We start from the raw sequence: 57671 nt of genomic DNA, 5'->3' as shown, positions 1-57671 counted from the left end.
CGAAAAATAAAATGGAGAACTCTGATACGCCTTTTAACTGTCTCTGCCAGTTCCATGCAAAGTGACCGATTTTTGACAGTAAACCGACCATCAAAAGCACTACCAAAATAAATAAATAGACATTTATTCGCTGTCTTTTTTTATCTGAGGCACAAAATAAGATTAGTAAGAACAGAGCTTGAAAAAAGGCAAAATAGACGAATTGATTTAGAATAGGGATCATTTCCAAAATAGTTGACTATTGTAATATAAACTCATTTATATGTTTAACGCCATTCAAGTCTTGTTTTTTCATCTTTTCTTGAAAAGCCCTAAAGTCAGCTTCACGTTTCCAAGAAGTGATTACAAAGTATTCTGGATTATATTGATAACCAAAAGGGGACGTTCCATCCTTTAGTTGGATAAGGATTTTTCCACCCGCGGTTTCGATTTCTTGTTCCCATTTTTTATAGTATGGGTTGGGTCGTTTATCCGATTCGAGCCAGTACGCAGTGGCTACATTATAATGGTTTCGGTTAATTTGAAAAGATAAGTCGGATTCAATTTTAAAATACCGTAATCCAAAATAAGACCATATTTTTCTTCTGCGTTCATGAAAATCGGGCACGTCTTTTAAAATTTCGGTCAAAAACGCTTCTCTAATGGTTGTATTGTCCCATTTGCCCAATACTAAAATGTTCGGATGGAGATTGCCCTGATTGTTGTTGATGATTTTAAAACCAGGGAGCGGTTGATAAGACATTTTTTTTGCTATGGGAAAGGCGGATTGGAAGTATGATTTTAATTCAGCATCCCTATCAGGATGTTGACTCAACAATAAAATATCAAAGACCTCTCCTTTTTTTAGTGTGATCGTGTCGATTTTTGATTGTCCGAAAGACGAATGGATAATTAAATAAGTAGTTACCGTGAGCAAGATGTGTCGTAAACCTTTCATGATTTGAAATATGTTTTGAAAATTTTGAATTTCAAAAGTATCTTGAAAACATAGTGTGTTCAATAAATTTACGGACGGATGCGTACGTATACGGTATACGGACGTCTTTTTGGCCAATGGTTGGGAAAATCCATTAAAAAGTTGGGGATCAATTCTATTTTAAATGATCTCTAACGAGCCAAAGCATGGTGCATAAGTGCCAGTGGTACAAGGCGTAAAACTTGAAGGCAAGCACCTAAGAAAGGTTGACCCTTGATGATGGGTTATCAAGAAACGACTACGAAAATATCCGTATGCAAGTAGGTACTACAAAATCAACCCAACACCCTTATAGCCTTTTCCATACGGGCAAGGGACTCCGCTTTACCCAATAGGGCCATGATATCGAATAAGTGTGGCCCCTTCATGTCGCCCACTATGACCAATCGTAAGGGCGGCATGACCTTACCAAAAGACAGGCCTTGCTCGCCAATCCAATTTTTGACTTTAGCCTCTACGTTTTCTGAAGTAAAATCAGTTAGCGGTTCCAACACCATTGTGAGTTGGCTTATAATTGTTGGCGTGTCATCTTTCCATTGTTTTTTGACCGCTTTTTCCTGGTATGTGGTTGGAGCTTCAAAAAAGTAATCGCCCAGTTCCCAGAAATCCGTAACGAAATCAGCACGTTCTTTGATAAGCTCGACCACTTTTTCGACATAACCGTCATTCTGAACATCTTGAGGAATCTCTTTCAGCACCGAATCAAACAGGGATGCCAACTCTTCATTGGGCTTTTTCTGCAACCATTGATGATTGTACCATTTAGTCTTTTCTGGATCAAAGCGCGCTCCAGATTTAGTAACACGTTCTAAACTAAAGGTTTCAACAAGCTCTTGTAGAGAAAATAACTCTTGTTCCGTACCTGGGTTCCAGCCTAATAGGGCCAAAAAATTGAGTACTGCCTCAGGAAAATAACCCGACTCGCGATACCCCCTTGATTCGTTCCACGATAATGGAAAAACGGGGAACCCCCCTTTTTCACCATCACGTTTACTCAGCTTCCCTTTTCCGACGGGCTTCATAATCAAGGGCAGGTGTGCAAACTCAGGAGCGGCCCATTCAAATGCGTTGTACAAAAGTTGGTGCAGGGGTAGCGAGGGTAACCACTCTTCCCCACGAATGACATGGGTGATTTCCATTAAATGATCATCAACGATATTGGCCAAATGATAGGTAGGCATACCATCACTTTTGAAGAGTACTTTGTCGTCGAGCACATTGGTGTCGATTTCAATAGCGCCTCTAATAATGTCGTGTAACAAGAGTTTTTCATCTTGTGGCGATTTGAACCTAACGACATAAGGCGCGCCAGAATCGAGTTTTGCTTTCGTTTCTTCGTTGGACAATGAAAGGGAATTGTCCAATTTCAAGCGATTATGCCAATTGTAGATAAAGGTCTTGCCTTTTGCCTCATGATCCTTGCGATGAAAATCCAATCGCTCAGGGGTATCAAAAGCATAATAAGCATGTTCTTTTTCAATAAGTTCTAAGGCATATTTCTCATAAAGATGCTTGCGTTCACTTTGACGATAAGGACCAAATTCCCCCTCTTGGGATGGGCCCTCGTCAAAGGGAATACCCAACCAATTTAGTGCTTCAACAATATAGTTTTCGGCGCCTTGGACATAGCGATTTTGGTCGGTATCCTCAATACGTAATACGAAATCACCATGATGCTTTTTCGCAAATAAGTAGTTAAACAAAGCGGTGCGCACACCACCAATGTGAAGTGGCCCAGTAGGGCTTGGAGCAAATCGAACACGAACTTTCTGAGGCATCTTTTAAAATTGAGCCACAAAGATACTAACCTAAAGCGAGTTGTAAGACGGCATCATGTATTCAAATTAATCGGATGGTTTTCGCATCTCGACCGGTACGCGTTTGTTCATAATGGTAAACCACAAGGGAGGCAAGAACGAAAGTACCATAGAAGTGGGGTAACCAAAAGGCATCTGGGGTGAGATATCATGGTAATCGAGGGTTTGGTATTTTTTAGATGACTTATAGTGATGATCACTATGCCTGGTCAGTTCATAAAGAACGATGCGGCCTATAACATGATTGCTGTTCCATGAATGGCACTCACGAACCCTTTCGTACCGGCCCGATGGCATTTTAAAACGAACAAGCCCATAGTGTTCAATATAGTTGACCGTTTCTAGCAATAGAAAGCCTATTGCCCCTGATGCAAGGGCAAACCATAATCCAACGGTATCAAAGAAGAGGAAGACGAATACTGCATAGATCAATTGAAAAAAGGTATAGAAAAACAGGTCATTCTTCATGGAAAAGAAACCTTCATTTTCTGATTTCAACAATCTGTTTTGAATTTTCCAAGCATTGCGGTATTGTCGAAAGGTAGAGGTAAACCAAAAAGAATAAAGGCTTTGATTGTATTTGGCGGTGGCGGGATCCTCTTTGGTGGCCGCATGTAAATGATGTCCGAAATTATGCTCAATATAAAAATGCATGTAAAAAGAAGGCAACAACAACAATTTGCCTAGATAGCGCTCAAAAGTATGCTGACGGTGACCTAGTTCATGGGCAACGTTGATACCGTTGACGCCCAAGACAATGCCAATCGAGAAAATTAGGCCTATAACTTCGTATAGGGCATAGGCGTGGGTCGAAACGTCCCAAAGGGCATAAAACAGAAAACCGAATACCATGGGAATGTTTAAGTAGAGCATCCAATCGAACAGCTTGCTTTTGTTTTTCTTTTTCAATTGTTCACCTTCTAGATTTGAAGTGTCATGGGGCAATAATACTTCTAAAAAGGGGATGATCGCAAAGGCATAGAAGGGTGTGAAATAACTTAGATATCCCTTAAAATAGAGGCTTATGAACGCCGAAATCGGTATGGTCAATGCTGCTAGGTACTTTAAATCTTTCATATCGTCTATTTTAACATAAAATTTTCAAGACCGTTATGGAACAACGGGTATCTTGGTATTAAATATAGCGGATTTTGAACAGTTTCGATAGTATTCTAGACAAGCTAAATGCTTTTACCAAAAAGTTTTATACCACACTTTTGTTAAAAGGCCTGTTTTTGTTTTTGACTTTGGGCCTCCTTTTTTTTCTGATTATAACGGCCATTGAGTATTTTCTTTGGATGGGCTCTACAGGGCGTTTGTCACTCTTGATGGCTTTTATAACTATCGAATTGATACTTCTTTACCGTTATATTTTGGTGCCGTTGTTCTATTTGTTCAAAGTAAAAAAGGGTATATCACATAAAGAAGCATCGGTGATTATTGGAAAGCACTTTCCTGAAGTCGGTGATAAACTGGTTAATCTTCTTGATCTCAAAGGGAATACACAACAATCCGATTTATTAGAAGCGGCAATTAGTCAGCGTTCAGAAAAGATGAGGTCGGTGCCGTTTGTTAAGGCAGTGGATTATAAGCAGAACTTGAAGTATGTGAAATACACCTTAGTGCCAATCTTGATTTTTGGACTTATTTGGATTTTCGGAAATAGCGCTGAATTTTTCGGCTCTTACAAAAGGGTGGTAAACTATGATCTGGCCTATGAGCCACCAGCACCTTTTTCATTTATATTGCTAAACGAAGATTTAAGTATTTTAGAAAATGAGGCCTTAACCATAGAATTGCGTACCGAAGGCAGTGTGAAGCCTGAAAACGTATCGATAGTCATTGATGGGAAGGAGCTATTGATGCAAGCCCAAGGCGCTAAATTTCAACATACATTTCGACCACCGTTAAAGTCTACCTCGTTTTATTTTACGTCCAATGGATACGATTCTAGAACGTATAAGATTGTTGTGGGCAATGTTCCTGCAATTCAGGGCTTTGAGATGCAATTGCAATACCCGGCGTATCTAGGCAAAAGAAATGAAACGGTTAGTGGCACAGGTAACGCCACGGTACCCGAAGGCACAAAGGTTAGTTGGAGTGTGAAAGGGGTGCACACCAATGCCATTAATTTTGAAACTAAGGACACTATTGTATCTTTTGGTAGATCTGGCGATAAGTTTAGTTATGGGAAACGTATTTATAACGAGCTGTCTTATGCGATTACTACCTCGAATGAAAACATTGAAGAATTTGAAAGACTGGGGTATCAGCTAAAGGTGGTAAAGGATGGATATCCTAGTGTTAAGGTAGAACAAACTTTAGACTCCCTGAATCCGAATGTTTCCTATTACGCTGGCTTGGCAAATGATGATATTAGACTGCGGAGTATTGATTTGGTGTACTATCCTGAGAATGAAGAAAAAAGTTCTAGAAGGTTACGCTTATTAAATTCTAAGGTCAATGTAGAACAGTTTTATTACACGTTTCCATCCGGGCTTGAATTGGAAAAGGGCAAGGAATATGAGTTGTATTTTGAGGTATTTGATAATGACGGACTACGAAATGGGAAATCTGTGAAGAGTAAGGTTTTTCGAACTACGGTATTAGATTATAACCAATTGAAAAACAAAGAGTTAAATGCCCAAAAATCAATTTTAAAGAATCTTGACAAGTCTTTAGAGACTTTTAAGGAACAACAAGAGGCCCTGAAGAAAATCAACGATAAACAAAAGCAAAATGAAGGTATCAATTATAATGAGCAAAGTCAAATAAAGGAATTTTTACAAAAGCAAGAGCAGCAAGAAGAGATGATGCAAAAGTTCAGTAAACAGCTTAAAGAGAACCTGAACAAAAATGAGACTGATGATAAACTGAACAGACTATTACAAGAACGCCTAGAACGACAAGAAAAAGAGGCGGAGAAAAATAGGAAACTTTTGGAGGAACTTAATATGGTTGCCGATAAGATCGATAAAGAAGATCTTAAAAAGAAACTGGAAGAACTAAGCAAAAAACAAAGTAATAGCAAAAGGAATTTGGAACAGCTGTTAGAGTTGACCAAGCGTTATTACGTAACGGAGAAGGTGGCGCAATTGGCCCAAGATTTGGACAAACTGGCGAAGGAACAAGAGCAATTGTCAAAATCTGAGCTAGGGGTAGATTTTTCAAAGGAGGAACAGCAAAAGTTGAATGAGAAATTTGAAGAGTTGGCTGAAGAGATTAATGAAGTTAAAAGGGATAATGCCGATTTAAAGAAGCCGTTAGCTATTGAAGCCAGTAAAAAAAAACAAGAGGGGGTTAAGAAGGATCAGAAAGAGGCACTCGATGAAATTGATAAGCAGCAGCAAATGGAGGAGTCTGGCAGTGAAGAACAGAAGAAGCAAGCTAGTAAAAAAACTTCCCAAAAGCAGAAGTCTGCGGCGCAAAAATTGAAAGAACTTAGTGAGGGATTACAGCAAAGTGCTGCAATGTCCGGTGGTGGGTCTAGTATTACCGAAGACGCTGAAATGTTGCGTCAAATATTGGATAATTTGGTCACATTTTCGTTTAAACAAGAAAATTTGTTTGATGAACTTCAGGTTTCAGATGGTGAGATAAGTCAATTTTCAAATACGGTAAAAAGACAGAAAGAACTTCGAGGGTTATTTGAACATGTTGATGATAGTCTGTTCGCGTTGTCGTTGCGTAGGGCGGAGCTTTCTGAGTTTGTCAATGAACAGATTACAGAGGTATATTATAATATCGATAAGTCTTTAGGGAGTATTGCCGAGAATCAAGTGTATCAAGGCGCTTCGTATCAACAATATGTACTAACAGCGGCCAATAGTCTAGCGGATTTTTTGGCGGACTTGCTTGATAATATGCAGCAAAGTATGCAGTCTGGTCAAGGCCAGGGTCAGGGCGAAGGGTTTCAATTACCTGATATTATTAAGGGACAGCAATCTTTAAAAGAGAAATTGGAAGGAGCAGGAAAGGAAGGGACTAAAGGACAACAAGAAGGAGAAGGTAAAGAAGGGCAACAAGGTAAAAGCGGAGAGGGAAAGGAAGGAAAGAGCGGAAAAAGCGATGCGGGAGGAAATGAGGATGGAAAAGGAAATCAGGGAAAAGAAGGTGCCGAGGGTAATGGAAAGAAAGGAAAGAAAGGAGATGGTAATGATGACGGGGAGGGCAATGAGTCCGGAAAAGCTCCGTCAGAACAAGAATTAAAGGAGTTGTATGAGATATATAAAGAGCAGCAAGTAATTCGTCAAAAACTAGAGGAACAATTAAAGAACATCATTGAAAAGGATAAAAGGGATTTGGCGAAAAAGTTGGTGAGGCAAATGGAAAATTTTGAGAATGATTTAATAGAGAATGGCATAACCCAAAGGACGAAAGATAAGGTAAACCGAATACAGCAACAGTTGTTGAAGTTGGAGAATGCAGTTTTAAAACAGGGTCAAAAGCAGGAAAGAAAGAGTCAGGTCAATCAGGAAGAATTCAGAAACCCGATAACTACGAAACCTGCATTATTAAAAGAGGAAAAGAACACTATTGAAATATTAAATAGACAAGCATTACCTTTGCGGAAAAATTATCAAGGTAAGGTTCAAAGTTACTTTAAAAATGATGGTGGATTTTAACTATGAGATTGATTTCGCGTTAAATAATGAAGAAGAGTATTCCGATTGGATTCATAGGATAGTTGTCAAGGACGCAAAGAATATGGGAGCACTCAGCTATATTTTTTGTGATGATAAGTACCTAAATAAAATCAATTTAAATTATTTAGGACATGATACGTACACCGATATTATAACTTTTGATTACGGAAATGGAATGGAGATTTCTGGAGACATTTTCATTTCTGTTGAAAGGGTGAGGGATAACGCGGAAAAATATAATACGGAGTTTGAAGTAGAGTTACGAAGAGTGATGAGCCATGGAGTTTTGCATTTGTTCGGCCATAAGGATAAATCGAATGAAGAAGCAAAATTAATGAGGCTGGAAGAGGAGAAGGCGATGAAAATGTTTCACGTGGAACAATAGAGTTATGTTTGAGAAAGAATACGATGTAGTGGTCGTTGGTGGAGGTCATGCCGGTGCTGAGGCCGCCGCCGCTTCTGCGAATATGGGGTCTAAAACGCTGTTGGTTACGATGAACCTTCAAACGATAGGTCAAATGTCTTGCAACCCCGCTATGGGCGGTATCGCCAAGGGCCAGATTGTCCGTGAGATAGATGCCTTAGGGGGGATGAGCGGAATTGTAACCGACAAATCGGCTATTCAGTTTAAGATGCTTAACAAGTCAAAAGGACCGGCAATGTGGAGTCCTCGAGCTCAAAATGACAGAATGCGTTTTGCAGAAGAATGGCGTTTGGCACTAGAGGCTACACCGAACGTGGATTTCTATCAAGAAATGGTTTCCGGTCTTTTGGTTGAAAAAGATAGGGTGGTCGGTGTACGATCATCATTAGGTATTGACATTAAGTGTAGAGCTGTAATTTTGACTAACGGCACTTTTTTGAATGGCCTTATTCACATAGGAGAAAAGCAATTTGGAGGAGGAAGGGCAGGAGAAAAAGCGGCAACGGGAATTACGGAACAACTCTCTGATTTTGGTTTTGAGAGCGGAAGAATGAAAACCGGAACCCCCCCAAGAGTCGATGGCAGATCATTAGATTATTCAAAAATGATCTTGCAACCAGGGGATGAGAAACCCGAAAAGTTTTCATATCTAGACACACCGGTGCTGCAAGAGCAACGAGATTGTCATATGACACACACGAGCGAATTGGTTCACGATCTGCTTCGTGAGGGTTTTGATAGATCGCCAATGTTCAATGGTAGGATCAAGAGTATTGGGCCAAGGTATTGCCCCTCTATTGAAGATAAGATCCATCGTTTTGCAGATAAAGATGCACATCAAATATTTGTAGAACCAGAGGGATGGCATACCGTTGAAGTTTACGTAAATGGGTTTTCTACATCACTCCCTGAAGATGTGCAATACAAGGCGCTTAAATCGGTAGTCGGTTTTGAGAATGTCAAATTCTTTAGGCCAGGCTATGCTATTGAATACGATTATTTCCCGCCAACACAGTTGAAGCACACCCTAGAGACAAAGCTAGTAGAGAACCTCTATTTTGCCGGACAGATCAATGGAACTACCGGATACGAGGAAGCTGCATCACAGGGCCTGATGGCTGGTATAAACGCACACCTTAAAATAAATGAAGAGGAAACTTTTATTTTAAAAAGGGATGAGGCTTATATTGGGGTTTTAATTGATGACTTGATAACCAAAGGCACCGAAGAACCGTATCGCATGTTTACCTCGAGGGCGGAGTACCGCACCTTGCTGCGACAAGATAATGCAGATTTGAGATTGACCCCACGAAGTTATGAATTGGGGTTGGCGGGTAAAGAACGTTTGGAAAGGATGGAGGAGAAGCAGAAAAATTCGAATAGGTTCATTGAGTTTTTTAGAAAAACAAGCTTTACGCCAGAAGAGGTGAATCCGATTTTAGAAGAGGTTTCTTCATCTCCGGTTAAACAGGCCGATAAAATGTTCAAAGTGTTTTCAAGGCCTAAAATCACGATGGAACATATGAGGCGATTGAACGCTGTTTCTGACTTCATTGCTAAGAACGAATTTGACGCTGAAGTTCTGGAGCAAACGGAGATTCAGGTAAAGTATTCAGGGTACATCGCCAAAGAAAAAACAAACGCAGATAAATTGTTGCGCTTAGAGAATATTAAGATACCTGACGATTTTGACTATAGAAAACTGAAGTCTTTGTCTTATGAGGCCCGGGAGAAGTTAGAATCCATTAGACCCGTTACCATATCACAGGCGTCAAGAATTAGCGGAGTTTCACCAGCGGATATAAGCGTCTTGCTGGTTTTTTTAGGAAGGTAAACGCTTCTTGTTCCACGTGGAACATTCTTTGCGATTTTCCTTCATTTAGATTTGCATGGCTTTTTTATAATAGAGGAGAGATGATTTGCCACAAGTATTTTAAATCATCTTGGCCTAATTCTTGTTGCTTTTTACACGACTAAATAAGCTTCAAAAATGAATAAAGCACTACTATTATGTTTTGTGTTGTTGCTTCTAGGCTCTTGTGTTCCGCTAAGAATAGCACCAACCATCACGGATTATAAATTGACCGAAGGAAAAAAATTCAAAAGAGGGCTGCCAAAAAAGACCACCTTTGTATTTGCCGACCCTAAAGACGAGGGGCATTTTTATGACTATGTGAACACAAAGTTTGGGCTTCTAGATTATTATGTAGACGTACAAGTTCCTTTTAAGATTGATGATCAAGAGTTTTTCTTTTCGTACTATGAAGTAGAAATTCCGACCAAGACCATAAATTTAATTCCGCTTCTGATTGATGGCATCCTTAACCAAGCCGCAGATTTTGAAGAGCCCATATTAGATGACATGCATACTTCACGGGTCGGCAATTGGTATATTGCCATTGAGGTTTTTAGTGCAACGGAAAAAGACTGTTTACATGACGATTCTATTTCAAAGGCTTTGGTTTTAACGTATCTTCGAAACTTAAAAGAAGAGTATCTTTCTACCTACAATTACAATGAAGTTGTATTTAAAAACTAAAGATTATTCCGTTTCGCATCAAGCCTTTGAACTGTACCATGACGAAATGCTTGACATGTTGGTCACCCAACCCCAACCAAAAGAGTTAAGCAGCTATTATGAAAGTGGGAATTACATCTCTCATACGGATTCAAAAAGAACACTGGTCGATAAAATCTATCAATTAGCAAAGACCTATAGCCTAAAGAAAAAAGTGAGATTGCTTAAGTCTGTTTCACCTAATGGCAGAACCCTCTTGGATATAGGGGCAGGTACCGGGGATTTTCTTTTAGAAGCTAAAAAATCAAATTGGACGGTAAGGGGAATTGAACCTAACCAGTTGGCAAGAAAAAATGCACGAGATAAGGGAATCCTTTTAGAAGAAAATTTAGAAAACGTATCGAACGAAAAATACGATGTTATCACATTGTGGCATGTTTTAGAACATTTACCCAATTTAAAACATGAAATTAAGAACATTGAAACATTACTAAAGCAAGATGGGGTACTGCTTGTCGCCGTTCCGAATTTTAAATCATTTGATGCAAAGCATTATAAAGAGTTTTGGGCCGCCTATGATGTGCCTAGACATTTATGGCATTTTTCTAAAAACGCCATAACGAAACTATTCGAAGCTATCGGAATGAAAGTTAACGAAACCAAACCGATGAAGTTGGATTCCTTTTATGTCTCTATGCTCTCTGAGAAATATAAAACGGGCAGGCAGAATCTACTCAAAGCATTTTATATCGGGTTGAAGTCAAATTTAAAGGCAAATCGAACAAAAGAGTATTCTTCGCATATCTACATACTTGAAAAATCGAAATAAGCCAATTATAACAACTTTTTGAAGACACTATAAGCATTACTACCATTAAATAGGCATACTGCCTAGAGAATGCTTTATTTGAGAGGCTTTTCCATAAGAACTACAAATAGTTTTGAGAATAATCAATAGATTTTTGTTATATGGCATGTGCGTCAATAAAAACCTAATGTTCTGTTGTATTGAAAACCCTTTTTATATTTTTGCCGAACTTAAAAATAAAACATGAAAAAAGTAGTATTGATTCTGGCTGCTGTGGTTTTGACAGCCTGTCAACAAAACAAAATCGGATACGTCGATAATGTTAAGGTTATGGACGGCTATACCGAAAAACTTGATGTTGAGGCTAAATATAAGGTAAAGGCCGAGGCACTTAACAAAAAACGTGACAGTATTTCACAGGCGTTTCAACTTGAATTTCAAGAGTTTCAAGCAAAAGCACAGAAAATGTCACAGAAAAAACAGCAAGAAGAATATGGTTTAATACAACAGCGTGGCCAATTTATGAGCCAGCAATTGCAACAAGAAGAACAGCAACTTCAGGCTTCTGGCCAGACTGAAATGGATAGCGTTGTCAGCAATGTGCGTGCTGAAATAAAAGCCTATGGAAAAGCAAATGGTTTTACCTACATATTAGGTGGTGGTGAAGGTGGTAGCGTTTTATACGGTGATGATACACAAGACCTTACCGATGAGATCATCAAGCTCTTAAATGATAAATATAAAAAATAGAATCATCTATTTAATTGATATTCAAAGCCTTAACCAGTATGTTGAGGCTTTTTTATTGCAATAAAAACAATAAAAATACTGCTGGCACCAGATAAATCGCAATAGTTTTCGCACCCTCATAGTCTTTGGCGATGCGTTGTCCGAAGAAAAGCATCAAGAGGGCCACACATGAGGTGAGTGCACCATAGAATGCGAATAGCGTATCGTCATACAATACCAAATGAACAAGGCCGATTACGGATAAAATACCAGCGGCTATCTCTACTGCGGTAACAATGCCTAGTAATGCGGGAACCATATTTTTTAAGGGGGACTTTGAAAAATGACCTTTCAACCATGATAAGTTGCCGTTCCAGTCTATGACTTTGTCGATTCCGCTTTGAAGAAAGGCGATTATCAAAAAGATCAATAATACGGCTTCAGGGGCGTTTTCGTAAAAATGAAGGTGCATAGAAATACAATTTATGCCGCTTTGGTATGCAAGAGGCGGGTTAGTTTAATTGAAAGGTCTGTAAATATAATTTTTGGATTTCCATTGCGCTCTACATGATAAATAGCGTCTTCCAGTTCTTCTGTTATCGCAAGAACATTGTTTTCATGGATAAAGGGGGCAAATTTCTTGAGGTCAAATCCATCTACATGAATTTTTGCATATACCAAATCAGGGGTGCTGTAATTTAAAAGCATGGCTTGCCGTATGATTCCGCTGCAATAGTTTAGAAATTTCTTTTGTACCTCACGGCCATTTTTCGCTACCTCATCACTCCAATTCAAAAGATCGTGTATTGCAGCTTTGTTTCCCTTGGCCTTAAAAGCACTGCGCACCCATTGTACAAACCATTTCTCAAAAACGAGGTCTTCAGAGTCGTTGTTCATCAGATCTAGGGCTTTATTGAAATTTCCGTTGGCTTCGTGTGCCAATCTATTGGCCTCTGCTTCTTTCAGGCCTTTTTTTATAAGGGCATTGGCAATGACATCTTCGGCGAGCGGCGGAAAATGAAGTAATTGGCATCGCGACTTAATCGTGTTGATGATTTGACCCTCATCTTCGGTTACAAGCAAGAGCACGGTCTTTTCAGGGGGCTCCTCAATCAATTTAAGCAATTTGTTAGCCGCAGGAATATTCATTTTTTCAGCCATCCAAATAATGAACACCTTATAACCACCTTCATACGATTTCAGCGAAAGCTTTTTAACAATATCCTGTGCCTCATCAACACCTATTTGTCCTTGCTTTTTCTCAATTCCGATCAAGCGGTACCAATCAAATAGGTTTCCGTAGGGTTGTTCCCTTACAAATTTGCGCCATTCTTCAAGATATAAATCGCTTACCGCATGGCTTTTGACCCTATCCGAATTTGCCACCGGAAAGGCAAAATGCAGATCAGGATGCGCCAAAGTATTGCACTTACTGTTACAGACAGTATTTTCACCATCATTTTCACCATCTATGTTTTGGCAAAGTAGGTATTGGGCATACGCAATAGCAAGGGCCAAGGTACCCGTGCCCTCTGCGCCAACAAACAATTGGGCATGTGGTACTCGCCCAGAGTCTGCCGTAGCAGTTAAGTGTTTTTTCAAATGGGAAAGCCCTAATACATCTTTGAACAACATGAATCAAATATAAGCTATTTCAAAAACTGTGATTCCACGAAAAAACCGTAAAATTAGCAGATGGGTAACCACATGAAGTTTTTTGGAATTCTTTACTTTTGAACTCCAACGAATACGAACGATATCAAACTATCACAATATTAAAAACAACGGAATGAGAACATTGGAAGATTTCAATTTTGAGGATAAAAAAGCTTTGATACGGGTAGATTTTAATGTGCCTTTGGATGCTGAATTTAATGTGACCGATACCAGTAGAATAGATGCGGCGAAACCTACGATTTTGAAAATTCTCGAAGATGGCGGTAGCGCGGTTTTAATGAGTCATTTAGGGCGACCAAAAGGTCAGCGTAATGAAGCTATGTCTTTAAAACATATTTGTAATGTAGTTTCTGACATCATTGGCGTACAGGTGAAATTTGTTGACGATTGTATTGGTGAAAAAGTTGATGATGCTTATGCCAATTTGGAAAGGGGTGAAATTCTATTGTTAGAAAACCTTCGGTTTTATAGTGAAGAGACCAGTGGTGATACTGAGTTTGCCAAAAAACTTTCCAACTACGGTGACATCTATGTGAACGATGCTTTTGGTACGGCCCATAGGGCACATGCCTCAACAACCATAGTTGCCGATTACTTTGCCGACAACAAATGTTTTGGTTACTTATTGGCAAAAGAAATCAAAGCGATAGAAAAGGTGATGCAAACCGGTGAAAAACCCGTTACCGCAATTTTGGGGGGTGCAAAGGTTTCTTCAAAAATTACCATCATCGAAAATATACTGGATAAGGTAGACCATTTGATTATCGGTGGTGGCATGACCTATACCTTCATCAAGGCGCAAGGTGGAAAGATAGGGGACTCCATATGTGAAGATGATAAAATGGATTTGGCTTTGGATATTTTGAAACAGGCCAAAGAAAAAGGGGTTGAAGTCCATCTGCCCGTCGACGTATTGGCTGCAGATGATTTTGACAATAATGCAAAAACCCAGGTTGTGCCCGTTGAAGCTATTCCGGAAGGATGGCAAGGCTTGGATGCTGGACCAGTAACCCTTGGTAACTTTAAGGAAGTAATCCTCAAATCGAAAACTATTCTATGGAACGGCCCTGTTGGGGTTTTCGAAATGGAAAGCTTTTCAAAAGGGACCATCACCGTAGGAAATGCCATAGACGAGGCAACCCGAAATGGTGCTTTTTCGTTGGTTGGTGGCGGCGATTCAGTAGCAGCCGTAAAACAGTTTGGCTTTCAAGAAAAAGTGAGTTATGTTTCTACGGGTGGGGGTGCAATGTTAGAGAGTTTAGAAGGCAAGACACTACCGGGCATCGCTGCAATATTAGGCTAGTAAAGACGTTATCGATTAACGGACTTTACCCAGAATATCAATGGTTTTTACTCAAATCCTTTATTTTTTCAATAAAAAACTGCATTTTCGCTAGTCCCGAACTAATCTATGACCAAAATGAAAAAAAATCAAGTTCATTTTTGGGCGACAGTGCTATTTCTGACTACACTATCGATCAATGCCCAAGAGAAAGACAGCACCGCAGTTGCGGCAAAGGATTCCCTTCTTGGGAGATTAGAAAACGTTACCGGTCTCGATGCCGCTACAAGTGCGCAAACCCCTTTAAATATACCTGCGGTTTCTGAAAATACCGTGAAGGGAAAACTAAAAGATTTGGAAGAGGCCTATCAGTATGATAGCCTTTGGATTCAGGTACTTCATGAAAACAGGATCCTTTTCGACGACATGTATGCAGAATTGAACAATATTGAAGTAGACACCTCGTATACGGTTGATTTGCCAACCGACACCCTAAAGGCCCGTCTTCAAAAGTTGGATGAACGAACACCTTTCAATATTGCGTACAACCCCTCTTTAGAACGTGTAATCAAGTCGTTCTTGACTAGAAAACGTGGTTTGATGGAGCGTATGTTGACAGCAAGTCAGTTTTATTTTCCGCTTTTTGAACAAGAACTCGACAGTCATGATGTTCCCTTAGAGGTTAAATATTTGTCCATTGTAGAATCTGCACTCAACCCTAAGGCCAGGTCAAGGGTAGGTGCTACCGGCCTATGGCAGTTCATGTATACTACCGGAAAGATGTATGGCTTAGATGTGAGCAGTTACGTTGACGAACGACGGGATCCCATAGCTTCTACCACGGCGGCAGCAAAATACCTAAAAAAGCTTTATGGTATCTTCAATGATTGGGATTTGGCATTGGCCGCCTACAATTCAGGCCCGGGTAATGTGAACAAGGCCATTCGGAGATCGGGGGGATATAAAAATTATTGGAATATCAGACGTAATCTTCCACGCGAAACGGCTGGATATGTGCCGGCTTTCTTGGCGACGATGTACCTTTTTGAATATGCAGAAGAACATGGATTAAAACGCGAAAGGGCCGAAAGAACCTATTTTGAGACCGATACGGTGCATGTAAAGAGCCTTATCACCTTTGACCAAATTTCCGAATTGGTCGATATTCCGGTAGCGCAATTGGAGATTTTGAACCCTTCTTACAAATTGAACATCATTCCAAAAGTAAAAGGTAAAACCTATACTTTACGACTTCCGGTAAAGCATATTGGTAAGTTCGTAAACAACGAGAAAGAAATTTATGCTTATGCCAAAGCGCAAGAAGATTCTCGTGAAAAACCACTACCAAAACTGATTACTGACAATGATAGAATACGATACAAGGTCAAAAGTGGGGACTATCTCGGAAAAATCGCCGAACGCTACGGTGTTGGGGTAAGTCAGATTAAGCGTTGGAACGGCCTTAGAAGCAATAATTTAAGAATAGGGCAACGCTTGACCATCTATCCTAGAAATTCCGTTGCAACAGTGGCTTCCCACTCAGCAAAAGCATCATCCACGAAATCGGTTTCATTGCCTAAAGACCCTAAAAAAGTACATGTGGTTCAGTCGGGTGATTCCCTTTGGACGATTTCCAGAAAATATCCAGGGGTGACTATCGAGAATTTAAAAAAATGGAACGGCATCCGCGGTAATAACCTTAAACCCGGTACAAAACTACGCCTTTGTAATTGTTCCTCTTGATTTAGGATAATAGAAATCCTAGATACCCATACGAATTGCCGTGAAATCCATTTCGAGAAGTATTAGGGCCTTTTTGATGGCACACGAACCGAATGCACTATTACACTCATTTAAAGCGTAAGGTTTCTTTAAATTTGCTACTTTAGAAACATGATGCAGAAAATAAGGATACTAGTAGTGTTAGGGGCGTTGATTTTTAGCTCATGTGGGCAAAATTCAAAAAACCAAAGATTTTTACCCCCTTCGACAGGTGCAGTCAATTCGGTTATGGTGGTAATGGAAAATGACCTTTGGCAAGGCGCCATTGGCGATAAAGTACGTGAACATTTTGCCGCAAGGGTTTTGGCCGTACCACAAAGTGAGGCTATTTTTAGTTTGATACAGATTCCGCCACAGATTTTCAGCGGTGCCGTAACCAATTCGCGATCGGTACTTTATGTACAACAAGATTCCCTTTCAATTGCACACGTAAAGACCGATGTCTATGCCTCACCGCAAAAGGTAGCCGTGGTCAAGGGCCGTAATTATCAAGAACTGGTCAGTAATTTAGACACTGTAGCTTCAAAGGCCATCGAAGCTTTCAGAAGCAATGAGATAAACGAGGCCCAGAAAAGGTTCAAAAGGTCTTTGAATAGGGAAGCAGACCTTAAGGAAGAGTTCGGAATAGTAATGGATATTCCATCGGCCTACACTGTCGGTAAGCATGAGAACAATTTTGTTTGGATCGATAGACAAATCCCCAAAGGAAATATGAACATTCTGGCCTATACCATGCCAGGGAATAGCTTTTCGACGGATTCTACCTTTGTTCGTGATATTGTCAAGATGAGGGACTCTATAGGCAAATTATTCATACCAGGGCCTGATGTTCCGGGTAAGCAGACCTATATGGTTACTGAAACCGCCTTCGCGCCCTATATTTTTCCAGCTGAGGTCAACGGATATCAAGCAGCTGAGGTGAGGGGCATATGGGAAATGAAAAACTACCCTATGGCAGGACCTTTTTTGACTTATATCATCAACGATAAAAAGAATAATAGAAAGCTGATTCTCGAAGGATTTATTTTTGCACCTTCTGCGAATAAAAGAGACGATTTGTTAGAATTGGAAGCCATAATGAAAACCCTTGAATTCGAAGAATAGTTGGAGAGCACATCAAAAAAAAGCCCCATTGTTTTCAGCAATGGGGCTTTTCGTTTTTTATTGGTTCAAGTTACATGCTCATGATGATGAATTCTGAACGTCGATTTTCTTGATGTTTTGATCGTTCACAACGAACACCATCACTACAATCGTTGATTGGGTATTGCTCCCCATATCCAATGGCACTGTAAATTTTCGAAGCGTCGATTCCCTTTGAGATCAGGTAATCCCGTGTTGCCTTGGCCCTTTTATCCGATAGGTATCGGTTGTAGGCTGCTGGTCCGATGGCATCGGTATGTGATTCAATTTTGATGACCATATCAGGATACTTTTCCCACACTTCAAGAAGTTTGTCCAACTCTTTCTTGGCATCGGGTCGTATACTGGACTTGTCAAAGTTGAAGTAAATTTTATCCGTTTTTAGTTTTTTGATATCATTTTCAACTACGATAACGTCGTCAAGTTTCTTTAAGGAAATGGTTACGTTTACTTCATCTTCTTCAGTTGTAGCTATGGTTTGGCTATCTGCAAAATAGTCTGGGTCTGCAGTAGCTATGGTATAAGTACTGTTTTGGGGCAGATCTTCGAAACGGAACGTTCCATCGGCATTACTTTCTATTTGTTGAACAACGTTTTCATCTTTGTCAAGCAATACTACCTGTGCGTTCGTCAACGGCTCCCCGGTAAGCAACTCTGTTACTAAACCAACGATGCTCGTTTTTTCTTCTTCTACCTTTTCTACAGGTAATTTTTTGAAGGAATAGATATCATCATCGCCTTTACCCCCTTTTCGGTTTGAGGCAAAATAACCTGTTTCACCCGATTCAACGGCGATATAAGAAAAATCATCGCGTATACTGTTTATAGGTTTCCCCAAATTTGTGGGTGCCCCAAAAGCGTCATTGACAAGTTTGGCCTCGTAAATATCCAAACCACCCAGCCCCATTTGTCTGTCAGAAGAAAAGGTAAGTGTCTTCTTTGTTACATACGGAAACATTTCACGTCGGTTCGAATTAATTTCCTTGCCAAGGTTCATCGGGGTAGAAAAAGTACCATCTTCATTGATATCAACCACGTAAATATCGGTTCCGCCATAACCACCGGGCCTGTCAGAAACGAAATATAGCTTTTTGCCATCTACGCTCATCGCAGGATGCCCCGTAGAATAATCTTCGCTGTTGAATGAAAGTTCTTTGGCTTTCGACCATTCCCCATCTATTTTTTCAGAGCGATAGATCTTCAAGTGGTTTATTCCATTCTTAGCTCTTTTGAGTTTTTTGCTAAAGTTGTTTCGGGTAAAATAGATGGTGTTTTGATCGGGAGAAAATGCCACTCCAGCTTCATGGTATTTTGAATTTACATTTTTATGTAGCTTTTTCACATTTTGTACCAAGCTTGAATTTTCTCCGACCGTACCTTCATAAAGATCTAAAAAAGGTTGGTTGTTCCATTTGTACCTTCTTGTCTTTAAAAATGCGGAATCTTTAGAAGAAGCGTATACCAGATTTTCGCCTTCATGGAACATTGGCGCAAACTCAGAATACTTTGAATTGATATTCAGGTTTTTTATTTCAATGTTCTTTATGTAGTCTTCAGCCTTTATTTTTTGGAGCTGCTCTTTTGCCGCGGCCAGTTCTTCAACTTCTTTTTTCTTATTGAAGATGGCCACCAACCGCTTTGCTTTTTTATATCTTCCGGTACCTTTCAAAACATGGGCATATCTGAAATAATCGGAATCGGTCAAATCTTGTTGGTGTATTTCGAAGAGTTTCGCGTACCAATAATAGGCTTTTTCCATGTTGGAATTGAAATAGTGGGAGTCCCCTGCGCGTTGAAGCACTCTGGAAGAGGCATTTTTCAAGTCTTTCTTCAGGGCAATATCATAAAGCTCAGATGCCTCCGCATACCACATTTTATCAAAATAAGCATCAGCTTTCTTAATTAACCGGGCGACATAGTTAGACTTTTCACTAGAAGAAAAGCGCTTTTTGGAAAGTGATTTTAGATGGGCCAAATCGTCAACTTCAACAGAATCGACTTTTTGAACCGACTCAAGATCATCTTCAAAATCTAGGGAGGTCAGTGTTTGGGCCTGCACATTAAAAAAAGTGATGCAGCTAAGCAGTAATAGTAAGTTCTTCATAACCGATTCAAACAAAAATTTAGCGGTTTTATGGATCAAACCGTAGCAGATCGTTTACCTAGTTCAATTAGTTTGAAACTAAATTAAACCTTACGAAGCAGCTGATTTAGTTTTTGTTGTGAAACGAGGGGTTTTTGAAGTATAGACGAACCCCGATGAAGGTCAAAAGGGATTGCCGTTTTGAAATTAGTGGTGTGATGGGAATTAACGCGGCCCCTAAGAGTCACTTTCTTTACGCTCCTCTAACTTTTCGTCTTCTTTTGAAGCGTCTTTGAATTCTTTGATCCCGCTGCCCAAACCTCGCATTAATTCAGGAATTTTCTTTCCACCAAAAAGCAAAAGAATTACCAAAACGATAATGGCAATTTGCCAAGGACCTACCAAACCGAGAAATATATTTTGAGCAACCATAAATAAGCACTTTTAAATAAGAAGGTAAAATTACTAAAAAGATACCATAAATCTTGTTAATATCAACGTTGGCATGTAGTTTAAATTGTCTTTTGATGGATAAGCCCCTTCAAAAGGTTAAAAGGACCTCAAAATAGAGGTCTATGATGTACAAATGAAATACTAAGATTATATTTGTTATCATGGCAAAAAAAGCTAAAAGAAGCAAAGAAATCAAGAAAAAGCTTCTTCATAAGTATCGCTTGGTCATTTTGAACGAGAGTACTTTTGAAGAGAAAATATCTTTTAAGCTAAGTAGGCTGAATGTATTCGTTACGGGAACTTTGGCCATTATATTATTGATTGGCTTAACGACATTGCTCATTGCCTTTACACCGCTTCGGGAATACATTCCGGGGTATTCCTCTACAAGACTCAAAAGACAGGCCACGGAATTGACCTATAAAACGGATTCGTTGGTTACCGTGTTAAATTATACCAATAAGTATTTAGAAAATGTGCAAAAGGTACTTCGGGGTGATATTGAGAACAATGAAATTAATAGGGATTCCCTTTTTGAGCGCTATAAGCTTGATCCATCAAGTATAAATTTGAGGCCAATTCAAGAAGACTTGCAATTGAGGGAGCAGGTAGAGTTAGAAGATAAGTATAATCTGTTTGAACGAAATGCGGAGACAATAGGCACTATTCTATTCGCACCGGTAAGTGGAACCCTATCTCAAGAATATGATGCTGATAAAAAACACTTTGCGGTTGATATAGTCGCACCACAGGGCGCTTCGGTCAAATCAGTGGCAGATGGTGTCGTCATTTTTTCAGAATGGACTGCCAGTACGGGGTATGTCATCATCATTGAACATAAGAATGACCTAACCTCAGTTTATAAACATAACGGCTCCCTGGCAAAATCGCAGGGTGATCATGTTGTTGCAGGAGAGGTTATTGCTTCCGTTGGAAATACCGGGGAACTCACGACCGGCCCACACCTTCATTTTGAACTTTGGCTAAAAGGGAAACCGGTCAACCCATTGGACTTTATTGACTTTAACTAAAACAGATGTCACTTAAAGCGTTTGCAGCAAAAATCTTTGCCCGTAGGATTACCAAAAAAAACTCTAAATGGATCAATAACCCCATTGAGACCCAAAAAGGAGTATTTAATGAACTGATTAAAAAAGCAAAAAACACTGAATTCGGTCAAGACCATAATTTCAAGACCATAATCTCACACGATGATTTTGTGAAGCAGGTTCCAATACGTGATTATGAGGCACTGAAGGGATATATCGAAAAAATAGTTGAGGGCGGTGAAAATGTGGTTTGGCCCGGTAGGCCCCTATATTTTGCCAAAACCTCAGGAACAACATCTGGGGCTAAGTACATTCCCATCACGAAAGAATCCATTAAAAATCAAGTCGAGGCCTCAAGGGATGCCATTCTAAATTATATCGATGAAACAGGAAATGTCGATTTTGTTGATGGAAAAATGATTTTTTTGCAAGGAAGTCCAATTTTAGAAGCAAAAAATGGGGTAAAATTGGGTAGGCTCTCAGGTATTTCAGCACATTATGTACCGGGTTATCTTCAAAAAAACAGATTGCCAAGTTGGCAAACCAATTGTATTGAAGACTGGGAAACCAAAGTCAATGCAATTGTAGAAGAAACGGAGAATGAGAATATGACGGTCATTGCCGGAATCCCTTCTTGGGTGCAAATGTATTTTGAAAGGCTCCGAAACAAAAGTGGAAAGAAGGTAGGGGAACTATTCCAAAATTTTAATCTTTTTATTTATGGTGGGGTCAATTACGAACCTTATCGGGCAAAATTTGAAAATCTGATTGGCCGTAAAGTAGATAGTATCGAGCTTTTTCCGGCTAGTGAGGGGTTTTTCGCATACCAAAATGCCCAAAACGACAAGGGAATGTTGCTCTTGCTCAATTCAGGAATCTTTTATGAGTTTGTTAGGGCCGATGAATTCTTTGTCGAGAATCCAAAAAGAATCACGTTGAAAGACGTTGAACTTCATACTAATTATGTCATGATCATAAGTACCGACGCGGGTTTGTGGGCATATAATTTAGGAGATACCGTTCAGTTTATTTCTTTAAGGCCCTATAAGGTCATTGTATCAGGGCGCATCAAACACTTTATTTCGGCCTTCGGCGAACATGTGATTGCAAAAGAGGTAGAAGAAGCCATGAAAAAAGCTATTGAAGCCACCGGTGCGAGGGTAAACGAATTTACAGTTGCTCCACAGACTTCGCCAAAAGAGGGGCTTCCCTATCATGAGTGGATGATTGAATTTGAGAAGGAACCGCATGACGAGGCAAAGTTCGTTTCTATACTTGACGACACAATGCAAAGCCAAAACTCCTATTATTTTGATCTTATTGATGGCGCAATTCTACAAACATTGAAAATCACCAAGATCAAGCAAAACGGATTTCAAGACTATATGAAAAGTATAGGTAAGTTGGGAGGGCAAAATAAAGTGCAGCGACTTGCAAATGATAGAAAGTTGGCAGAGGCACTCAACGCATACCAAGCTTAGGGTAAGTACCTATTTAGTAAGTTGGCCTATTTCATGTATTTTTGTGCCGAAATATAGTGATGGGCATAAAAATAAAAGAAACGACAAGGGCACAAGAATCCACTAACGCCATAGAGCGACTGTATATTACGATGCGCCATTTATTGAATAGGGGCTTTTACAAGCCATCGGGTGTTTCGGGCAATGCCTTACGCAATGCACTTTTAGTACTTCGCCCCGAGATATACGGAACTGTCGCAGAAGAAAAAGGGGAGTTGAATGGACTTATTTATGTTTTGGAGCGTCTTCCCCAAGGGATAGAAGAATGCCGTTTTATAAATTTGACCTCAGATGAGGGGTTCTCAAAATCACACCTAACCGCTATAATACCCCCAAAACGTCGAAGAAATTGCTATCGTATCGATGACGAGCAAATGAATATTGAGATTACCCGTGGCAGATCCGATATTTATGACATTTTAACCCATTTGACCTTTTTGTTCATTGAGTCTACAAAAATTTGTAATAGGGTATTTATTGAAGAAACCCAAAAAACGATAAGGGATTGGGATAAGCTTGAAGCCTTTGTTCGCTTGGTAGAACCCACAGACCCTGAACGGGAAGTGGCATTGATCCATACGGCGAATATCTTGGGAAGATCTTTTGAAGAAGTGGTAGAGATCCATCAGAAGCTTTCTTCTAAAGAAAAAAAGGATAGATTTTTGAATATCGTTTTTTGGTTGGGTAAACTAGCATTGGAGGAAGAAACGACGGGTAACAAAAGAACCATTACGTTTAGCCCTTTATTGCGGGAGCGCCTTGGTCATCACATACATGGCGAACGTTGGGCAGATACGATTAAAGAAACCCTTGTAAAGCGAAATTTGATAAACAGGCCCATTCATATTATAAGTGCCAACATGCACAGCGTTATGAATTCATTGTTCGCTAAGGTTGCTTTAAAAAAGGAATTTTCGAATAGTAGTCCATTGGAAATTTATGAGGCGCTAAGCTCATCAGATAATAAACATTTGAGGGATAAGGTAACATCACTTGCCCAAAAGAACGGGATGTTATATATCGATGATAGATCAGGGGCCAATATTGATGTGCAGATTTTTGACATGGCCAAAGTTGAAAAAGGTGCTTGTTGCTATGATCTCCGAACGGATATTCCTACTGATGAAAAACCAGTTATCTTTGTGATGGATTATGCGTTCGGAGAGCAAGCTTATGAAACCATAGACGAGCTTTTAAAACCATATAAAGTAAAGAACAAGAACACTTTCTTGAAGGTAGATTCAATTTCGATAATGGGTAAGGCGGGCATACTTGAAGGTGGAAAAGGAGATTTGATGATTCCCTCTGCCCACATATTTGAGGGAACTGCGGATAATTATCCCTTTAAAAATGAATTATCCGCTAATGACTTTGAAGGCAACGGACTGAAAGTTGTGGAAGGTACGATGGTCACTGTTTTGGGCACCTCTCTGCAGAATAAGGATATCCTTCAGTTTTTTTATGATTCCACTTGGAATGTTATTGGATTGGAAATGGAGGGTGTGCACTATCAAAAGGCGATACAGTCCGCCTCAAAAATCAGAAAAAGTATTGGCAATGAGGTTAAAGTGCGTTATGCATATTATGCATCGGACAATCCTTTAGAAACAGGAAGTACACTGGCTTCAGGTGGATTGGGAACCACGGGCGTAAAACCAACCTATCTAATTACCGATAAAATTTTAGAACAACTATTTAATAGCTAATTATGGCAGAGAATCAGACAAATAACAATTCTTCAGACGAAATAGATTTAGGGCAGTTGTTTCAATTGATAGGAAAGGCATTTCAAAAGCTTTTCAATTTTATTGGCAGTATATTTAAAGGTGTTTTTCATGTAGTCATTTTATTTCTCCTTTTTCTTCAGAAGAATTTTTTGGTTTTAGCCATTGCGGTTGTGGTTGGTGCGATTAGTGGCTATGTTCTTGACAATCTAAAAACGGAGAAATATATTTCTAGAATGGTGGTGGAACCTAATTTCAATAGCGTTCAGCAATTGTATAATAACCTTGATTTTTACAATGATTTGGCTGATGCTCAAGATTCGATTGCACTTTCGCAAGCTTTGGGGATTTCAGTTAATGATGCTGGGTCGATTAAAGAGATTTTTGTAGATTCCTATTCTGATGAAAACCAGAAAATTAAGCTTTTTGATGAGTTTATTCGAGAGTTGGACACGACTACGGTCAAAGCCTTGGATTATGAAAGCTATTTAAAGAATTTTAACTCTATGGATGCCCGTTTCCATCAGATTTCAGTCATCAGTACGGATAATAAGGTTGCAAAAAAGATTCAGCCAGCTATTATAGGGTCCATATCCGCAAACGACTATTTCAAACTGCAAAAAAGAATTAATGATCTCAATCTTAAACTGCAAGATTCCATTATCAACAATCAATTGATCGAAGTGGATTCTTTGCAGCAATTGTACAAAACCGTTTTGGTAAAAGAAGCAGACAAACCCATGCAAGGTACCAACATCAATTTGGCAGAAAATGGAGAATCACAAAACAAAGAGTTGGCCTTGATAAAAGAAAGAGAGCTTTTGAAAAATCAATTAGTGCAATTGAATCAAGAAAAAGCCAATAAATCTGAAATTCTTAATGTAATCAGTGATTTTCCTACTAGAGGGGTTAAACAAAAAGGATTTTGGAAGAGTTATAAGTTTCTTCTACCTATTGTTTTATTATCATTAGTTTTGGTGGCACTTGGATTAATTGGCATTAATCATTTTCTAAAACAATATGGTCAAAACAGTTAGCCCTTTTTAATAACAAAAATTAATATTTGATTGATGACTTTTGAAGGAAAATCTCTTTTAATTACTGGTGGGACAGGTTCTTTAGGCAAGGCACTTACGAAACACATATTGGAAAATCATCCTGATATCAGAAGGCTTATCATTTTTTCTAGGGATGAGCAAAAGCAGTTTCAGATGGCGCAAGAGTTTCCACAAGAAAAATATCCCCAAATTCGCTATTTTATTGGAGATGTTAGAGATAGAGCTCGTTTGGAAAGAGCTTTTAAAGGCGTAGATTACGTAATACATGCCGCCGCAATGAAACATGTGCATCTTGCCGAGTACAACCCGGAAGAGTGTATAAAGACAAATATAGGTGGGGCTCAAAACGTAGTCGATGCTTGTCTAGCTACTAATGTAAGCCGTGTTGTAGCACTTTCAACCGATAAAGCCTGTGCACCAATCAACCTCTATGGAGCAACGAAATTAACTTCTGATAAACTCTTTGTGGCGGCTAATAATATCAAAGGAAATAATCCCATACGATTTTCAGTGGTTCGCTATGGTAATGTAATGGGCTCTAATGGATCTGTTATCCCCTATTTTATAAAAAGAAAAAAGGTTGATAACAAATTGCCTATTACGGATAAAAACATGACAAGGTTCAACATCTCTTTATCTGGAGGAGTAGATATGGTAATGCATGCTCTTAAAAATGCTTGGGGCGGAGAGTTGTTCGTGCCTAAAATACCGTCGTATCGAATAACAGATGTAGCTGAGGCCATTGGCCCAAATTGTGAAAAGCCAATAGTAGGGATTAGACCTGGTGAAAAAATACACGAAGAAATGATTACGCCTTCTGACTCTTTTTACACTTATGACTTAGGCAAGTATTTTGCAATTGTTCCCTCTACTCCTAATTGGGCTTTAGAAGAATTTATCAAAGAATTTAATGCTAAAAAAGTACCTCACGGCTTTAGTTATAATTCGGGGAATAATGATGAGTGGGAAACAATAGAAGGATTGAGAGACTTAATCCAAAAACATGTTGATTCTACATTCTCAGTTTAATGAGCACTAATATAATACCATACGGAAGACAGAATATTGACGAATCGGATATTGAAGCAGTAGTTTCTGTATTGAAGGCCGATTTTTTAACTCAGGGACCAAAAATACAAGAGTTTGAGGCCGATTTTGCACGGTATATTGGTTCTAAGTATGCAGTCGCGGTAAGCAATGCCACTGCTGGCCTTCATTTAGCAGTAAGTGCCCTTGGATTAGAAAAGGGGGATAGAGTCATTACAACGCCTATTACTTTTGCTGCTTCTGCAAATTGCGCAAGATACGTTGGAGCTGAGGTATGGTTTGCAGATATAGACCCGAACACCTATTTGATTTCCATATCAGCAACAAGAAAGCTTTTAGAAGAAAAACCTAAAGGTTATTTCAAGGGCATTATTCCAGTCGATTTTGCAGGACTACCTGTGAATATGGAGGAATTTAGAAAGCTAGCTGATGAATTTGATTTGTGGATAATTGAAGATGCGTGTCATGCACCAGGGGGGTTTTTTACAGATTCATCTGGGAATCGTCAAATGTGTGGTAATGGCGTTTATGCTGATATTGGCGTTTTTTCCTTTCATCCGGTAAAGCACATAGCGTGTGGTGAGGGAGGCATGATTACAACAAATGATGAAAACCTTTACAATAAGCTGGCAGTTTTAAGAACACATGGTATCACTAAAGAGAATATGGCAGAAAACCATGGAGGTTGGTTTTATGAAATGCAATCATTGGGCTATAATTACAGACTTACGGACATACAAGCCGCGTTGGGAATAACCCAGTTAAAGAAGAACCCTACAGGAGTTTTAACAAGGAATGATATAGCCGACCGCTATAAGAAAGCGTTTCACAACAGGATCAAATATCAATTTTTGCCGGAAAATTGTTACAACGCGCATCATCTTTTTGTAATTGAAGTCGATGATAGAAAAGGGCTGTATCAGCATCTAAGGAGCAAAGGTGTTTTTGCCCAAATCCATTATATTCCGGTGCACACACTTCCATATTATAAAAGCATTGGGTATCAAAATGCAAACCTGAACAGCTCTGAACAGTATTACAAACACTGTATCAGCTTGCCAATGTATCCTACTTTAACAACAAGCGAACAAGGTTTTGTTATCGATGAGGTATTAAAATTTTGCTTTGATGAAAGCTGAGCCTTTAAAATCCAAAAGATTGGTCTTAGAACCATTGTCATTAAAGCACCTATCGGAAAAATATGTGTCTTGGCTTAACGACTCCGAGACCAATAGATATTTGGAGACAAAGGGAGGTTACACAATAGAAAAATTAAAATATTTTTTGATTGAAAATGAGAATAAAAACATTCTGTTTTGGGCAATTAAAAAAAAGCAGGATAACGAGCATATAGGCAATATTAAGATTGACCCGGTAGATTGGGATCTTCTTTCTGGAGAATATGGAATCTTAATGGGAGATAAAAATTCTTGGGGCAAGGGATTCGCCAAGGAAGCTTCTCTATTAGTTGTTGATTACTGTTTTAATCAGTTAGGGTTAAAGAAAATTACACTTGGAGTGATTCATGAGAACACAGCGGCATTGGGGTTATACAAAAATTTGGGTTTTGCCGTTGAAGAAAGGATAAAGAATAAAGGAACGTATAATGGCAAACTGTGTGATTCCATTAGAATGGTACTGAAGAATGAACAATAGCAAAATCATATTGGGCACGGTGCAACTTGGAATGCCATATGGAATTAATAATTCCAAGGGCTTACCCTCTTTGGATGAAGCAATGGACATATTGGATTACACTTTTGAAGCAGATATCCGGTTGTTGGATACTGCGGAAGTTTATGGAAAATCGCAAGAAGTGATAGGGGCTTTCCATAGAAAATACCCAAACAAAAGGTTTAGAATAATTACCAAATTAGCTAAGGACACAGATATAAATATCCTGGACAAGCAAGTTCACCAAAACCTTCTAAAGTTGGGCGTCGATTCCCTATATGGCTACATGTTTCATAATTTCCAGACTTTGGAGAAGAACCCCAAGATTTATGATGAATTACTAGCTCTTAGAAAACAAGGACTCATTCAAAAAGTAGGCATTTCACTATACAACAATGCTGAAATTGAGCAGATCGTTTCTAATCATGAGTTTGATTTTATCCAGATTCCTTTTAACCTTTTGGACAATCACAATTATCGTGGCGAAGTACTTTTAAAGGCTAAAAAAAGGAATATTGAGGTCCATACCCGATCTGTTTTCCTGCAGGGTTTATTTTTTAAGGATATTGATCACTTGCCCATATACTTAGAACCTCTAAGAAAAGATTTGGAGTTTTTACAAGGTATTGTCCAAGAACAAAAAATTTCAGTTGAACAATTGGCAATGGGTTATGTGGGTTCAAAACCTTACATAGACAAATTTTTGATAGGTGTGGAAAGCATTGATCAATTAAAATCGAATCTGTCTTTTTATGAAAAAGGACTTTCGGAAAAGCAACTTGCCATGATTGATGAAATCCATATTGAACGTATTGAACTTCTAAACCCCTCAAACTGGAAAATCGCATGAGGTTTTTAGTAATTACACAGGCCAGATCGGGCTCTACAAGGCTTCCGAACAAAGTATTAAAGGAAATCAATGGAAAGAGCCTTCTACAGATTCACTTAAATAGAATTGCAAAATCAAAACTGGTGGACGGTATTTATGTTGCGACAACAATCAAGGAAGAAGACAAAAAAATTGAGGAATTGGCCCAAAAACTGGGAATCCCATGTTATAGGGGTAGCGAAGACGATGTTTTGGACAGGTTTTATCAGTGTGCGAAAATAGAGAAGCCTGAATACGTGGTTAGAGTAACTTCTGATTGCCCATTACTGGATCCTAAGTTAATCGATGAAATATTGTATGGCGCCATATCCAAGGAACTAGACTACTACGCCAACATTATTGAGGAAAGATATCCTGATGGTCAAGACGTCGAAGTGGTTAAATATAGCGCATTAGAGAAAGCATGGAAGGAAGCCGAATTGAAATCCGATAGGGAACATGTTACGGCGTATATCAGGAATAATTCCTCCTATAAAGGAGGGAGCCTATTTCTTTCTGACAATCATGGTATCAAGGACAATTTTACCAATGTTCGGTTAACTGTGGATGAACCATCAGACTTCAAGGTAATCGAAAAGCTGATCATGCATCTTGGTGATGATAAGGATTGGCGCACATACACGGATTTTTACATTAAAAATCAAGAGATTAGAAAGATAAACGAAGGAATCCAGAGAAATGAGGGCTATCAAAAGTCTATTGACGAAGAGAATAACAAGTAAAAGAGTTTTCCATTATGGGTAAGGGACAGGAATTATATAAACGAGCAAAAAAAAGAATCCCAGGAGGAACAATGCTGCTATCTAAAAGGCCAGAAATGTTTTTACCGGAAAAATGGCCAAGTTATTATGAAAAAGCGGAGGGCTGTACGGTCTGGGATTTGGATGGGAACAAATACACTGACGTATGCATTATGGGGATTGGAACCAATATATTGGGATACGCAAACAAAGAAGTGGACAATGCGGTGAGGGAGGTAATTGACAAAAGCAATATGTCAACATTCAATGCCCCAGAGGAAGTGTATTTAGCGGAACGCTTAATCGAACTCCACCCTTGGGCGGATATGGCAAGATTTGCAAGAAGCGGTGGTGAAGCCAATGCAATTGCCATAAGAATCGCAAGGGCAGCAAGCGGTAAAGATAAGGTTGCTATTTGCGGATATCATGGCTGGCACGATTGGTATATTTCCACAAATTTAGGGTCGGATGACGGTTTGGGCAACCATCTTCTACCGGGATTAGCACCTGCAGGTGTGCCCAAAGGACTTGAAGGCACTACGATACCTTTTCAATACAATGATTTTGAAGAATTAGAAAGAATCGTTTTGGAAAACAAGGATTTAGGTACGGTTAAGATGGAAGTCTCCAGAAATTTTGGGCCTGAAAATGGATTTTTACAGAAAGTTAGGGAACTTTGTACGAAGCACGGAATTGTCCTAATTTTTGACGAGTGTACGTCAGGCTTTAGACAAACTTTTGGAGGTTTACATAAAGCATATGGGGTAGAACCAGATTTATGTATGTTTGGGAAAGCCCTAGGTAATGGATATGCCGTCACTGGCGTACTAGGTAGGCAATCCATAATGCAGGCGGCCCAAAACACGTTTATAAGCAGCACATTTTGGACAGAGCGTATAGGTTCCGTAGCGGCACTAAAAACCTTGGAGGTGATGGAAAAGTCCCGTTCCTGGGAGCAAATTACCAAAACTGGGAACCAAATATCGGATAGCTGGCAGAGAATGGCACAATCCCATGGTTTATCGCTACAGATTTCAGGTCTTCCTGCATTGATTTCCTTTAGCTTTAAAAGTGATGCCCATTTGGCATATAAAACCTACATTACCCAAGAAATGTTGAAGAAGGGATTTATTGCCGCTACTAGTGTTTATGTGAGCATTGCGCATACGCAGGCGGTTATCACAGATTATTTTGACGCCTTGGACGATATCTTTGTTACTATTGCCAAATGTGAGCGTCAAGAGCTCAATATTTTGGATTTGCTGGAATCCCCTATTTGCCATGGGGGGTTTAAGAGATTGAATTGAACTCGCAATGGGAAAGGAGAACAAAAATTATTCGGTTTTGGCCCGCCAAGTATTTGAAAATAAACCTTATGCTATAGTGCCTATTCGACATTCAGATAGGACTGTAATAATGAAATGGAGAAATGAGCAGATTTATCATTTAAGGCAAAACAAACCTTTAACCCCTGAAGACCAAAATAAGTATTTTGATACCGTTGTGGCCCAAGGCTTTACAGAAAAAGCTCCAAAACAGATTCTTTTTTCGTATTTAAAAAATGAAGAATGCATTGGATATGGGGGTTTGGTTCATATCAATTGGATTGATAAAAATGCGGAAATTTCATTTATCATGGACACAAGTTTGGAGCAAAACCATTTTCAGTACCATTGGCAATCCTATCTTAGCCTTATTGAAAAAGTGGCTTTCAAAGAATTAGGATTGCATAAAATATATGTCTACGCCTTTGACCTTAGGCCGCATCTTTATCTTGCGCTTGAAACGGCGGGATATTTTAAAGACGCACGGTTGGCGGACCACTGTTTTTTTAATGGGGAATATAAAGACGTGGTTATTTATTCTAAAATAAAGGCGTAATGCAAATAGGATTGTTGGCAAGTGGGAGATTGGGGTTGATTGTACTCGAAGATCTCTTTCAGGAATATGATTTGACTTTTGTTATGACCGATAAAAAATCTGACGATATCATAGGGTTTTGTCAGAAACGAGGACTAGATTTTTTTATTGGCAATCCTAGAGATGGACGTTCCAATGCATTTATTTCCAATAGGGGTATCGATGTCTTGATTTCTGTGAATTACCTATTTTTGATAGAAGAGGAATTAATAAGGCATCCTAAGAAATTTTGTTTTAACCTTCATGGGTCGTTATTGCCAAAATATCGAGGTCGTACCCCCCATGTTTGGGCAATAATAAATGGTGAATTACAAACGGGTATAACGGCGCACCTTATTGACAAGGGATGTGATACTGGAAACATTCTTAAACAGGTTTCCATTGCAATAGGAAAAAAAGATACTGGGGCGGCAATACTTGATAAGTTTGCAGAAATATACCCTAAACTGGTGCGTGAGGTCCTACTTCAGATTAAAAGCAATCAATTAAAGCCTATTGCCCAGGATATTAGAAAAGCTACCTACTTTGGGAAACGCACTCCTCAAGACGGTGAAATCAACTGGATGTGGTCTAAAGAAAGGATTTACAATTGGATTAGGGCTCAAGCACCACCATATCCAGGCGCCTTTACTTTTGCTAACCATGAAAAAATAATAATAAAATCAAGCAGTTTCAGTACTCAAGGGTTTGATTATAAAACAAAGGATGGGACTGTTCTTTCTCTAGAACCGTTTCTTGTAAAGACCTGTAATGGTGTTCTGGAACTGGATTTGCTCAATCCGCAGGATCGAGCCAAATTGAAGATAAATACCCTATTGGGAAATTAAAATAACACGCAATGAAAATAGATAGATTTGAAATAAACGATACCTCGCCTTGTTTTATTATTGCTGAACTATCTGCGAACCATAATGGGGATATTGAAATTGCCAAAGAGACCATAAAAGCTGCTAAAAAGGCGGGTGCAGATGCAATTAAACTCCAAACCTATACCCCGGACACCTTGACCATAGAAAGTAACAAGGAGTATTTTAGAATAGCGCAAGGCACACTTTGGGATGGTAAGACGCTTTACGAGCTCTATGGTGAAGCGTTTACTCCATGGGAATGGCACAAAGAACTTTTTGAATTGGCGAGCTCAGAAGGCCTTGTTTGTTTTTCTTCTCCATTTGATAAAAGTGCCGTTGATTTTTTAGAGGAACTACAGGCTCCTGCGCACAAGATTGCTTCTTTTGAGATTCAAGATATACCGCTTATAGAGTATGCTGCTTCTAAGGGAAAACCCATGATAATTTCAACAGGAATTGCCGAAGAACAGGATATAAAGCTAGCACTGGATACATGTTTGAGCGTTGGCAATGATCAAGTAGTGTTCCTAAAATGTACTTCTTCTTATCCAGCACCTTTGGAACTTGCAAATTTGAGCACGATACCAGACCTAAAAAAAAGATTTGGTGTGCAAGTGGGCTTTAGCGATCATACATATGGCAGTCTGGCCCCTACAATAGCTGTTACTTTGGGTGCTAAGGTTATAGAAAAACATTTCATTCTAGACAAATCCATTGGCGGTCCGGATGCAGATTTTTCATTGGATTGTAATGAGTTTGAGGAAATGGTGAGCAAAGTAAGGGACACAGAAAAGTTGTTGGGGAAGGTTTCTTACGAAGTGTCCGAAAAGGTAAAAAAGAACAGAAAGTTCGCAAGATCTTTATTTGTTGTTGAGGATGTTAAAAAAGGTGATACGCTTACAGAGGGCAATATTAGATCGATAAGACCAGGTTATGGAATGCATCCAAAGGAATTGAAAAAGGTCTTGGGAAAACAGTTTTCCAAGGATATTGAAAAAGGAGAGCCTTTAAGTTGGGACATGTTGCAAGAAACTAACTGATGGATACGTATTCTTATTGCATAATTGCGCCATGCTACAATGAGGAGCAAGTTATTGCCCTGTTTTTAAAAGACCTTGAAGACAACTTAGGTATTTTTGGGAATGCCCATTTTCAAATTCTGGTGATAAACGATGCGTCTATTGATAATAGCCTTGAGGAACTAAAAGCCTTTAAATTCATGGATGAGCGGTTTTCATTGAAAATAGTTTCTTTGGAACAAAACCAAGGGCATCAAGCGGCCATTAATGTCGGTTTAAATTATGCAAGGGGTTTAGAAAGGGATTTTGAAGCAGTAGTTGTTATGGATAGTGATGGCGAAGATGACCCTAAGGCCATCTTACAGGTGCTGGAAGACAAAAATAGGGAAGACATTGTTTTTGTTAGTAGGGCTGGCAGAAAAGAGGGTATCCGCTTCAAAATAGGTTACAGGGTTTATAAAACTATCTTTTTCCTAATTATTGGGAAGCGAATAAATTATGGAAACTTCTCTATCCTAAGCAAAAAGGTATTGCGCCATATTGCAAACCAATCGTTTCTACATTACCCTACATTTCTTTCAAAACAAAATTTTAGCATTCGATATTTTCCTTATAATAGAAGGCAACGAATAGATGGAATTTCCAAAATGAACACAAAGAGCTTAATATTCCATGGCTTGTATTCTCTAATAGAATTAGGAGAGGAAGTCCTTTTTTTCTTTATCAAAATATTAGGGGTCTTTTTCATGTTAACTTTTGGAATGGGGATATATATTGTTCTTTCAAAATTTGTTTTTAATACTGCAATTCAAGGTTGGGCGAGCTCATTTGGTATTGGACTGGTTATCATTTGTCTGATTATTCTGTGTACAATTGTATTAGGGTTGATGTTGGTATCTATGAAAAAACAACTCAAAACCAACGAAGTAAGTTACCAAGTCTATGAGTGAAAGCTATGAATATATTGGTAACGAGCTAGATGTTTTTAAAAAAGCAAGTAACTGGAAAAGCTATTTTGCAAAACATATAAAAAGCGCTCTTAGAGGAGATGTTCTTGAAGTTGGTTCGGGAATAGGGGCCAACACCCCTTTTTTATTGAACGCATCAGACAATATACTATCTTGGACTTTAGTAGAACCGGACAAAGACCTGCTTGAAGTTGCCAAGACGGAACTCTGTAAGGACAAATCCAATATTCCCTTTTCTTTGAACTATGTAAATGGAACCATCGAATCGGTTTTTAGTAAGAAATACGACACCATCCTTTATATAGACGTTATTGAACATATTGAAGACGCCGTAGCAGAATTAAGCGAGGCTAAGACCTTATTGAAAAAAGATGGTAGACTAATAATTCTTGTGCCCGCGTATCAATTCCTTTTTAATAATTTTGATAGAAGCATTGGGCATTTTAGGAGATACAATAAAAAAATGCTAAAAGGCCATGTTCATAGGGACCTAGAAATAAAAAGATTATTTTATTTGGATAGTATGGGCTTTTTTGCTGCACTCCTAAATAAATGGGTATTGAAGAAAGATATACCGACTTCAAAAAATATTTTCCTTTGGGATAAAATACTCGTCCCCTTTTCAAAAGTGGTTGATATCATTAGTTTTCATAGTTTTGGAAAATCTTTAATAGGAATTTTCGCAAATGTCAATAGCAAATAGAAAGTGGTGCTTGCTCGGTGGGCTTTTGATGATTATACCCTATATTTTTTGGTATTGTCTGGGTTCAGATGCTTACGTTCTAATTCATGACAACCTAGATTCTGAGTTTGTCTATATTAAACATATTTTGGAGAGCGAATCCTTTTTCAACTTTGACTTTACAAGCAAAATTGAAAATGTAATGAATGGTGTTCCTAGAATATTTTTAAGAAGTGGTTTGAACTTTACTATTCTCTTATTTGCCATCTTCTCTCCGGTGGTTGCCTACATAACGAATCATATGATTGTTCATTTGGTTGGTTATCTGGGGATGTTTCTTTTTTTGAACCGTGTGGTTAAAATAGAAAATCCACTGATTTTGTTGATGAGCTCCATTTCTTTTGGTATGCTATCATACTACCACATTCAATATGGGATTTCAATTTCCGGACAGCCATTGTTGCTCTACGCTTTCTATTATATTTTAAAGAAAAAGGAACGGTTGATTCATTGGGCCATCATTCTGATTTTCCCGTTCTACTCTTTTATTGTGGGAACGCTTCCCTTTTTTATTCCAGTCTTACTTTTGCTGGGCTTAATAGAGTATAGACGGACAAAAACGCTTGGCAGAAATTATATTTTGGCTATAGCAACGCTTACAGTATTGAACCTTCTCGTGGAATATCAATTGGTTTATGCGGTATTGATAGAATCCAAAATTACCTCTCACAGAGTAGAAGCTGATAACACGGCCTTCCTAGGAGCCCCAGATTGGGATTACTTTATTGCTACCTTAAAGACATATTTTAAGCAAACCCAATACCATTCAGGAACGCTGAAACCTTGGCCTTTAATGGTAATGTTCGGAATAGTATTACTATTATATCGTTTTAAAATAAAACAGAATATTCTTTTTGTAGCGGGGCTAATAATTGCCATTAATCTATGGGTGTCTGCCAATTTGTGGTTGATTAATTTTTTTACAGAATTCAACTTTTTGAAAACCTTTAACTCAGAGCGGTTTTACTTTATGCTGCCCTTTTTGTGGTTGTTACTGGGCGGTTTGTTGCTTAATGAACTTTTCTCCAAACATAAAATTATAGGCTCTATTGGTTTTTTAGGAGGCCTTTTTGTGTTTATAGGAATTGTTGAAAACAATAAAGAATTGCTAACAAATTTCAGTATTCTTAAAGGCGAAAGCATTCAAGAACCAACGTTTAAGGAGTTTTATGCAGAAAATCTTTTTTCAAGGATAAAAAAGGATTTGGAGCCTTATCAGCCAGAATCCGAATTTTTCCTGAGTATTGGCATGCATCCCAACATCGCTCAATATAATGGCTTGAGCACCTTAGACAGCTATCAAAACAACTATGATTTAGCATATAAGCATCGTTTTAGAAAATTGGTTTCGGAAGAGCTCTCCAAGAATACAGGAAATGCAAAATATTTTGATTATTGGGGAAGTAGATGCTATTATTTTTCCCATGAATTAGGGAGAAGGTATTTGGTAGATAAGCACGCGAACTTTACTATTAAAAATATGGGTTTGGACACGGAGCTCTTTAAAAGAATGAAAGGAAAATATCTAATAAGCACTGTTCCAATTGAGAATAGTTCAGAGTTAGGATTTCAGTATTTAAATACATATGAAAATGAGACATCGTTTTGGAGCTTGAACTTATATAGACTTTCAAACGAATAGATAGGTTTTAGATTATAAAAAATCAGAGACAAATTGTATAAAATAAGTATAGGCAAAATTTCTTTTCTACAGTTTATAGAATCAATACCTTCACGGTTTAGTGATTTTTTGAACCTATCTCAATAATACTTGATTTGTGCCCATCCCATCAATAATAGACAAGATTGTTTTATTTAAATTATTCAATGTAGGATTGAGAATTCTGCCTTTGGGTTTAAAATTCATTTTAATAACCACTTTATCTAAATATTTTGACACAGCTGTTTATGGAGATTATTCGCTTATTACAGCAACTATAACTATATCGATTTTTGTTTTAGGTCTTGATTTTTATAATTTCTCCATTAGGGATATATTGACCGAAAAAGATAACATTGTCGAAAAATTAGCGAGCACTTTTTTTCTTTATCTATTCATCTATTTCTTTTTTTTTATAATTGGTTCACTCCTGTTTAGAAAAATTGAATTCATGCACACTTATGGGCTTATAAGTGTCCTTGGTATTTGCGTTACCGAGCACCTTTCACAAGAAATCTATAGGCTACACATAGCATTTAAAAAAGTTCTGTTGGGCAATCTTATTTTCTTTCTAAGGGTGTCTATATGGACGGGATATATTTTGGTAAACCTTCTTTTTTTTGATTCGAAGCCTACTATAGAAGGAATATTACAACTTTGGTTGTTCTCAAATATATTTTCCTTCGTAATAAGCTTTCTAACCTTAGGGAAAAACCTTAAAAAACTAATCCCATTTCCTAAAATAGAAATCTCGTACCTAGTTAAAGGACTCCGTATTAGCTTTGTTTTCTTTTTAGGGACCATTGCCCTAAAATGTATTGAATATGTAAACAGATATATTGTTGATTATTTTTTAGGTAGCGAGGAAACAGGAATTTTTTCATTCTATGCCAATTTAGCACTAATTATTACCGTGTATGTCAATGCCATTGTAATTTCTTTTGAGCTGCCAGCACTGATTGAAAAAACAGGGAGCAAAGATTTAAACCTGCATTTCAAAAATTTTAGAAATCAAATGTTAAAGCAAATAGCATTTGTTTCGGTTTTGGTTATATTTATTACAAAACCTATTTTGATTTGGCAGAGTGTTAAGGTCTATGACAACTATTTCCCAATTCTTTTTTTATTGCTTTTAGGGGTTGCTCTAATGAATTTTTCCTTGGTCTACCATTTTTTCCTCTATATTCTAAATAAGGACTCTACGATTTTAAGAATAACCCTTAAATCCTGTTTTGTAAATTTGATTTTAACCATCTCATTGACGTTTTGGGGTGGTTTGTATGGCACTGCTTTGGCATTTTTTTTAACAGGGTTATATATGTTTTTTGAAAGACGACGTAATGCAATCTCAGCAAACTATGATTAATATTTTTATAGGGCTCTCACAATATCACGTAGATTTATTTGAAAATTTTCTTCTTCAAAGGACTGATTTTCAAGGAAAGTCAATTCTTATCACCGGAAAGGAAATAGCATTCAACAAAGAAAAGTGGCACAAGCATATTGAGCTTTCTAATGGTGTTAAGAATCAATCAAAGTCTCAAGTTTCAAGATTAAAGTCCATGACTGTAAAATTGAGGGCTTATAAGGGAGTAATAAAGCATTTGGAGAAATATAAAAGTGAAAAAAGAATTAATTTGGTGTTCTCATCCTTGGAAGATGTACTTTCTAATTATCTGTTCTTTTATTTTTCAAAAAATATAAAAGGATTAGTAGTTGAAGATGGCGTTCTTAACTATTATAATCATACAATAAGATGTGTTCCTAGTAGCGTTTTGCTTCTTAAAAAGACACTAACCTTGTTATTTGGACTTAATTTCAAGTTTTATAGTGGCCACACTTCTGGAATCAATTATGACAAAACCCTTTTCCAATATGTTAGGGAACCTTCTTTTTCTGTCGCACCAAATAAATCAAAAAAAATACCATATAAGCCCCAAAAGCTTGAATTGGTTAACAGCAAAATGTTGATAATTGGCCAGGAACCTTATGCAAATTTAGACGAAAGAAAATATCAGAAGCATTTGAACTTGCTTTTTGAAAAAATAAAATTAGATGAGAAATATATGAATGTTAAAAAAATAATGTATAAACCTCATAGACATGGTCCAAGGTTAAAAATCGACACCCTAAGAGAATATTTCAAGGAGAAAGATTTTGAGTATGTTACAACGGATTTAAGTGCAGAAAAATATTTTTTTGAGGTAGCACAATGTAGAAATTTGGTAACTTTTGATTCTAGCGCAGTTTTTAATATTTATTCCCAATGTGATTTTGAAACAAGAAAAAAATTAAAAATCAGCGTACTACCTTTTTTAGACAACGAACTAACTGCTCTTTTTGAACAGTTAGGCTTCTATTTTTACAAAAAATGATCTTCAACATTTTTGTTTTAGTTTTTGCCAGCTTAATCCTTATCCAATTATACAGAAGGTCTACACTTCTGTTTGTTTGTTTCTTGCCTTTCACTGTTCAATATTCATGGATGTTTCTTTCCATATTATTCATAGAAAATGGAACTTACGTTAGTGAACAGGATAGATATGGAAGTTTTGTCTATGCTAATTTTTTCCTGTTACTCTTTCTAATAGTATCCTTAGTTTCTTTCACCTCCTTTTTTAGGCTCTTTGATACATCACTTAGCTTTAATTTCCCTAAAATAAAACTGTTAAGACTAAAAGAAAGTGGAATCCTACTTTATCTAGCCTTTTTTGTAATGTTTTTGGCAATGACCAATTTGCTTCTTTCGCCTTCAACTTATACCAATTCAGAGGTAAGTAAGTTTACATTTTGGAACACCGCACAATTGTCTTTTTTGAAACCTATTTTAGGCAACACTATTGGGTTTTTCCCATTTATTTTAGGTATTTTGTTTAGAAAGCATAGAGTAAAGACTATATTACTTAGTATTGTTTATCTTGTTTATCTTGTTGGTATTGACCAGAAGTTCACAGCATTTTTATTTGGGCTAATAGCTTTTATGGTCTCACATGTTATTGTTAATAAACTATATAAAAATGATAACTTTCTCGTCTTTAAGAAAAGATACCTGATAATTCTCGCAAGCTTACTATTTGGTCTGGTCTGGTTTAAATACAACAATAAAAACCCATATAAACATTTAGGGTTTAGTCCTGTAGAATCAATAGCTTACCGAGCTTTTGGCCTACAAGGGCATCTTTTCTGGGGCACAGCTGAAAGATATATAATTGGTGATGCGGAAAACTCATGGAATATTTCAGAACTTCCTTATGGAATGCATACCCTTATGTTTGATTTTACACCGGACCATAGAAAACAATACCTTGAAGAAGCTTGGCAGAGAGGCGTAAGTTGGACTAACGGTTATCCGGCGATATTAAATAGGGCCTTCCCTTTACCAATAGCGCTGGTTTTCCATTTTGTTATTTTCGGTTTCGTTCCGTTGTTCTATGCGCTTTTGTTTAAAGCCCTTAATGGGGGCAATTATTTGGTGTCTGTGATTTTCTTTCAAATCACTTTATGGTTATTTAATATTTACTCAATGTCCTATTTCTTTAGATTGGGAAAAATATTGGCTATTCTTGTCATATTGTCTTTGATTTCGTTTATTTTTCAAAAGCTAAAGTATGATTCGAACTGAAAGCACTTATAACAAATTGCTAAAATACTGCTATTTGGCATTGTTGTTCTTTTTGCCAATTTCTTTGTTCATTGATAATCTTGCCTTAGGGTTGCTTATAATTTTTTCGATAATTAATAACAATTATAAATGGTTTGTTTTTCTTAGTTCTTTGGCACCTTTTTTCTTCTATACAATTTTTAGCGGCCTGGCAATAGGGGTGTTTAATGATGAGATGAGTTTTTATATCAAACTTCTTCCTTTGGTGCTCATTCCTCTGGCAACATCAAATATTGATCGTGATACAACTGAAAAAGGGTATTTGTTTTTATTGTTAGGGGTATGCCTTGCCCAATTGGTGGCTACATACGGAATAATAGACTACTATTACTTTACCGAGGGTAAAAAAGTGGCTTTAAGAAGCTATGCTAGGATCAACGACATCTTAAATTTTGAAAGGCCTTATTTAGGCTTTTTATCAGCTATTCAGATTATAATTGCGGGAAATTTATTTTTTGCTAGCAAAAGAAAAATTTATTTTTTTCCAATACTAGTTTCTATCGTTCTGATAATTGTTATTTCTGCACGTTTGGCAATATTAATTACGGTTATCTGTTGTGCCATTTACATGATATTGAAAATAAAAGATAATACCTTAAGATGGATTATAGGTGTCGGGGTGCCGTTACTATTAACCGTTTTGATTATGTTATCCGATTTAGCCTTAAAGCACAGATTCATCCAAATTAAGAATGATTCTCGAACAATAATTTGGGAGGGAGCACTACAACAATACAAAAATTCTCCAAGCAAATCCTTTGGATTTTCTAGTCAACAAAAGGTTGATGAAAACCAGAATGCATATTATTCAGAAAGTGCCAATTTTGAATACCCTCCTGATAAGTCAAGATTTTTGGAAAAGAAATACAATACGCATAACCAATACCTCAATGAATTGTTGAGAGGTGGATATTTTGGTTTGCTTTTATTATTGATGCCTTTTATATATGTATTATTGAGAGGGCGCCATAAGGAGAATCCATTGGGGCTTTCACTTGTTATTGCATTAGCTATGTTTCTGTTTGTTGAAAATGTGCTTGAAAGACAAATGGGCGTATATTTGACAGCTATTATTTTGGCAAATGCAATAAAGTATAGAGATGAAACATAGGCTGATAGATTGCTTGGTTTTGATTTTTTTATTGGTGGGATGTAAAAAGAATGAAGATCAATGGAAAAAAGACTTAGAAAAAATAGATACAGAATTTACTTTACATAATGAATATGACTACCTAGATGTTCGTAGATATGGTTTGTTCCCTGGAAAACCCATTGGGGGCCATCCAAAGAATGGTAAAAATGTTGTTGAAGCCTTGTTAGATTTGGCAGAATTAGGAGTGCCCATTAGGTTTCCTGAAGGATTTTATAAAACCGCTTTAAAAATACAAGGAAGAAAAAATATAAAGCTTTATTTTAATAATACAATATTTGCTGGTTTAGTTGAAGTAAGGAACTCAAATGACATCCATTTAATGGGTTCTTTATCAACACTTGAACAATTTTATACAAGAGATTCTGAAAACATTCAAGCTGATATAGTTTTTGTGAAGAAGGATTCTATTTTAAGTATAAATAATAGAAGACCGTACGGTTGCTCTATACATAGCGGCACCAAAAACTTAACGATAAAAAAACTTGTTGTTGAAGATGTGGGCTCTGGCACTTTTGATTATAAATTTGTAAAAGGAGGTCTAATTATTCATGGTCATAATAATGAGCCAGAGGAAATTAACATTGACTCGGTAATTATTAAGAGCTCAGACCGTCATGGCGCCTACATTTCTGGAGAAAATATTGAGATAGATTTTCTTTCAATTGAAAAGTTTGGAGTTGGTTCAGGATTGGAAATGGCACCAATGGAGGGAGGAATTTTGGGCGACCAACTTGCTTTTTCTGGTTTGTGGATCAAAAATTGCTTTAACTCATCAATTAAACGAACAGAAATTAAGTTAATGGAATCTGGAGGGGTCCATAGTTTAAATATGGACTATGGAGAAACATTTAGGCCGGTAGTTCTGGATACTGTTTTGCTGATCGGAAAGGGCAAAGGAAGTCCTTTGAATGAAAAGTATTCTCCGAGAACTGGGGTAAAAATCAATTTTTTAAAGCATTTGAATGAATAAGATTGCCGTTTTGTTTGGTGGATCGGGGTATATTGGAGGCCATTTGCTTCAACAATTATTGAAGGGAAACTATTTTGATAAATATTTTGTACTTGATATCGGGGAGCCAAAATACTGTCTTCAATCACACAAAAATGAAAAAGTAGTCTTCCACAACCTTGATGTTAGAAAGAAAATATCGTTTCATGAAAATGAAGTCGATTTAGCCAATAGTTGGATTTTCAACTTTGCGGCCGTTCATCGTGAACCAGGCCATGAATATCAAGAGTATTTTAACACCAATATTCCAGGGGCAGAAAATGTGTGTGAGTTTGCTCGAAAATCAGGAATAAAAAATATTTTGTTTACGAGCAGTATTGCACCTTATGGAAAATCCCTTCAACAGAGAACAGAAACATCCGCATTGTATCCAGAAACGGCCTATGGTATATCAAAAGCATTAGCTGAAAAAATACATGGAATTTGGCTTTCTGAAGATAAGAAAAGACGTTTGATAATTGTTAGGCCCAGCGTAATATTTGGTCCTAAAGACCCTGGGAATGTATATCGAATGATTAAGTCACTTAAAAAGGGCACCTTTATATTGCCTAATGGAGGAAAGGTAATCAAGGGTTACGGGTATATCTATGGTTTGGTTGAAAGCATGCTTTTTACCATGCAAAAGGAAGATAGGTTCATTTTATATAATTACGCTGAAAATCCATTGGTCCCCCTTAACGAAATGGTAAGTATCACCAAAGAACAGCTTAATTTTAAAAAGCCAACTTTAATGATCCCCGTTGGCCTATTGGCTATTATTGCATTTTTTATTCAGTTAGCTTCCAAACTACTTGGGAAAAGTTCAGATATTCACCCTGTTAGGGTAAGAAAGGCAGGTTTTCCAACCAACATTAAACCGGAGTATCTAATAAAGAATAATTTTCACTTTAACTATTCTTATCCAGAGGCTTTGAAGCATTGGAAAAATGTGGCTCCAGAAGATTTTGAATTATGAAAGTTGCAATTGTGCACTATTGGTTGACCACAAGAAGGGGTGGTGAAAAAGTAATAGAGAACATTTTAAAATTGTATCCACAGGCGGATATTTACACCTTATTTGCAGATAAGGGAATTTATGGGGAAAACTTTCCAAAAAACAAGATAGTGACCTCCGTATTGAATTTCTGGCCCTTCAAGAAATACTACCAAAAGATTTTCCCACTTTATCCATTGGGGATAAAATCCCTAAAACTGAAAGAAGACTATGATTTGATTATTTCGTCGGAATCTGGGCCCGCTAAAGGAATTAAAATAGAAAAGGCTACCCCACATATCTGCTACGTACATTCGCCCATGCGTTATTGTTGGGGGTTTACGGAGGAGTATTTAAATTCAATGAAAAAGCCATTAAGGCCCTTAGCCAAGTTTTTTTTTGAAAGGCTAAGGAAGTGGGATGTCACGACTATCGACAATGTTTCCGCATACCTTGTCAATTCCAAAAATGTGGCTGACAGGGTCTCCCGCTTTTACCAAAAGGAATCCACTGTTATATACCCTCCTATTGAGCTCTCTTTTTTTGATAGACCTTTGATTACGGCCGGCAAAAGAGATGTTTATCTTAGTTTTGGAGCTATAACTCCCTATAAAAGAATAGATTTATTGGTCGAAACTTTTAATGAGAACGGTAAGAAATTAATTGTAATAGGAAATGGTTCCGAAAAAAAAAGGTTGCAATCAATGGCAAATGACAACATCAAGTTTTTGGGAAATTTAGAGTGGAATAAAATCGAGGAATATTTAGACAGAACCAAAGCACTGCTCTTTCCAGGTGAAGAAGACTTCGGAATGATACCGTTAGAGGTGATGGCTTATGGCATACCTGTAATTGCATTCAAAAAAGGAGGTGCCTTAGAAACAGTTGTTGAAAACAATATTGTTGAAAGGTCTTCGGGCCTTTTTTTTAATGAACAAACAGAGAAGTCAATACAAGAATGTTTGAATAGATTTGAAAAGATTAAGGGAAGGTTTGATGCCGAATGGATAAGGAATCATGCCAGAGGTTTTGGAGAAGACAGATTTCTACAAAAATTTAGCAAATTTATTGAAAACCAGTTGAGTGATTTTAAAAAAAATTAACTTATATGAATAATCCTCGTGAAGCGTCAATTGGCTTAATTCAAATTCTATTAGAAGAACGGGAAAACCTTCAAAACTGCTTCCTAAGAATTTATTATCAATAAAATACACTTATTTTTACAAACTACATATTTAAATAAAATTTAATGAATGATTTACTTACCCAGTTGAATTCAACTTTTGATGAATCCTTTTCTATAGTCTTATTTTTAACAAATATCATAATAAGACTATTTTGCTTTACGTTCTTTCAATTCTTTACAATAAATATGGAAGATCAATATCCAATAGAGATCAATTATCCAAGGTTCTTATTTTGGTAGGAACGACTACATTTATAATAATCTCAATTGTTAAATCGTCACTTGCACTTTCATTAGGGCTAGTGGGAGCGTTGTCAATTGTAAGATTTAGAACTGCTATAAAAGAGCCCGAAGAGCTTGGTTATTTTTTCATCGCTATTTCCATAGGTCTTGGTTTGGGCGCTAGTCAATTATTACCAACTCTAATAGGCTTTTTGGTACTGTCACTTATAATAATATTTACCAGCAAGACCATTTTAAGCAATTCATTTACCCAAAATATTTTGATTTCTTTAAATTGTAAAAATGAAGAAAAGACAGATATAATGAATCGGATACATGAAGTGATTACAGTAAATTCAAATCAGGTTGACCTAAAAAGAATAAAATACTCCGAAGAAAAGATTAACGTTAATTACCTTCTGAATCTTAATTCGTTGGAAAGGCTAACGGCCATAAACCACGAGTTGTTGAAAATTGATGAACATATGGATATCACATTTATTGACAATACGATTTAGTATTAAAATAACCTATAATAAAAAATGAAGATTAAAGAAAAAAAATACGGTTTGAGCAGTTTAATAATAACTGGAATAATTTTTTTGACCCTATCGTTTTTCTCCTTATTCTTCTTAACACGACTTCAAAAAGAAGAATCCAAGGCATTAAAAAAAGAGAAATATTTAGAAAACCCTACAAACTTTATATCAAGAAAGAACCAAATAGATATTATTAGGGATGATATTAACTCAATCTATTCAGATTCTATATTATCTATCCATTTAAGTTCAATAAATAGTCAGCCTACTGTTATATATGTTTATAAAGATAGTCTTTATGGAAGAAAGCGAGATGATAAGTTTTTCTTACATGTTTTTTTAAATGATAGTATAAATTTATTAAATGCCAAAAACTTTAAAGGAGGATTAAATCTCGACTTCTTACCAACGCAGGTCGATTCTTTTCGTATTGATAATAGACCTCACTATGTTTTTAGAAAAAGCCTTGAACATAATGGGTATAAAGGTAAAACCATTGATATAGCTAAAATAGCTCATATAAATACTGGAAGGTATGACCAAGGCTTAGGCAGATCTTTAGAGATTAAAAATTTAAAACTTGATAATGTTTCTCCTTTAGAAATTTCTAACAACCTACCAAAAGTTTCTTTGATTATCTCTGAGAAAAGTTTTAGAAAAATTAGGGAGAAAAGAGCAAGAGCAATTAATACGGGAATATTGTTAACAGGTGAAGAAGACTTGGTCAATTGTAAGGTTTCGCTGGATGATTCGGAAAAAATTGATGCAAAAATGAGATTGAAAGGTGACTGGACGGATCATCTTATACATCAAAACAAATGGTCCTACAGGGTTATTTTTGAGGATGAAAAGACTTTGCTGGGAATTAGAAAAATATCTTTTCAACATCCAAAAGTCAGAAATTATTTATGGGAGTGGCTTTTCAATAAGGTAATAAAAGACAATAATATTATTGGACTTAGGTATGATTTCGTGAATTTAGAATTGAATGTAAAACATTTAGATTCGGTTGAAAAAATGGATATTGGGATTATGGCTTATGAGGAATCATTTGACAAAATATTAATTGAGAATAACAGAAAAAGAGAAGGAGTGATTTTAGCTTTTGATGAATCCTTGCTGTGGAAAGATCGAGAATTGCAATCCAGAATGGGCCTAGAATTGTCCAGTAAATCTAATCAATTGCAGACGATTCAAAATGCACCAATCAAGGTATATAATGAAAACAAAGTTCTTTCAGACCCTAAACTTTCCAAACAGTTTACCATAGCCAAGGGTCTACTGAATTCATTAAGAAAAGGTGAAATGAAAATTTCTGATGTTTTTGATATTGACAAACTTACCATGTTTGTGGCTTTAACAAACCTTTTTGGGGGTAGCCACGGCTTAATCGATCATAACCTAAGAGTTTATTTTAATCCAATTACCAATAAGTTAGAACCTATTTCATTTGATTCATATTCTGGTCTTAAGCTTAATAAAATATCAGACTATCCATTCTTAAAAGACGACATTATTTATAATGAAAAATTAGTCGAAAAGTTGAAAATAGTTTGTGACCCAAATTTCATCCGTGATTTTATTGAAAAGCATTCCAATGAGCTAAGTGAGTTGTCTTTAAACCTTCAAGGTGAGTTTGGAAAGAATTTGGATTTGACAATACTTGAATACAATAGTAATTTCATCAAAAAAATGCTTAATCCTTCAGATGCGATTGTTTCAGATTTAATTGAATATAATGATGAAGAAATGTTGGTGGAAATCAAAAACCTATCATTGTTTCCAGTTGAAATTATCGGTTTACAACATAAGGACGGTAAGAGTTTGAATGAAAAATTTGAAGATAATATTATATCCCCTAACGAAAGTCAAACCATTACTTTCAGGTTAAAAGAATCTTTTGTTAACGTTTTTGTGTCTAAGAAAAATAAGATTGGCGAATTCCGTTATCCAAAGGATTTAAAAAAGATAAAACTCAAATACTCGATACTTGGATTAGATTATCCTAGAGAAAATATAATTAATCCGTTCGGAAAGAGTAAAAATTTGACCACATTATTAAAAAATTACAAAAAGTTAAACCAACCCAATTTTCAAAATTTTGAATTTGTAGAATATCGAAAAAAGAACAAGGAAATTATTTTTAAGTCAGGCAAATATATTTTGAAAGAGACTATTGTCATACCAATGCACCATACTTTAATTATTGAAAAGGGATTTGCGTTGAGTTTAATTGATAATGCCTCTTTAATCTCATATTCGCCTATCGTAGCTAAGGGTACACATGAACATCCAATTAATTTTAAATCTACAGAGGGATCATACTCAGGTATATTTGTTGATAATGCTAAAAAACTATCAACACTGAACCACTGTAGCTTTTTCAATTTATCCACGCCTAAAACGGATATTTGGGAGCTTTCAGGTGCTGTCAATTTTCATGAGTCAAAAGTTTCTATAGAGAATACCATTTTTGAAAGGAATAGAAGTGAAGATGCATTGAATATCATAAGATCTGAATTCTATATTTCCTCCACTATTTTTAAAGATACTCAATCTGATGCTTTTGACGGTGATTTTGTAAATGGGGAAATTAATAACAGTAAATTTTTAAATAGTGGAAATGATGGAATTGATGTGTCTGGATCGGAAATAAAGATTTCTAATATTTTCATTAAATCACCGTCTGATAAAGGGATTAGTGGTGGCGAATCTAGTTTTATACATGGAGAAGAAATACAAATTGTTGATGGTGAAATAGGAATTGTTAGCAAAGACCTTTCAAAAATCGAACTTACCGATGTTAAAATTGAAAATGTCAGATTGGGCCTATCTGCCTTTCAAAAAAAATCTGAATTTGGAATAGGTGTAATAAATACAAAAAACCTTACCCAAGTAAACAATGAAGTAGATTATTTGATTGAAAATAAGTCTGTACTTACTATTGACGGCATACCAGTTGAAACGGTTTCAAACAATGTAATTGACCAGATGTACGGAAACGAATATGGAAAAAGTAGCAAATAAAGGAGGTAGTAGATTTATCTATCATAATTTAAGGTTTGAACGTAAATTCGTCTATGATTTGAACGGCGTTGATGAAGTAATTAAAAATCAAGTTTTAACCAATAGGTTTAATTTTGATGAGATTTACGAACGAAGAACCGTAAATAATATATACTTTGATGATTGGAATCATACGTTTTATAAAATGAATGTTTCCGGCGATGCAGTAAGAGAAAAATATAGGTTGAGGTGGTATGACGATATTTTTCATTCAATGACAAAGCCTACATTAGAAATTAAAAAAAAGTATGGTGAAGTAGGAGACAAATATTCTTGTAAATTAACGAATTTGGATTTGGATCTAAGATCCAAATCAATTGATGATATAAACAGTCACATAAATGAATGTATCCCTAATGAAGAATTGTTAGTTAAGTTCAATTTATTATTTCCAACCTTATATAATTCATATGAGAGAAGATACTTTTTATCTAAATGCGAAAAGTTTAGGATAACCATCGATTATAATATGACTTTCTACAACCCTAATTACACTTCGTTTTATGAGTCAAAACAAAATTTAGGGGATATTATTTTGGAACTGAAATACGATACAGATGATGATATGGAAAGTAGGGCAATTACCCAATCAATTAAAGAGAGGCTATCTAAAAACTCTAAATATGTTAGAGGATACGATATTTTTTATAAGTAAAACTATTTGCGCTTAATACTCTCTTCACATTGTTGAATAAAATCAAATCTTTTAGTGCCAATACTCTTTTTGATTGTAATAATTATATAAATAAGGACAGACAGGTTAAAAAATGCTTAAGAAGTTGATGTTTTATTCAGGGGGTTTCTTGTCTTTAGTAAATTGTGGTATTCAAACTAATATTTACAATACACCTACATTTAGTCCTGAAGGAAAAATTAATTGTATAATAGAGATTCCGGCAGGAACCAATAAGAAAATAGAGTTCAACAGGGATTTAGAGAAATTTCAAATTGATACAAAAAATGGTAAAAAAAGAATAATCAATTTTCTTCCCTACCCCGGTAATTATGGTTTTATACCTTCCACATATTCGGATCCAAAAAAAAGAGGAGATGGAGATGCTTTAGATGTAATTGTTCTTTCAGAATCATTAAATACCGGAACAATTCTGGAAATTGAATTAATAGGCATGATAGAACTATTAGATAATCGCGAATACGACTACAAGATTATCGCAGTACCAAGAGAGGAAAAATTGAGAACCATTAAAGCAACATCTTTTTTAGAGTTAAAGGAAGATTACCCTGGTATAATCGATATTCTACAAATCTGGTTTTTGAACTATGATCACCATGATGAATTGCAAATACAGGGTTGGGTAGATGAGACAAAAGCGTTACAAGAGATACGTAATTCATTGAAATAATATATCCAATCCCCGTTCTGTTTTCAACACTTTTTCGAAAATTCGAAATATGAAGCATAAAAAGTATCTTTACTGTTTTATTTTAATAAAGGTAAAGACGAATCAATGTTTTTTAGGCAACATAGATATTCAAATCTAATAATTCCAATTTCCTATTTTTTAGATTTGCTAATTATTAATGCATTTGCTTCCTTGCTTCCTATCCAATTTCAGACACCTGTGCTTTTTCATGCATATATTTCATTCGGATGGATTGTGATTTCCCTAAAAAATGAGTTTTATAAAATTTATAGATATACGAAAGTTGCATATATACTCCGATTAATATTCACCCAATTTGTCTTCTTTTTTTTAATTCTTTATGCGTTTATCGGCTTCTTTAAACAGCCCATGATCAGTCGATTGGCATTGGCGCAATACTTTGTATTTGTTTTTATCGCTGTTTTTACCATTAAATTTTTAAACTATATAAGCTTAATGCGTTATAGGGAAAAGATAAAGGGAAACATCAGAAACGTAGTTGTGATTGGAGAGAACAAAAAGACAAACCAACTAATAAGTGTATTTAAAGACAGAACCGATTTTGGCTTTAATTTTATGAAACAATTTTCTGCTAAGTCATTGGATTTTCAAAAAGAAGAGTGCTTTAAATATATAATTGAGAACAAAATAGATGAAATCTACTGTTCGATATCTGAATTACAGAATGACGAGCTAACTCAATTCATCAATTTCGCGGACAACAACCTTAAAACACTAAAATTTATTCCAGACAATAAAAAAATATTTTCTAAAAAATTGAAGTTTGAGTATTATGATTATATTCCCGTACTATCGCTGCGCGATATCCCTCTTCATAATCCAATAAATGCTTTTTTAAAAAGAGCGTTTGACATAATTTTTTCCTTAATAATTATTCTGGGATTACTAACATGGCTCACCCCAATAATTGCGATTTTGATTGCTCTAGAGTCTAAAGGCCCTGTTTTTTTTCGGCAAAACAGAAATGGTATTGACAATCGTGAGTTCTATTGCTACAAGTTCCGTTCAATGGCACCGAATAATGATGCCGATCAAGCGCAAGCTACCAAGAATGACATGAGGGTAACCCGTCTGGGTAAAGTTTTAAGGCGAACCAGTATTGATGAATTGCCTCAATTTTATAATGTGTTTTTTGGTACAATGTCAGTGGTGGGTCCAAGACCCCACATGGTAAAACATACGAATGAATACTCTGACAAGGTAGATAAATATATGGTAAGACATTTTGTTAAACCTGGTATTACAGGCCTAGCTCAAGTCAGAGGATATAGAGGAGAAATAGAAAGTGATACAGATATCTTGAATCGTATTAAATTTGATATTTTTTATATTGAAAATTGGTCCATGTTTTTAGATGTTAAAATCATTTTTCAAACCATACTTAACGCTTTTAAAGGTGAGGCAAAAGCATATTGATGCTTAGAATCACCTTTTATATTAATAACTGTTCATTTCAGCCAAATGCTAAAACCTCAAAATTTAGATTGCGCTATCTTTAACGTTCAATAATTGGAAAATGAAAAAAACCTTAATTACGGGAGCAGCAGGCTTTCTTGGTTCCCATCTATGTGACAGGTTCATTAAAGAAGGGCATCATGTGATTGGCATGGATAACCTAATTACCGGTGACCTTAAGAATATTGAACATTTAATAAAGCTCGAGAACTTTGAGTTTTACCATCATGATGTTACCAAATTTGTGCATGTGCCGGGTGATTTGGATTATATTCTTCATTTTGCTTCTCCAGCAAGCCCAATTGATTACTTGAAGATTCCGATTCAAACATTAAAAGTAGGGTCTTTAGGCACCCATAACCTTCTTGGTCTGGCCAAAGAAAAAGGAGCTCGTTTTATGATTGCCTCCACCTCTGAGATTTATGGTGATCCATTGGTGCACCCCCAAACTGAGGAGTATTATGGTAATGTAAATACCATCGGCCCGAGAGGGGTCTATGATGAAGCCAAACGCTTTCAAGAATCGATTACCATGGCTTATCATACCTTTCACGGATTGGATACCCGAATTGTTCGAATTTTCAATACGTACGGACCAAGAATGCGCCTGAATGATGGCCGTGTGATACCTGCTTTTATGGGTCAAGCATTACGAGGTGAAGATCTCACCGTTTTTGGGGATGGTTCACAAACCCGTTCTTTTTGTTTCGTTGATGATGAAATTGAAGGTATTTACAGATTGATGATGAGTGATTATACCCTACCCATGAATATTGGTAATCCACACGAAATCACCATTAAAGATTTTGCAGAGGAAATCATCAAATTAACAGGTACCGACCAAAAGATCATTTATAAACCACTTCCAAAAGATGATCCGATGCAACGGCAACCCGATATTACCAAAGCAAAAGAAATTCTTGGTTGGGAACCTAAGGTTGGCAGGGAAGAAGGTATGCGAAAAACCTTTGATTACTTCAAAACACTTACAAAAGAAGAACTTGAGCGAACGGAACACCGTGATTTCTCAAAAATCAATAGAAAATAAACGATTAAACCCCTACATTTTTTGATTGTTCTTACATTTGGGCAAAATTAAATCATGAATATCCTTATTCTTGGTTCGGGCGGTCGCGAGCACACTTTGGCTTGGAAAATCGCCCAGAGCCCCAAACTTTCAAGCTTATACGTAGCACCTGGTAATGCAGGTACTTCACAGCTGGCACAAAACGTCGCGATTGCAGGTGACGATTTTAAGGCCATTAAGGAGTTTGTTGTTGAAAACGCTATTGAAATGGTCGTGGTAGGGCCTGAAGACCCCTTGGTGAAGGGGGTACATGATTTTTTTCTAAACGATAAAGATTTGAACCAAGTAGTGGTTATCGGTCCAGAAAAGCTTGCTGCTACTTTAGAAGGTAGTAAACAGTTTGCTAAAGAGTTCATGATGCGCCATAATATACCCACCGCGGCGTACCAAAGTTTTACATCTAAAGATCTCGAAGAAGGATACCGATTTTTAGAAAGCCTACAACCACCGTATGTGCTAAAAGCAGATGGACTCGCAGCAGGCAAGGGGGTTCTGATCTTAAAAGATTTAGAAGAGGCCAAAAAACAGTTAAGGGCCATGCTTTTGGAGGCTAAATTCGGTAATGCTAGTACTACCGTGGTAATTGAGGAATTTTTAGATGGTATTGAACTCAGCTGTTTTGTGCTTACTGACGGCGAAAGCTATAAAATACTTCCCGAAGCCAAAGATTATAAACGCATCGGTGAAGGCGATACTGGGCTCAATACGGGAGGTATGGGGGCGATTTCACCAGTTCCGTTTGCTGATGGGGCATTCATGCAAAAAGTAGAGGAACGTATTGTAAAACCTACTGTTGACGGTCTTAAAAAGGATAAGATCCCATATCAGGGTTTTATTTTTATTGGATTGATCAAGGTGGCAGATGAACCGAAGGTCATTGAATACAATGTTCGTATGGGGGATCCTGAGACCGAAGTCGTATTTCCTCGAATCAAAAACGATTTAATTAGGGTTTTTGAAGCCGTAGGTAACAAAGCCTTAAAAGATGTGACTTTAGAAATCGATGAGAGAACTACCGCAACCGTAATGACCGTTTCCGGAGGGTATCCTGAAGCTTACGGGAAAGGAAAGGAAATCACCGGGTTGGACACTGTTGAGAACTCTTTGGTATTCCATGCAGGGACTACTGAAAAAGATGGTAAGATAGTAACCAATGGTGGTAGGGTCATCTCCATAACTTCTTACGGGGAAAACACAGAAGAGGCCCTTGCCAAATCTTATGATAGTCTAAAAGACTTTCATTTTGAGGGAATGTATTACCGAAAAGACATTGGTTTTGACCTTTAGTCAAAAACCGGACCAATAATTAGCTAAACTAAGGGTAGTTGAGCGCAGTCGAAGCTATAGATAAGAGTGGGAAGTAATGCTTTTATCTTCTTCGTTATTGTCATTGAAAATCTTTAATTGGCCCATCCAATAGACCATCGCCACAAATCCAATGATCATAAACGCCCAATTGATGAGGTTCGAAGACCACCAGCTTTCCATAAACCGGAACATATCGTAAGGGGCAAAAAGAACATTGACAAATAAGTCTTCTATGCCGTAAAAAAATGATTTCATCTTAGCTATATTTACTAGGCAAAAATAGTAAAAGCAGCAATGATTTCAAGTTTTTTTAGTAAAACAAAACCTATAAACTATGTAATAGTATTGGGTTTCTGCACATTACTCTATATCCTTATGGTTTCGGTTTCAGCAGTTTCCATATTTGAGAATGGTGTTTTTTTACCTAAAATCATCAGCCTTTTCTTTTTATTGCTCACGTTTCTGGTCATAAACCCAACATTAAAAGCCGATAAATTGGCCGAGTTAAGTTCGTTTACCATGCTTTTTTATGCGTTGCTGTTGGCTGTTTTTTTACCTATGGTATTAAGTGGTAAGATAGTGATCAGTAATTTTTTGCTTTTATTGGCAACGGATAAAGTACTCGCTTTAAAGTTTGAGAAGAATACCAAATACAAAATTTTTGAAGCTTCCTTATTTGTTTTTTTGTCCAGTGTCGTAATGGAATGGACGGTGGTTTTTTTAATTCCCATGTACATTGCAATCTATGTATATTGTGGAAAACAGCTTAGAAACTGGCTGATGCCCTTGGCAGCCATGGTGGTATGTTTGATGGGTGTTCTTTGCTATTCAGGTTTATTCGATGATTGGGGTTTCATTCAAAATCATTATGCGTTTAAACTGAATGGTACTTTTGACGCCTTTGCTTACATAGGTATTTTATGTTACCTTTTTCTAGCATTGGTAATAATGTTCATAGTGTTGGTAAAACTGGGTAATCGCGGTATGGGGCGCATTCTTTCCCTACGTATTCTTTTTGCCTATTTTGTTTTAGGGATACTTTTGGTCTTCGTCTCAGAAGAGAGCGGTAGTAATATGATACTGTATACATTATTCCCCATAAGTGTCTTTTTGACCAATTATTTCGAGACCATAAGGGATAAAAGGTTTAAAGAAGGGCTACTAAGCGTTATGATCATTACCTCTCTGATCATCGCAGGTTTTAACCTTGTGCAATAATGTATCTTTGCATAAAGAATTGAATATGTTCACTACCCTTGCCAATACTATTTTTAAAGAAAGTATCGATACTTATCATATTAAGGACAACGTAGACCAAGAATTCAAGAACCCTTACGACAAACAAACCATCGAGCATCTTTTATATCGCAAAAATTGGATCGATACCGTTCAATGGCATTACGAAGATATCATTAGAAATCCCAATATCGACCCGGAGGCGGCTCTGGTATTAAAGCGCAAAATAGATGCCAGTAATCAAGATAGAACCGATTTAGTGGAATATATCGACAGTTACTTCTTGAGTAAATATCAAGATGTTGAAGTGCGGGAAAATGCTTCTATAAATACCGAAAGCCCTGCTTGGGCAATAGATCGATTATCTATTCTTGCCTTGAAAATATATCATATGCAAGAAGAAGTTGATCGAATAGATGCTTCTAAAGCGCATATAGAGGCATGTTCAAATAAATTAACGGTTTTGAGGGAGCAACGCAGAGACCTTTCCACAGCTATCGACCAACTTTTAGATGATATTGCAGTAGGTAAAAAGTATATGAAGGTGTATAAACAAATGAAAATGTACAATGACGACGAACTAAATCCGGTATTGCGTGGTCAAAAGGGGTAATACGGCACATGTATTGATCGTGCGTTTCTCTGCTATGGGAGATGTGGCAATGCTGGTTCCATGTATCTTGGCATTGAGGGAGCAGTATCCTAACCTGAAAATAACGATCCTCACTAGAGAACGGTTTAAACCCATTTTCAACGGTGTAAAGAATGTTACTGTTTTTTCGGCAAAGGTTCAAAAAGAACACAAGGGTTTTATCGGCCTTTACCGATTATACCGTCAACTCAATACGTTAGGGATTGACGCCGTTGCAGATACCCATAATGTATTGCGAAGTAAAATCTTAAAACTTTTTTTTGACTTAAAAGGGATCACCGTTGCTCAAATAGACAAAGGTAGAAAAGAAAAAAAACGGCTAATAAATCGTAAGGTTTTTAAACAGCTAAAAACGACGCACCGGCGTTATACGGATGTATTTCAACAATTGAAACTTCCCATAGACTTGACTAAAGATAATGTCCTGCCTACTATGGCCCTGCCTAAAATAATGGAGGGTAGTTCGGATGCCGATACCATTTTGATTGGGATAGCCCCTTTTGCAGCTTATAAAAGTAAAATGTACCCATTGGTATTAATGAATGGGGTGCTCGAAAAATTAACAACAAATCCGCATGTTAAAGTTCTGCTGTTCGGTGGTGGGCAACAAGAGGTAAATCAATTGGAAGCCGTTCAAAATAGATTTTCAAATAATGTTATCAATGTTGCGGGCAAACTTTCATTTGAAGAAGAACTGGCGGTCATATCAAATCTTAGACTTATGATCGCTATGGATAGTGGTAATGGGCACTTGGCCGCCAATTACGGAGTTGATGTCGTTACCCTTTGGGGCGTTACCCACCCTTATGCCGGCTTTGCCCCTTTCGGCCAACCCCTTGAAAATTCCATTTGTGCCGACAGGGAAAAATATCCATTAATTCCGACCTCAGTGTATGGCAACAAGCATCCACCCGGATATGAAAAAGTCATGGAAACCATATCGCCTGAAACAGTATATCAGATGATTATCGATAAACTTGATGCCCGTTAGAGAGCTCTGGGCATGAAATGGAATCGAAATATTGTTTTAGTTGCCCTAAGTAGTTTTGTCTTAAAACACTGGCATTACCTTCAACCAGTAAGGTCCTAACTCCGAAGTAAGAAGAAATAATATGGTTCGCCACACTTTCACAATCTATATGCTGGTCTAAGTAACCATCTAATTGCCCTTTTTTAAGAATTGAAATTAAGTTAATCTCCCAAACTTGAAGAATATCCAAAAGGTATTTGCTGATTTTTTTATTCCTGTTATTGAACTCATTGATAAAATTCGCAAGCATAAAACCGTAATTGTTTGAACTGTTCAACACTTTTTCAAGCTCATTGTCAAAAAGGTCCATCAGTATGGGAAAAGGATTTCGTTTATAGTTTACGGGCGGTATCAGAAGGTTCAAGATATCTTGAAATATCAAGTTTTGTGTTATACTTATAAAAAAGTCTTCCTTAGTTTGAAAATAATGCTCAAAAACCGCTTTTGTAATCGATAAATCCCTTAAAATATCATTTAAGGAAGTATTGTAAT

General features: G+C 37.0%; 52 protein-coding genes (2 of these 52 running past the window's edge). 42 read left to right on the top strand and 10 right to left on the bottom strand.

Annotated elements, in window-relative coordinates:
• The 4 genes from AACM45_RS16325 to AACM45_RS16310 all read right to left on the bottom strand — a co-directional run.
• On the bottom strand, positions 1 to 223 hold the 5' portion of the coding sequence (locus AACM45_RS16325; RefSeq protein ID WP_339144067.1) for an AraC family transcriptional regulator. 878 nt of this gene lie to the left of the window's left edge; only the first 223 of its 1101 coding nucleotides appear in the window; it begins with the start codon at positions 221 to 223; the stop codon falls past the left edge of the window.
• A 15-nt stretch (positions 224 to 238) separates the two neighbouring features.
• Positions 239 to 937, bottom strand: a complete 699-nt coding sequence (locus AACM45_RS16320) for a hypothetical protein (RefSeq protein WP_339144066.1) — start codon at positions 935 to 937, stop codon at positions 239 to 241.
• A gap of 314 nt (positions 938 to 1251) precedes the next feature.
• Entirely contained in the window at positions 1252 to 2754 is a 1503-nt protein-coding gene (gltX, locus tag AACM45_RS16315) for a glutamate--tRNA ligase (protein WP_339144065.1), read from the bottom strand.
• Positions 2755 to 2820: 66 nt separating this feature from the next.
• Entirely contained in the window at positions 2821 to 3870 is a 1050-nt protein-coding gene (locus AACM45_RS16310; RefSeq protein WP_339144064.1) for an alkane 1-monooxygenase, read from the bottom strand.
• 74 nt (positions 3871 to 3944) lie between these two features.
• Here AACM45_RS16310 and AACM45_RS16305 point away from each other — a divergent pair, with 74 nt between their 5' ends.
• From AACM45_RS16305 to AACM45_RS16280, 6 genes are all read left to right on the top strand, one after another.
• Positions 3945 to 7418 carry a hypothetical protein gene (locus AACM45_RS16305; protein WP_339144062.1) on the top strand — a complete coding sequence of 1158 codons (3474 nt, stop codon included), beginning with the start codon at positions 3945 to 3947 and terminating at the stop codon, positions 7416 to 7418.
• The gene (gene ybeY / locus AACM45_RS16300) at positions 7405 to 7824 is read left to right on the top strand and encodes an rRNA maturation RNase YbeY (protein ID WP_339144195.1); all 420 of its coding nucleotides are present in this window, start codon (positions 7405 to 7407) and stop codon (positions 7822 to 7824) included. The genes AACM45_RS16305 and ybeY overlap by 14 nt, the downstream gene beginning before the upstream one ends.
• Before the next feature lie 4 nt (positions 7825 to 7828).
• The gene (gene mnmG / locus AACM45_RS16295; protein ID WP_339144060.1) at positions 7829 to 9697 is read left to right on the top strand and encodes a tRNA uridine-5-carboxymethylaminomethyl(34) synthesis enzyme MnmG; all 1869 of its coding nucleotides are present in this window, start codon (positions 7829 to 7831) and stop codon (positions 9695 to 9697) included.
• Positions 9698 to 9853: 156 nt separating this feature from the next.
• On the top strand, positions 9854 to 10402 hold the full coding sequence (locus AACM45_RS16290; protein ID WP_339144058.1) for a hypothetical protein: 549 nt from the start codon (positions 9854 to 9856) through the stop codon (positions 10400 to 10402).
• Positions 10380 to 11210 carry a class I SAM-dependent methyltransferase gene (locus tag AACM45_RS16285; protein ID WP_339144056.1) on the top strand — a complete coding sequence of 277 codons (831 nt, stop codon included), beginning with the start codon at positions 10380 to 10382 and terminating at the stop codon, positions 11208 to 11210. Before AACM45_RS16290 ends, AACM45_RS16285 begins: the two co-directional genes overlap by 23 nt.
• 222 nt (positions 11211 to 11432) lie before the next feature.
• Positions 11433 to 11939 carry an OmpH family outer membrane protein gene (locus AACM45_RS16280; RefSeq protein WP_339144054.1) on the top strand — a complete coding sequence of 169 codons (507 nt, stop codon included), beginning with the start codon at positions 11433 to 11435 and terminating at the stop codon, positions 11937 to 11939.
• A gap of 52 nt (positions 11940 to 11991) precedes the next feature.
• Here the strand turns inward: AACM45_RS16280 and AACM45_RS16275 are convergent, their stop codons facing one another.
• On the bottom strand, positions 11992 to 12390 hold the full coding sequence (locus AACM45_RS16275; protein WP_339144052.1) for a DoxX family protein: 399 nt from the start codon (positions 12388 to 12390) through the stop codon (positions 11992 to 11994).
• A gap of 11 nt (positions 12391 to 12401) precedes the next feature.
• Positions 12402 to 13553 carry a DNA polymerase III subunit gene (locus tag AACM45_RS16270; protein ID WP_339144050.1) on the bottom strand — a complete coding sequence of 384 codons (1152 nt, stop codon included), beginning with the start codon at positions 13551 to 13553 and terminating at the stop codon, positions 12402 to 12404.
• A 154-nt stretch (positions 13554 to 13707) separates the two neighbouring features.
• Between AACM45_RS16270 and AACM45_RS16265 the strand changes: the two genes are divergently transcribed.
• The 3 genes from AACM45_RS16265 to AACM45_RS16255 all read left to right on the top strand — a co-directional run bounded on the left by AACM45_RS16265 (position 13708) and on the right by AACM45_RS16255 (position 17763).
• Positions 13708 to 14898 carry a phosphoglycerate kinase gene (locus AACM45_RS16265; RefSeq protein ID WP_339144048.1) on the top strand — a complete coding sequence of 397 codons (1191 nt, stop codon included), beginning with the start codon at positions 13708 to 13710 and terminating at the stop codon, positions 14896 to 14898.
• A 117-nt stretch (positions 14899 to 15015) separates the two neighbouring features.
• On the top strand, positions 15016 to 16620 hold the full coding sequence (locus AACM45_RS16260) for a LysM peptidoglycan-binding domain-containing protein (RefSeq protein WP_339144046.1): 1605 nt from the start codon (positions 15016 to 15018) through the stop codon (positions 16618 to 16620).
• A gap of 150 nt (positions 16621 to 16770) precedes the next feature.
• The gene (locus AACM45_RS16255; RefSeq protein WP_339144044.1) at positions 16771 to 17763 is read left to right on the top strand and encodes a DUF4837 family protein; all 993 of its coding nucleotides are present in this window, start codon (positions 16771 to 16773) and stop codon (positions 17761 to 17763) included.
• Positions 17764 to 17833: 70 nt separating this feature from the next.
• Here the strand turns inward: AACM45_RS16255 and AACM45_RS16250 are convergent, their stop codons facing one another.
• Together AACM45_RS16250 and AACM45_RS16245 are read right to left on the bottom strand one after the other, a co-directional pair.
• On the bottom strand, positions 17834 to 19906 hold the full coding sequence (locus tag AACM45_RS16250; protein WP_339144042.1) for an OmpA family protein: 2073 nt from the start codon (positions 19904 to 19906) through the stop codon (positions 17834 to 17836).
• A 216-nt stretch (positions 19907 to 20122) separates the two neighbouring features.
• A complete protein-coding gene (locus AACM45_RS16245; RefSeq protein WP_339144041.1) occupies positions 20123 to 20317 on the bottom strand; it encodes a twin-arginine translocase TatA/TatE family subunit in 195 nt (64 codons plus the stop codon).
• A 182-nt stretch (positions 20318 to 20499) separates the two neighbouring features.
• On the opposite strand from AACM45_RS16245, the gene AACM45_RS16240 reads away from it, so the two are divergent.
• From AACM45_RS16240 to purD, 30 genes are all read left to right on the top strand, one after another.
• Positions 20500 to 21369: a M23 family metallopeptidase gene (locus AACM45_RS16240; RefSeq protein WP_339144040.1), complete on the top strand. Its 870-nt coding sequence runs from the start codon at positions 20500 to 20502 to the stop codon at positions 21367 to 21369.
• Positions 21370 to 21374: 5 nt separating this feature from the next.
• On the top strand, positions 21375 to 22868 hold the full coding sequence (locus AACM45_RS16235; protein WP_339144038.1) for a GH3 family domain-containing protein: 1494 nt from the start codon (positions 21375 to 21377) through the stop codon (positions 22866 to 22868).
• A 59-nt stretch (positions 22869 to 22927) separates the two neighbouring features.
• Positions 22928 to 24613: a DUF6909 family protein gene (locus AACM45_RS16230; RefSeq protein ID WP_339144037.1), complete on the top strand. Its 1686-nt coding sequence runs from the start codon at positions 22928 to 22930 to the stop codon at positions 24611 to 24613.
• A gap of 2 nt (positions 24614 to 24615) precedes the next feature.
• On the top strand, positions 24616 to 25668 hold the full coding sequence (locus AACM45_RS16225; RefSeq protein ID WP_339144036.1) for a hypothetical protein: 1053 nt from the start codon (positions 24616 to 24618) through the stop codon (positions 25666 to 25668).
• Between the two features lie 33 nt (positions 25669 to 25701).
• Positions 25702 to 26718 (top strand): UDP-N-acetylglucosamine 4,6-dehydratase (inverting), encoded by a 1017-nt coding sequence (gene pseB, locus AACM45_RS16220; RefSeq protein WP_339144035.1) that lies wholly within the window; start codon positions 25702 to 25704, stop codon positions 26716 to 26718.
• Positions 26718 to 27875 carry a UDP-4-amino-4,6-dideoxy-N-acetyl-beta-L-altrosamine transaminase gene (gene pseC / locus AACM45_RS16215; RefSeq protein WP_339144034.1) on the top strand — a complete coding sequence of 386 codons (1158 nt, stop codon included), beginning with the start codon at positions 26718 to 26720 and terminating at the stop codon, positions 27873 to 27875. The genes pseB and pseC overlap by 1 nt, the downstream gene beginning before the upstream one ends.
• Positions 27865 to 28392, top strand: coding sequence for a GNAT family N-acetyltransferase (locus AACM45_RS16210; RefSeq protein ID WP_339144033.1), 528 nt, complete (start codon positions 27865 to 27867; stop codon positions 28390 to 28392). The genes pseC and AACM45_RS16210 overlap by 11 nt, the downstream gene beginning before the upstream one ends.
• Positions 28382 to 29260 carry an aldo/keto reductase gene (locus tag AACM45_RS16205; RefSeq protein ID WP_339144032.1) on the top strand — a complete coding sequence of 293 codons (879 nt, stop codon included), beginning with the start codon at positions 28382 to 28384 and terminating at the stop codon, positions 29258 to 29260. Before AACM45_RS16210 ends, AACM45_RS16205 begins: the two co-directional genes overlap by 11 nt.
• Complete coding sequence (locus tag AACM45_RS16200) at positions 29257 to 30021, top strand: glycosyltransferase family protein (RefSeq protein ID WP_339144030.1); 765 nt, start codon at positions 29257 to 29259, stop codon at positions 30019 to 30021. Before AACM45_RS16205 ends, AACM45_RS16200 begins: the two co-directional genes overlap by 4 nt.
• Before the next feature lie 95 nt (positions 30022 to 30116).
• The gene (locus tag AACM45_RS16195; RefSeq protein ID WP_339144028.1) at positions 30117 to 31346 is read left to right on the top strand and encodes an aminotransferase class III-fold pyridoxal phosphate-dependent enzyme; all 1230 of its coding nucleotides are present in this window, start codon (positions 30117 to 30119) and stop codon (positions 31344 to 31346) included.
• 7 nt (positions 31347 to 31353) lie between these two features.
• Positions 31354 to 31920, top strand: coding sequence for a GNAT family N-acetyltransferase (locus AACM45_RS16190; protein WP_339144027.1), 567 nt, complete (start codon positions 31354 to 31356; stop codon positions 31918 to 31920).
• Entirely contained in the window at positions 31920 to 32786 is an 867-nt protein-coding gene (locus tag AACM45_RS16185; RefSeq protein ID WP_339144025.1) for a methionyl-tRNA formyltransferase, read from the top strand. Before AACM45_RS16190 ends, AACM45_RS16185 begins: the two co-directional genes overlap by 1 nt.
• Before the next feature lie 11 nt (positions 32787 to 32797).
• Positions 32798 to 33847: a pseudaminic acid synthase gene (pseI, locus tag AACM45_RS16180; RefSeq protein WP_339144024.1), complete on the top strand. Its 1050-nt coding sequence runs from the start codon at positions 32798 to 32800 to the stop codon at positions 33845 to 33847.
• Positions 33847 to 34776 carry a glycosyltransferase gene (locus tag AACM45_RS16175; protein WP_339144023.1) on the top strand — a complete coding sequence of 310 codons (930 nt, stop codon included), beginning with the start codon at positions 33847 to 33849 and terminating at the stop codon, positions 34774 to 34776. Before pseI ends, AACM45_RS16175 begins: the two co-directional genes overlap by 1 nt.
• Complete coding sequence (locus AACM45_RS16170) at positions 34769 to 35497, top strand: class I SAM-dependent methyltransferase (protein ID WP_339144022.1); 729 nt, start codon at positions 34769 to 34771, stop codon at positions 35495 to 35497. The genes AACM45_RS16175 and AACM45_RS16170 overlap by 8 nt, the downstream gene beginning before the upstream one ends.
• Positions 35481 to 37178, top strand: a complete 1698-nt coding sequence (locus AACM45_RS16165; protein WP_339144021.1) for a DUF6044 family protein — start codon at positions 35481 to 35483, stop codon at positions 37176 to 37178. The genes AACM45_RS16170 and AACM45_RS16165 overlap by 17 nt, the downstream gene beginning before the upstream one ends.
• 136 nt (positions 37179 to 37314) lie before the next feature.
• Positions 37315 to 38562 carry a lipopolysaccharide biosynthesis protein gene (locus AACM45_RS16160; RefSeq protein WP_339144020.1) on the top strand — a complete coding sequence of 416 codons (1248 nt, stop codon included), beginning with the start codon at positions 37315 to 37317 and terminating at the stop codon, positions 38560 to 38562.
• Positions 38555 to 39571, top strand: coding sequence for a hypothetical protein (locus tag AACM45_RS16155; protein WP_339144019.1), 1017 nt, complete (start codon positions 38555 to 38557; stop codon positions 39569 to 39571). Before AACM45_RS16160 ends, AACM45_RS16155 begins: the two co-directional genes overlap by 8 nt.
• Positions 39572 to 40011: 440 nt before the next feature.
• Positions 40012 to 40818 (top strand): DUF6418 domain-containing protein, encoded by an 807-nt coding sequence (locus tag AACM45_RS16150; RefSeq protein WP_339144018.1) that lies wholly within the window; start codon positions 40012 to 40014, stop codon positions 40816 to 40818.
• Complete coding sequence (locus AACM45_RS16145; RefSeq protein WP_339144017.1) at positions 40805 to 41968, top strand: O-antigen ligase family protein; 1164 nt, start codon at positions 40805 to 40807, stop codon at positions 41966 to 41968. The genes AACM45_RS16150 and AACM45_RS16145 overlap by 14 nt, the downstream gene beginning before the upstream one ends.
• A complete protein-coding gene (locus tag AACM45_RS16140) occupies positions 41958 to 42980 on the top strand; it encodes a hypothetical protein (RefSeq protein ID WP_339144016.1) in 1023 nt (340 codons plus the stop codon). Before AACM45_RS16145 ends, AACM45_RS16140 begins: the two co-directional genes overlap by 11 nt.
• A complete protein-coding gene (locus tag AACM45_RS16135) occupies positions 42973 to 43974 on the top strand; it encodes an NAD-dependent epimerase/dehydratase family protein (protein WP_339144015.1) in 1002 nt (333 codons plus the stop codon). The genes AACM45_RS16140 and AACM45_RS16135 overlap by 8 nt, the downstream gene beginning before the upstream one ends.
• A complete protein-coding gene (locus AACM45_RS16130; RefSeq protein ID WP_339144014.1) occupies positions 43971 to 45095 on the top strand; it encodes a glycosyltransferase in 1125 nt (374 codons plus the stop codon). Before AACM45_RS16135 ends, AACM45_RS16130 begins: the two co-directional genes overlap by 4 nt.
• Before the next feature lie 235 nt (positions 45096 to 45330).
• Positions 45331 to 45918, top strand: a complete 588-nt coding sequence (locus tag AACM45_RS16125) for a DUF4956 domain-containing protein (protein ID WP_339144012.1) — start codon at positions 45331 to 45333, stop codon at positions 45916 to 45918.
• A 24-nt stretch (positions 45919 to 45942) separates the two neighbouring features.
• Complete coding sequence (locus AACM45_RS16120) at positions 45943 to 48966, top strand: hypothetical protein (protein WP_339144011.1); 3024 nt, start codon at positions 45943 to 45945, stop codon at positions 48964 to 48966.
• Positions 48947 to 49660 (top strand): polyphosphate polymerase domain-containing protein, encoded by a 714-nt coding sequence (locus AACM45_RS16115; protein WP_339144009.1) that lies wholly within the window; start codon positions 48947 to 48949, stop codon positions 49658 to 49660. Before AACM45_RS16120 ends, AACM45_RS16115 begins: the two co-directional genes overlap by 20 nt.
• A gap of 112 nt (positions 49661 to 49772) precedes the next feature.
• Positions 49773 to 50369: an inorganic diphosphatase gene (locus AACM45_RS16110; RefSeq protein WP_339144008.1), complete on the top strand. Its 597-nt coding sequence runs from the start codon at positions 49773 to 49775 to the stop codon at positions 50367 to 50369.
• A 105-nt stretch (positions 50370 to 50474) separates the two neighbouring features.
• The gene (locus tag AACM45_RS16105) at positions 50475 to 51827 is read left to right on the top strand and encodes an undecaprenyl-phosphate glucose phosphotransferase (RefSeq protein WP_339144007.1); all 1353 of its coding nucleotides are present in this window, start codon (positions 50475 to 50477) and stop codon (positions 51825 to 51827) included.
• 100 nt (positions 51828 to 51927) lie between these two features.
• Entirely contained in the window at positions 51928 to 52914 is a 987-nt protein-coding gene (locus tag AACM45_RS16100) for a UDP-glucuronic acid decarboxylase family protein (RefSeq protein WP_339144006.1), read from the top strand.
• A gap of 54 nt (positions 52915 to 52968) precedes the next feature.
• Positions 52969 to 54240 carry a phosphoribosylamine--glycine ligase gene (purD, locus tag AACM45_RS16095; RefSeq protein ID WP_339144005.1) on the top strand — a complete coding sequence of 424 codons (1272 nt, stop codon included), beginning with the start codon at positions 52969 to 52971 and terminating at the stop codon, positions 54238 to 54240.
• A 54-nt stretch (positions 54241 to 54294) separates the two neighbouring features.
• Here the strand turns inward: purD and AACM45_RS16090 are convergent, their stop codons facing one another.
• Entirely contained in the window at positions 54295 to 54516 is a 222-nt protein-coding gene (locus AACM45_RS16090) for a DUF6341 family protein (RefSeq protein WP_339144003.1), read from the bottom strand.
• A gap of 39 nt (positions 54517 to 54555) precedes the next feature.
• Here AACM45_RS16090 and AACM45_RS16085 point away from each other — a divergent pair, with 39 nt between their 5' ends.
• The 3 genes from AACM45_RS16085 to AACM45_RS16075 are packed head-to-tail and all read left to right on the top strand — an operon-like array spanning position 54556 to position 57140.
• On the top strand, positions 54556 to 55479 hold the full coding sequence (locus tag AACM45_RS16085; RefSeq protein WP_339144002.1) for a hypothetical protein: 924 nt from the start codon (positions 54556 to 54558) through the stop codon (positions 55477 to 55479).
• 25 nt (positions 55480 to 55504) lie between these two features.
• Positions 55505 to 56110 carry a DUF4254 domain-containing protein gene (locus tag AACM45_RS16080; protein WP_339144001.1) on the top strand — a complete coding sequence of 202 codons (606 nt, stop codon included), beginning with the start codon at positions 55505 to 55507 and terminating at the stop codon, positions 56108 to 56110.
• A complete protein-coding gene (locus AACM45_RS16075) occupies positions 56094 to 57140 on the top strand; it encodes a glycosyltransferase family 9 protein (RefSeq protein ID WP_339144000.1) in 1047 nt (348 codons plus the stop codon). The genes AACM45_RS16080 and AACM45_RS16075 overlap by 17 nt, the downstream gene beginning before the upstream one ends.
• Here the strand turns inward: AACM45_RS16075 and AACM45_RS16070 are convergent.
• Positions 57115 to 57671, bottom strand: the 3' portion of a protein-coding gene (locus AACM45_RS16070) for a TetR/AcrR family transcriptional regulator (RefSeq protein WP_339143999.1). 79 nt of this gene lie beyond the right edge of the window; the window shows 557 of its 636 coding nt (coding positions 80-636); the start codon falls outside the window, past its right edge — the gene reads right to left on this strand; it ends in the stop codon at positions 57115 to 57117. The two genes, AACM45_RS16075 and AACM45_RS16070, sit on opposite strands and share 26 nt — an antisense overlap.

It is taken from the genome of Croceitalea sp. MTPC5 (assembly GCF_036985505.1).
Taxonomy (GTDB): Bacteria; Bacteroidota; Bacteroidia; order Flavobacteriales; family Flavobacteriaceae; genus Croceitalea.
Note: the sequence above shows the minus strand (reverse complement) of the source record. Positions and strands in the feature narration are given on the sequence as shown.

Coding starts and splice junctions, on each gene's coding strand:
- AACM45_RS16110 (WP_339144008.1), top strand. CDS start 49,773: ATGCTTAAGAAGTTGATGTTTTATTCAGGGGGTTTCTTGTCTTTAGTA.
- AACM45_RS16265 (WP_339144048.1), top strand. CDS start 13,708: ATGAGAACATTGGAAGATTTCAATTTTGAGGATAAAAAAGCTTTGATA.
- AACM45_RS16090 (WP_339144003.1), bottom strand. CDS start 54,516: ATGAAATCATTTTTTTACGGCATAGAAGACTTATTTGTCAATGTTCTT.
- AACM45_RS16140 (WP_339144016.1), top strand. CDS start 41,958: ATGAAACATAGGCTGATAGATTGCTTGGTTTTGATTTTTTTATTGGTG.
- AACM45_RS16240 (WP_339144040.1), top strand. CDS start 20,500: ATGGCAAAAAAAGCTAAAAGAAGCAAAGAAATCAAGAAAAAGCTTCTT.
- AACM45_RS16260 (WP_339144046.1), top strand. CDS start 15,016: ATGAAAAAAAATCAAGTTCATTTTTGGGCGACAGTGCTATTTCTGACT.
- AACM45_RS16200 (WP_339144030.1), top strand. CDS start 29,257: ATGAGGTTTTTAGTAATTACACAGGCCAGATCGGGCTCTACAAGGCTT.
- AACM45_RS16165 (WP_339144021.1), top strand. CDS start 35,481: ATGTCAATAGCAAATAGAAAGTGGTGCTTGCTCGGTGGGCTTTTGATG.
- gltX (WP_339144065.1), bottom strand. CDS start 2,754: ATGCCTCAGAAAGTTCGTGTTCGATTTGCTCCAAGCCCTACTGGGCCA.
- AACM45_RS16120 (WP_339144011.1), top strand. CDS start 45,943: ATGAAGATTAAAGAAAAAAAATACGGTTTGAGCAGTTTAATAATAACT.
- AACM45_RS16210 (WP_339144033.1), top strand. CDS start 27,865: ATGAAAGCTGAGCCTTTAAAATCCAAAAGATTGGTCTTAGAACCATTG.
- AACM45_RS16085 (WP_339144002.1), top strand. CDS start 54,556: ATGATTTCAAGTTTTTTTAGTAAAACAAAACCTATAAACTATGTAATA.
- purD (WP_339144005.1), top strand. CDS start 52,969: ATGAATATCCTTATTCTTGGTTCGGGCGGTCGCGAGCACACTTTGGCT.
- AACM45_RS16080 (WP_339144001.1), top strand. CDS start 55,505: ATGTTCACTACCCTTGCCAATACTATTTTTAAAGAAAGTATCGATACT.
- AACM45_RS16195 (WP_339144028.1), top strand. CDS start 30,117: ATGTTTTTACCGGAAAAATGGCCAAGTTATTATGAAAAAGCGGAGGGC.
- AACM45_RS16100 (WP_339144006.1), top strand. CDS start 51,928: ATGAAAAAAACCTTAATTACGGGAGCAGCAGGCTTTCTTGGTTCCCAT.
- mnmG (WP_339144060.1), top strand. CDS start 7,829: ATGTTTGAGAAAGAATACGATGTAGTGGTCGTTGGTGGAGGTCATGCC.
- AACM45_RS16280 (WP_339144054.1), top strand. CDS start 11,433: ATGAAAAAAGTAGTATTGATTCTGGCTGCTGTGGTTTTGACAGCCTGT.
- AACM45_RS16175 (WP_339144023.1), top strand. CDS start 33,847: ATGGATACGTATTCTTATTGCATAATTGCGCCATGCTACAATGAGGAG.
- AACM45_RS16135 (WP_339144015.1), top strand. CDS start 42,973: ATGAATAAGATTGCCGTTTTGTTTGGTGGATCGGGGTATATTGGAGGC.
- pseC (WP_339144034.1), top strand. CDS start 26,718: ATGAGCACTAATATAATACCATACGGAAGACAGAATATTGACGAATCG.
- AACM45_RS16115 (WP_339144009.1), top strand. CDS start 48,947: ATGGAAAAAGTAGCAAATAAAGGAGGTAGTAGATTTATCTATCATAAT.
- AACM45_RS16105 (WP_339144007.1), top strand. CDS start 50,475: ATGTTTTTTAGGCAACATAGATATTCAAATCTAATAATTCCAATTTCC.
- AACM45_RS16235 (WP_339144038.1), top strand. CDS start 21,375: ATGTCACTTAAAGCGTTTGCAGCAAAAATCTTTGCCCGTAGGATTACC.
- AACM45_RS16310 (WP_339144064.1), bottom strand. CDS start 3,870: ATGAAAGATTTAAAGTACCTAGCAGCATTGACCATACCGATTTCGGCG.
- AACM45_RS16275 (WP_339144052.1), bottom strand. CDS start 12,390: ATGCACCTTCATTTTTACGAAAACGCCCCTGAAGCCGTATTATTGATC.
- AACM45_RS16145 (WP_339144017.1), top strand. CDS start 40,805: ATGATTCGAACTGAAAGCACTTATAACAAATTGCTAAAATACTGCTAT.
- AACM45_RS16250 (WP_339144042.1), bottom strand. CDS start 19,906: ATGAAGAACTTACTATTACTGCTTAGCTGCATCACTTTTTTTAATGTG.
- pseB (WP_339144035.1), top strand. CDS start 25,702: ATGACTTTTGAAGGAAAATCTCTTTTAATTACTGGTGGGACAGGTTCT.
- AACM45_RS16155 (WP_339144019.1), top strand. CDS start 38,555: ATGATTAATATTTTTATAGGGCTCTCACAATATCACGTAGATTTATTT.
- AACM45_RS16290 (WP_339144058.1), top strand. CDS start 9,854: ATGAATAAAGCACTACTATTATGTTTTGTGTTGTTGCTTCTAGGCTCT.
- AACM45_RS16190 (WP_339144027.1), top strand. CDS start 31,354: ATGGGAAAGGAGAACAAAAATTATTCGGTTTTGGCCCGCCAAGTATTT.
- pseI (WP_339144024.1), top strand. CDS start 32,798: ATGAAAATAGATAGATTTGAAATAAACGATACCTCGCCTTGTTTTATT.
- AACM45_RS16255 (WP_339144044.1), top strand. CDS start 16,771: ATGATGCAGAAAATAAGGATACTAGTAGTGTTAGGGGCGTTGATTTTT.
- AACM45_RS16270 (WP_339144050.1), bottom strand. CDS start 13,553: ATGTTGTTCAAAGATGTATTAGGGCTTTCCCATTTGAAAAAACACTTA.
- AACM45_RS16130 (WP_339144014.1), top strand. CDS start 43,971: ATGAAAGTTGCAATTGTGCACTATTGGTTGACCACAAGAAGGGGTGGT.
- AACM45_RS16320 (WP_339144066.1), bottom strand. CDS start 937: ATGAAAGGTTTACGACACATCTTGCTCACGGTAACTACTTATTTAATT.
- ybeY (WP_339144195.1), top strand. CDS start 7,405: ATGGTGGATTTTAACTATGAGATTGATTTCGCGTTAAATAATGAAGAA.
- AACM45_RS16245 (WP_339144041.1), bottom strand. CDS start 20,317: ATGGTTGCTCAAAATATATTTCTCGGTTTGGTAGGTCCTTGGCAAATT.
- AACM45_RS16230 (WP_339144037.1), top strand. CDS start 22,928: ATGGGCATAAAAATAAAAGAAACGACAAGGGCACAAGAATCCACTAAC.
- AACM45_RS16225 (WP_339144036.1), top strand. CDS start 24,616: ATGGCAGAGAATCAGACAAATAACAATTCTTCAGACGAAATAGATTTA.
- AACM45_RS16185 (WP_339144025.1), top strand. CDS start 31,920: ATGCAAATAGGATTGTTGGCAAGTGGGAGATTGGGGTTGATTGTACTC.
- AACM45_RS16205 (WP_339144032.1), top strand. CDS start 28,382: ATGAACAATAGCAAAATCATATTGGGCACGGTGCAACTTGGAATGCCA.
- AACM45_RS16285 (WP_339144056.1), top strand. CDS start 10,380: ATGAAGTTGTATTTAAAAACTAAAGATTATTCCGTTTCGCATCAAGCC.
- AACM45_RS16170 (WP_339144022.1), top strand. CDS start 34,769: ATGAGTGAAAGCTATGAATATATTGGTAACGAGCTAGATGTTTTTAAA.